Annotated in this window: 67 protein-coding genes and 2 pseudogenes (2 of these 69 cut by a window edge); 53 read left to right on the forward strand and 16 right to left on the reverse strand. The window is 36.9% G+C overall.

Going from position 1 to position 57671, the window contains the following annotated elements; translation table 11 throughout:
• The 6 genes from AC0IWE_RS13850 to AC0IWE_RS13875 form a co-directional block, all read right to left on the reverse strand.
• A protein-coding gene (locus AC0IWE_RS13850; RefSeq protein ID WP_162235841.1) for a GNAT family N-acetyltransferase crosses the window boundary here: on the reverse strand, positions 1-304 show its 5' portion. It extends 134 nt beyond the left edge of the window; only the first 304 of its 438 coding nucleotides appear in the window; the start codon lies at positions 302-304; the stop codon falls past the left edge of the window.
• Between the two features lie 320 nt (positions 305-624).
• The gene (locus AC0IWE_RS13855; protein WP_471793491.1) at positions 625-1962 is read right to left on the reverse strand and encodes a paraquat-inducible protein A; all 1338 of its coding nucleotides are present in this window, start codon (positions 1960-1962) and stop codon (positions 625-627) included.
• Positions 1963-1995: 33 nt separating this feature from the next.
• Positions 1996-3321: a paraquat-inducible protein A gene (locus tag AC0IWE_RS13860; RefSeq protein WP_055915254.1), complete on the reverse strand. Its 1326-nt coding sequence runs from the start codon at positions 3319-3321 to the stop codon at positions 1996-1998.
• Positions 3322-3593: 272 nt separating this feature from the next.
• Positions 3594-4994 carry a sulfatase family protein gene (locus AC0IWE_RS13865; protein ID WP_471793492.1) on the reverse strand — a complete coding sequence of 467 codons (1401 nt, stop codon included), beginning with the start codon at positions 4992-4994 and terminating at the stop codon, positions 3594-3596.
• 117 nt (positions 4995-5111) lie between these two features.
• Positions 5112-5219 carry a hypothetical protein gene (locus tag AC0IWE_RS13870; RefSeq protein ID WP_471794043.1) on the reverse strand — a complete coding sequence of 36 codons (108 nt, stop codon included), beginning with the start codon at positions 5217-5219 and terminating at the stop codon, positions 5112-5114.
• Positions 5216-6313: a sensor histidine kinase gene (locus AC0IWE_RS13875; RefSeq protein ID WP_471793493.1), complete on the reverse strand. Its 1098-nt coding sequence runs from the start codon at positions 6311-6313 to the stop codon at positions 5216-5218. The genes AC0IWE_RS13870 and AC0IWE_RS13875 overlap by 4 nt, the downstream gene beginning before the upstream one ends.
• A gap of 193 nt (positions 6314-6506) precedes the next feature.
• Here AC0IWE_RS13875 and AC0IWE_RS13880 point away from each other — a divergent pair, with 193 nt between their 5' ends.
• Positions 6507-6893, forward strand: coding sequence for a DoxX family protein (locus tag AC0IWE_RS13880; RefSeq protein WP_471793494.1), 387 nt, complete (start codon positions 6507-6509; stop codon positions 6891-6893).
• 148 nt (positions 6894-7041) lie between these two features.
• On the opposite strand, the pseudogene gap reads toward AC0IWE_RS13880, so the two are convergent.
• The 6 genes and pseudogenes from gap to AC0IWE_RS13910 all read right to left on the reverse strand — a co-directional run bounded on the left by gap (position 7042) and on the right by AC0IWE_RS13910 (position 12689).
• Positions 7042-8071, reverse strand: a pseudogene (gene gap, locus AC0IWE_RS13885) (type I glyceraldehyde-3-phosphate dehydrogenase).
• A gap of 138 nt (positions 8072-8209) precedes the next feature.
• Positions 8210-9289, reverse strand: a complete 1080-nt coding sequence (locus tag AC0IWE_RS13890; RefSeq protein WP_235526212.1) for an MraY family glycosyltransferase — start codon at positions 9287-9289, stop codon at positions 8210-8212.
• A 139-nt stretch (positions 9290-9428) separates the two neighbouring features.
• The gene (locus tag AC0IWE_RS13895; RefSeq protein WP_471793495.1) at positions 9429-10169 is read right to left on the reverse strand and encodes a glycosyltransferase family 2 protein; all 741 of its coding nucleotides are present in this window, start codon (positions 10167-10169) and stop codon (positions 9429-9431) included.
• Positions 10170-10809: 640 nt separating this feature from the next.
• On the reverse strand, positions 10810-11379 hold the full coding sequence (locus tag AC0IWE_RS13900) for a hypothetical protein (protein WP_471793496.1): 570 nt from the start codon (positions 11377-11379) through the stop codon (positions 10810-10812).
• Positions 11380-11745: 366 nt separating this feature from the next.
• On the reverse strand, positions 11746-12117 hold the full coding sequence (locus tag AC0IWE_RS13905) for a hypothetical protein (protein ID WP_471793497.1): 372 nt from the start codon (positions 12115-12117) through the stop codon (positions 11746-11748).
• Between the two features lie 224 nt (positions 12118-12341).
• The gene (locus AC0IWE_RS13910; protein ID WP_471793498.1) at positions 12342-12689 is read right to left on the reverse strand and encodes a hypothetical protein; all 348 of its coding nucleotides are present in this window, start codon (positions 12687-12689) and stop codon (positions 12342-12344) included.
• A 312-nt stretch (positions 12690-13001) separates the two neighbouring features.
• Between AC0IWE_RS13910 and AC0IWE_RS13915 the strand changes: the two genes are divergently transcribed.
• The 45 genes and pseudogenes from AC0IWE_RS13915 (at position 13002) to AC0IWE_RS14135 (ending at position 47435) form a co-directional block, all read left to right on the forward strand.
• Positions 13002-13832 carry a polysaccharide biosynthesis/export family protein gene (locus AC0IWE_RS13915; RefSeq protein ID WP_471793499.1) on the forward strand — a complete coding sequence of 277 codons (831 nt, stop codon included), beginning with the start codon at positions 13002-13004 and terminating at the stop codon, positions 13830-13832.
• Complete coding sequence (locus tag AC0IWE_RS13920) at positions 13832-16231, forward strand: GumC family protein (RefSeq protein WP_471793500.1); 2400 nt, start codon at positions 13832-13834, stop codon at positions 16229-16231. Before AC0IWE_RS13915 ends, AC0IWE_RS13920 begins: the two co-directional genes overlap by 1 nt.
• Before the next feature lie 138 nt (positions 16232-16369).
• Positions 16370-16873, forward strand: coding sequence for a UpxY family transcription antiterminator (locus AC0IWE_RS13925; protein WP_055915286.1), 504 nt, complete (start codon positions 16370-16372; stop codon positions 16871-16873).
• A gap of 199 nt (positions 16874-17072) precedes the next feature.
• Entirely contained in the window at positions 17073-18347 is a 1275-nt protein-coding gene (asnB, locus tag AC0IWE_RS13930; RefSeq protein WP_471793501.1) for an asparagine synthase (glutamine-hydrolyzing), read from the forward strand.
• A 10-nt stretch (positions 18348-18357) separates the two neighbouring features.
• Positions 18358-18882, forward strand: coding sequence for an asparagine synthase-related protein (locus AC0IWE_RS13935; RefSeq protein ID WP_471793502.1), 525 nt, complete (start codon positions 18358-18360; stop codon positions 18880-18882).
• 11 nt (positions 18883-18893) lie between these two features.
• Complete coding sequence (locus AC0IWE_RS13940; protein ID WP_471793503.1) at positions 18894-20033, forward strand: glycosyltransferase family 4 protein; 1140 nt, start codon at positions 18894-18896, stop codon at positions 20031-20033.
• Positions 20026-20319, forward strand: a pseudogene (locus AC0IWE_RS13945) (ABC transporter permease); the annotation flags it as partial. The gene AC0IWE_RS13940 and the pseudogene AC0IWE_RS13945, both read left to right, overlap by 8 nt.
• A 139-nt stretch (positions 20320-20458) precedes the next feature.
• Positions 20459-20881, forward strand: a complete 423-nt coding sequence (locus AC0IWE_RS13950) for an ABC transporter permease (RefSeq protein ID WP_471793504.1) — start codon at positions 20459-20461, stop codon at positions 20879-20881.
• A gap of 41 nt (positions 20882-20922) precedes the next feature.
• Positions 20923-21852 carry an ABC transporter ATP-binding protein gene (locus AC0IWE_RS13955; RefSeq protein ID WP_471793505.1) on the forward strand — a complete coding sequence of 310 codons (930 nt, stop codon included), beginning with the start codon at positions 20923-20925 and terminating at the stop codon, positions 21850-21852.
• A 94-nt stretch (positions 21853-21946) separates the two neighbouring features.
• Complete coding sequence (locus AC0IWE_RS13960) at positions 21947-22186, forward strand: hypothetical protein (protein WP_471793506.1); 240 nt, start codon at positions 21947-21949, stop codon at positions 22184-22186.
• Between the two features lie 17 nt (positions 22187-22203).
• On the forward strand, positions 22204-22488 hold the full coding sequence (locus tag AC0IWE_RS13965; RefSeq protein WP_471793507.1) for an O-methyltransferase: 285 nt from the start codon (positions 22204-22206) through the stop codon (positions 22486-22488).
• 185 nt (positions 22489-22673) lie between these two features.
• A complete protein-coding gene (locus AC0IWE_RS13970; protein WP_471793508.1) occupies positions 22674-22865 on the forward strand; it encodes a hypothetical protein in 192 nt (63 codons plus the stop codon).
• 19 nt (positions 22866-22884) lie between these two features.
• On the forward strand, positions 22885-23649 hold the full coding sequence (locus AC0IWE_RS13975) for a DUF268 domain-containing protein (protein ID WP_471793509.1): 765 nt from the start codon (positions 22885-22887) through the stop codon (positions 23647-23649).
• On the forward strand, positions 23646-24155 hold the full coding sequence (locus AC0IWE_RS13980; RefSeq protein WP_471793510.1) for an alpha-1,2-fucosyltransferase: 510 nt from the start codon (positions 23646-23648) through the stop codon (positions 24153-24155). The genes AC0IWE_RS13975 and AC0IWE_RS13980 overlap by 4 nt, the downstream gene beginning before the upstream one ends.
• A complete protein-coding gene (locus AC0IWE_RS13985; RefSeq protein ID WP_471793511.1) occupies positions 24130-24489 on the forward strand; it encodes an alpha-1,2-fucosyltransferase in 360 nt (119 codons plus the stop codon). Before AC0IWE_RS13980 ends, AC0IWE_RS13985 begins: the two co-directional genes overlap by 26 nt.
• Before the next feature lie 4 nt (positions 24490-24493).
• Positions 24494-25219, forward strand: coding sequence for a class I SAM-dependent methyltransferase (locus tag AC0IWE_RS13990; protein ID WP_471793512.1), 726 nt, complete (start codon positions 24494-24496; stop codon positions 25217-25219).
• Positions 25216-26193, forward strand: coding sequence for a glycosyltransferase (locus AC0IWE_RS13995; RefSeq protein WP_471793513.1), 978 nt, complete (start codon positions 25216-25218; stop codon positions 26191-26193). The genes AC0IWE_RS13990 and AC0IWE_RS13995 overlap by 4 nt, the downstream gene beginning before the upstream one ends.
• Positions 26177-27025, forward strand: a complete 849-nt coding sequence (locus tag AC0IWE_RS14000; protein ID WP_471793514.1) for an alpha-1,2-fucosyltransferase — start codon at positions 26177-26179, stop codon at positions 27023-27025. Before AC0IWE_RS13995 ends, AC0IWE_RS14000 begins: the two co-directional genes overlap by 17 nt.
• Positions 27026-27047: 22 nt before the next feature.
• A complete protein-coding gene (locus AC0IWE_RS14005; protein WP_471794044.1) occupies positions 27048-27602 on the forward strand; it encodes a glycosyltransferase family 2 protein in 555 nt (184 codons plus the stop codon).
• 261 nt (positions 27603-27863) lie between these two features.
• A complete protein-coding gene (locus tag AC0IWE_RS14010) occupies positions 27864-28523 on the forward strand; it encodes a hypothetical protein (RefSeq protein WP_471793515.1) in 660 nt (219 codons plus the stop codon).
• Entirely contained in the window at positions 28493-28780 is a 288-nt protein-coding gene (locus tag AC0IWE_RS14015) for a hypothetical protein (RefSeq protein ID WP_471793516.1), read from the forward strand. The genes AC0IWE_RS14010 and AC0IWE_RS14015 overlap by 31 nt, the downstream gene beginning before the upstream one ends.
• 2 nt (positions 28781-28782) lie before the next feature.
• Entirely contained in the window at positions 28783-29523 is a 741-nt protein-coding gene (locus AC0IWE_RS14020) for a DUF5672 family protein (protein ID WP_471793517.1), read from the forward strand.
• A 1-nt stretch (position 29524) separates the two neighbouring features.
• A complete protein-coding gene (locus AC0IWE_RS14025) occupies positions 29525-30076 on the forward strand; it encodes a glycosyltransferase (protein ID WP_471793518.1) in 552 nt (183 codons plus the stop codon).
• 417 nt (positions 30077-30493) lie between these two features.
• Positions 30494-31234, forward strand: a complete 741-nt coding sequence (locus AC0IWE_RS14030; protein WP_471793519.1) for a glycosyltransferase family protein — start codon at positions 30494-30496, stop codon at positions 31232-31234.
• Between the two features lie 17 nt (positions 31235-31251).
• Positions 31252-31713, forward strand: coding sequence for a glycosyltransferase (locus tag AC0IWE_RS14035; protein ID WP_471794045.1), 462 nt, complete (start codon positions 31252-31254; stop codon positions 31711-31713).
• Positions 31706-31915 carry a glycosyltransferase family 2 protein gene (locus AC0IWE_RS14040; protein ID WP_471793520.1) on the forward strand — a complete coding sequence of 70 codons (210 nt, stop codon included), beginning with the start codon at positions 31706-31708 and terminating at the stop codon, positions 31913-31915. Before AC0IWE_RS14035 ends, AC0IWE_RS14040 begins: the two co-directional genes overlap by 8 nt.
• Before the next feature lie 90 nt (positions 31916-32005).
• The gene (locus AC0IWE_RS14045) at positions 32006-32191 is read left to right on the forward strand and encodes a hypothetical protein (protein WP_471793521.1); all 186 of its coding nucleotides are present in this window, start codon (positions 32006-32008) and stop codon (positions 32189-32191) included.
• Between the two features lie 64 nt (positions 32192-32255).
• Entirely contained in the window at positions 32256-32642 is a 387-nt protein-coding gene (locus AC0IWE_RS14050; protein ID WP_471793522.1) for a hypothetical protein, read from the forward strand.
• Between the two features lie 332 nt (positions 32643-32974).
• On the forward strand, positions 32975-33262 hold the full coding sequence (locus AC0IWE_RS14055; protein ID WP_471793523.1) for a DapH/DapD/GlmU-related protein: 288 nt from the start codon (positions 32975-32977) through the stop codon (positions 33260-33262).
• The gene (locus AC0IWE_RS14060; RefSeq protein ID WP_471793524.1) at positions 33255-33791 is read left to right on the forward strand and encodes a glycosyltransferase; all 537 of its coding nucleotides are present in this window, start codon (positions 33255-33257) and stop codon (positions 33789-33791) included. The genes AC0IWE_RS14055 and AC0IWE_RS14060 overlap by 8 nt, the downstream gene beginning before the upstream one ends.
• Complete coding sequence (locus AC0IWE_RS14065) at positions 33766-34182, forward strand: hypothetical protein (RefSeq protein ID WP_471793525.1); 417 nt, start codon at positions 33766-33768, stop codon at positions 34180-34182. The genes AC0IWE_RS14060 and AC0IWE_RS14065 overlap by 26 nt, the downstream gene beginning before the upstream one ends.
• Before the next feature lie 59 nt (positions 34183-34241).
• Complete coding sequence (locus tag AC0IWE_RS14070) at positions 34242-35120, forward strand: hypothetical protein (protein WP_471793526.1); 879 nt, start codon at positions 34242-34244, stop codon at positions 35118-35120.
• Between the two features lie 45 nt (positions 35121-35165).
• Complete coding sequence (locus tag AC0IWE_RS14075; RefSeq protein ID WP_471793527.1) at positions 35166-35891, forward strand: glycosyltransferase family 2 protein; 726 nt, start codon at positions 35166-35168, stop codon at positions 35889-35891.
• A 252-nt stretch (positions 35892-36143) separates the two neighbouring features.
• Complete coding sequence (locus AC0IWE_RS14080) at positions 36144-37106, forward strand: glycosyltransferase family 2 protein (RefSeq protein WP_471793528.1); 963 nt, start codon at positions 36144-36146, stop codon at positions 37104-37106.
• Between the two features lie 92 nt (positions 37107-37198).
• Positions 37199-38374, forward strand: coding sequence for a glycosyltransferase family protein (locus tag AC0IWE_RS14085; protein ID WP_471793529.1), 1176 nt, complete (start codon positions 37199-37201; stop codon positions 38372-38374).
• The gene (locus AC0IWE_RS14090; protein WP_471793530.1) at positions 38371-39681 is read left to right on the forward strand and encodes a glycosyltransferase; all 1311 of its coding nucleotides are present in this window, start codon (positions 38371-38373) and stop codon (positions 39679-39681) included. The genes AC0IWE_RS14085 and AC0IWE_RS14090 overlap by 4 nt, the downstream gene beginning before the upstream one ends.
• A 368-nt stretch (positions 39682-40049) precedes the next feature.
• Positions 40050-40883: a glycosyltransferase family 4 protein gene (locus tag AC0IWE_RS14095; protein ID WP_471793531.1), complete on the forward strand. Its 834-nt coding sequence runs from the start codon at positions 40050-40052 to the stop codon at positions 40881-40883.
• Positions 40864-41937, forward strand: coding sequence for an acyltransferase family protein (locus AC0IWE_RS14100; RefSeq protein WP_471793532.1), 1074 nt, complete (start codon positions 40864-40866; stop codon positions 41935-41937). Before AC0IWE_RS14095 ends, AC0IWE_RS14100 begins: the two co-directional genes overlap by 20 nt.
• 6 nt (positions 41938-41943) lie before the next feature.
• Positions 41944-43029: a hypothetical protein gene (locus AC0IWE_RS14105; RefSeq protein ID WP_471793533.1), complete on the forward strand. Its 1086-nt coding sequence runs from the start codon at positions 41944-41946 to the stop codon at positions 43027-43029.
• 38 nt (positions 43030-43067) lie between these two features.
• On the forward strand, positions 43068-43340 hold the full coding sequence (locus tag AC0IWE_RS14110) for a hypothetical protein (RefSeq protein ID WP_471793534.1): 273 nt from the start codon (positions 43068-43070) through the stop codon (positions 43338-43340).
• A gap of 1 nt (position 43341) precedes the next feature.
• Positions 43342-44601 carry an XrtY-associated glycosyltransferase XYAG1 gene (locus AC0IWE_RS14115; RefSeq protein WP_471793535.1) on the forward strand — a complete coding sequence of 420 codons (1260 nt, stop codon included), beginning with the start codon at positions 43342-43344 and terminating at the stop codon, positions 44599-44601.
• Complete coding sequence (locus tag AC0IWE_RS14120; protein ID WP_471793536.1) at positions 44601-45446, forward strand: glycosyltransferase family 2 protein; 846 nt, start codon at positions 44601-44603, stop codon at positions 45444-45446. The genes AC0IWE_RS14115 and AC0IWE_RS14120 overlap by 1 nt, the downstream gene beginning before the upstream one ends.
• A gap of 69 nt (positions 45447-45515) precedes the next feature.
• Positions 45516-46130 carry an exosortase Y gene (gene xrtY, locus AC0IWE_RS14125; protein ID WP_471793537.1) on the forward strand — a complete coding sequence of 205 codons (615 nt, stop codon included), beginning with the start codon at positions 45516-45518 and terminating at the stop codon, positions 46128-46130.
• A gap of 6 nt (positions 46131-46136) precedes the next feature.
• The gene (locus tag AC0IWE_RS14130; protein ID WP_471793538.1) at positions 46137-46688 is read left to right on the forward strand and encodes a WcaF family extracellular polysaccharide biosynthesis acetyltransferase; all 552 of its coding nucleotides are present in this window, start codon (positions 46137-46139) and stop codon (positions 46686-46688) included.
• Positions 46689-46691: 3 nt separating this feature from the next.
• A complete protein-coding gene (locus AC0IWE_RS14135; RefSeq protein ID WP_471793539.1) occupies positions 46692-47435 on the forward strand; it encodes a polysaccharide deacetylase family protein in 744 nt (247 codons plus the stop codon).
• Here AC0IWE_RS14135 and AC0IWE_RS14140 read toward each other — a convergent pair.
• Positions 47425-48048 carry a class I SAM-dependent methyltransferase gene (locus tag AC0IWE_RS14140; protein WP_471793540.1) on the reverse strand — a complete coding sequence of 208 codons (624 nt, stop codon included), beginning with the start codon at positions 48046-48048 and terminating at the stop codon, positions 47425-47427. The two genes, AC0IWE_RS14135 and AC0IWE_RS14140, sit on opposite strands and share 11 nt — an antisense overlap.
• A 306-nt stretch (positions 48049-48354) precedes the next feature.
• Between AC0IWE_RS14140 and AC0IWE_RS14145 the strand changes: the two genes are divergently transcribed.
• The 3 genes from AC0IWE_RS14145 to pepE all read left to right on the forward strand — a co-directional run bounded on the left by AC0IWE_RS14145 (position 48355) and on the right by pepE (position 51059).
• Positions 48355-49473, forward strand: coding sequence for a helix-turn-helix domain-containing protein (locus AC0IWE_RS14145; protein ID WP_471793541.1), 1119 nt, complete (start codon positions 48355-48357; stop codon positions 49471-49473).
• Positions 49474-49675: 202 nt separating this feature from the next.
• Positions 49676-50266: a Crp/Fnr family transcriptional regulator gene (locus AC0IWE_RS14150; protein ID WP_471793542.1), complete on the forward strand. Its 591-nt coding sequence runs from the start codon at positions 49676-49678 to the stop codon at positions 50264-50266.
• A 97-nt stretch (positions 50267-50363) separates the two neighbouring features.
• On the forward strand, positions 50364-51059 hold the full coding sequence (gene pepE, locus AC0IWE_RS14155; protein ID WP_471793543.1) for a dipeptidase PepE: 696 nt from the start codon (positions 50364-50366) through the stop codon (positions 51057-51059).
• A gap of 8 nt (positions 51060-51067) precedes the next feature.
• Here pepE and AC0IWE_RS14160 read toward each other — a convergent pair whose 3' ends face one another.
• Positions 51068-51577: a hypothetical protein gene (locus tag AC0IWE_RS14160; RefSeq protein ID WP_471793544.1), complete on the reverse strand. Its 510-nt coding sequence runs from the start codon at positions 51575-51577 to the stop codon at positions 51068-51070.
• 5 nt (positions 51578-51582) lie between these two features.
• Complete coding sequence (locus AC0IWE_RS14165) at positions 51583-51972, reverse strand: glycerophosphodiester phosphodiesterase family protein (protein ID WP_471793545.1); 390 nt, start codon at positions 51970-51972, stop codon at positions 51583-51585.
• A 383-nt stretch (positions 51973-52355) separates the two neighbouring features.
• On the opposite strand from AC0IWE_RS14165, the gene AC0IWE_RS14170 reads away from it, so the two are divergent.
• The 3 genes from AC0IWE_RS14170 (at position 52356) to AC0IWE_RS14180 (ending at position 57131) form a co-directional block, all read left to right on the forward strand.
• Entirely contained in the window at positions 52356-52952 is a 597-nt protein-coding gene (locus AC0IWE_RS14170; RefSeq protein ID WP_471793546.1) for a GIN domain-containing protein, read from the forward strand.
• Positions 52953-54054: 1102 nt separating this feature from the next.
• Positions 54055-54654 carry a GIN domain-containing protein gene (locus tag AC0IWE_RS14175; RefSeq protein ID WP_471793547.1) on the forward strand — a complete coding sequence of 200 codons (600 nt, stop codon included), beginning with the start codon at positions 54055-54057 and terminating at the stop codon, positions 54652-54654.
• Positions 54655-54857: 203 nt separating this feature from the next.
• On the forward strand, positions 54858-57131 hold the full coding sequence (locus tag AC0IWE_RS14180; protein WP_471793548.1) for a GH92 family glycosyl hydrolase: 2274 nt from the start codon (positions 54858-54860) through the stop codon (positions 57129-57131).
• Positions 57132-57204: 73 nt separating this feature from the next.
• On the opposite strand, the gene AC0IWE_RS14185 is transcribed toward AC0IWE_RS14180, so the two are convergent.
• On the reverse strand, positions 57205-57492 hold the full coding sequence (locus AC0IWE_RS14185; RefSeq protein ID WP_471793549.1) for a hypothetical protein: 288 nt from the start codon (positions 57490-57492) through the stop codon (positions 57205-57207).
• A gap of 164 nt (positions 57493-57656) precedes the next feature.
• Here AC0IWE_RS14185 and AC0IWE_RS14190 point away from each other — a divergent pair, with 164 nt between their 5' ends.
• Positions 57657-57671: the 5' end (the start) of a helix-turn-helix domain-containing protein gene (locus AC0IWE_RS14190; protein ID WP_471793550.1), read on the forward strand. Its footprint extends 255 nt past the window's final position; 15 of the gene's 270 nt are visible here — the first part of the coding sequence; the start codon lies at positions 57657-57659; the stop codon falls past the right edge of the window.

The following is a 57671-nucleotide window of genomic DNA, read 5'->3' on the forward strand; positions in this document are numbered from 1 at the left end:
AGTCGGTATTGTACTCTTTCAGGTATTCGATGGCAAAGGTTACCAATGCTGCTCCGTACCCTTTTCCTCCTGCATCGGGATGTGTTGCCATTCCCCTAAGCTGATAGCCTTCTCCTTCTTCAGGAAAAAAATCGTTGCGCATAAAGGTGGCTATCGATTTTATTTCTCCATCTTTTAAAAAGCCAAGATGAAAGGTATCATAGGCAGTATCTCCTTCAAAAACACATTCCTTAAAGGGTTTGCCATTGCGCAAAACCAGGCTTCTTAAAGGGAGTACTTCTTCCGGAAGAATAAATTTGACCATATTTTTAGTATCAATTGGCAAATGTATCAATGTAAGATACTGCAATAGCATGCACTGCAAACGTTTGCAAAGTTAATAAAGCAATTGAAACCCGATAATAATATTGCTCAAAAAGTGCTAACATTTTGGAGATAAATTGCCGATGATGAAAATTTAGAATGATATATGCGCTAGTGGGTTAAAACTGATTTTCACAGGTTTTGGTATGAAAAAGTGTGACCATAGTCAGAAAGATTCTACGCAATAAGTAAAATGCACTTTGCAAATAGCTTTGAGCCCCATTTATGCAAAAAAATTAATAACCGATGACCTCTTAAGTTTTACTCGCAAGGGCCATTCTGTTCATCAATCCGCTTTAATATAAAAGAAAGTATGGTTGCATACACTACATAAGCCACGAACACAAAAAAACCAAGCTGCAGTGCCGAATTATTTGCGGTTACCGTTTTTAGGGTATCATTTTCCATATTCAATCCGGATAACTGGCTCTTCAATATTCCGTTCAAACCTATATATGTCATGGCGATACCGACTACCATTACATCGGCCATGTCCCATTTACCAAGATCGAAAGCAAGAAACCGCAATACTTTTCTACTACCGAAGAGATGCCCGCATGATACATGCACGCCCCTGGCTATAATGCGGAGCAATGGCAGGATCACTACAAAAAGAAGCAGCAAGGCACCAACCAACACGGCATCGGGTTTGGGTTGTTCGATCAGCGTTCCGATAATGCCCAATATGCTTTTGCTCTGGAAAAACAGCACCTGGTTGGTAAAGGCTATTTTATCACCGAGCAGCGCAAACTCCAGTGTTTTGATCCGTGCATCTACCTCTATAATTGGTGAAGTAACACCCACAGTAAGCAAAATAATGGCAAATAGCAACGACATCACGAACAAGGGAACATGCAACTGCACGCGTTTTCTTAAAAACAACCACAGTACCAGCGCAATGGCAACACAGCCTAGCATACCTTCTGCGCACTCAAGGGTTTCTTTTTTGATTTCTGATAGTCTTGAATTAATCAATTTATCATATGCACTGGCATTGTTTACATGGTATTTACGATAAATATTACGCTCCACAGTAGTAATGGTGGTATCGGTGCTATCGTAAGTCTGCCCTTCCAATTCGTCTATTTTACTTGCGGCTACGCCTTTGAGCCTTTTTAAACTGGTAGGGCTGGTCATTTTAGCAACGATGGTTTTGGCAAAGGAAGGTACCTGGGCATGAAGTTCATCCACATCAACAAAACTGTTGAAAGCAAGTTTTTTCAATTTACCACCAAGGGTTTTCTGCGGTTTGGTAACTTCTGATACTGCCTTGTTTACCAAGCCGTGCAATTCTTTTTCAACCTCCTTGCGCATGTCCTTTTTCTGCCCGGCAGTTAAATTAAATCCTTTAACCCTTCTGTCTACCACTGCAGAAATCTTATCGCCCCATTTGTCAACCGAAAAAATTCCGAATGTGATATTATTGGATAAGCTGTAATCTTCTTTTATCCGTTTCTGCTCGTAAGATAATTGGTGAAAACGGTAACCAAAATAGCCTTCTCCTATCAAAAGGATACTTAAACCCACAATTAATGCAAGCGGGGCTAACCAGTTTTTTTTGGTATGGATATTTTGAGTGTTATTATTTGTAGTTTCCATAAATAATTTAATCAATCAGCTGTAATAAATGGGTTAATGGGCATCATGTGGGGTAATAAACTTCAATATCGTAGAGAGAATGAGGCCATATAGCACAAAACTGATGAAGATAATGTAACCGGGTTGCAGTGCGGTATTGTTGGTGGTGAGGATGGTTAACGAGTCGTTTTTGATATTGAGTGCCTGCAATTGCCCTTCCAACAGGCCATTTAAACCAATATAGGCCATTAAAATTGCAATAACAATTACATCGGCCATGCTCCACTTACCAGATTGAAACGCGAAATATTTAACGATTTTGTTTTCTGCAAGACGTTTGCTGCCCAAAAGATGCACTCCTGTAGAACTTAACTTTACAACGGGAAATAGAATGCTGAAAACCAATATCAATACGCCTACCAGAATCGAATCAATCCCGGGCTGACCGATGAGTACCCTCACTACATCCATAATACTTTTGCTTTGAAAAAACAGCACCTGATCTTTAAACCTAACATGCTCGCCCAGGAGCACAAAATCCAGCGAACGGATTCTGGCATCAACCTCAATCATTGATGCAGTTAGGCCTACCCCCAAAAGGATAAATGCAAACAGCAGCGACATTACAAAAAGCGTGGTATGGAGGTCTCTTCTTTTGCGCAAGCCCCACCAAAAACCTAGCACCAACACCACACAAGCCAGCATGCCAAAAGAATAGCGGTATGTTTTGGTACGGATATCGGAAAGGATCTGAACCAATTTTTCATTTAGTTCATCGGTTGTTGATACCTTATATTTACCATACATGGCCTTTACTGAAACTTCGTTTGCAACAAATGCGCTGTCGAGTTTTTCTTCCTTGGCCAGCTGATTAAATTCGCCCATCGCCATTTTGCTCAACTGCTTTTTGTTTTTGGGGTTATCTACTTCTGCAATGATTTTTTTGGCAAAACCTGGCACCTGTGCACGGATACTATCGGAGTTTACAAAATTACGGATTGCAAATTTCTGGATCTTTCCACTGATTGTTTTCTTGGGTTTATTTACCAGCGCCTCTGCCTTATCGATCAGGGCAAGCAATACCTGTTGCACCTCTGATTGCAATACCTTTTTTTGCTTTTTGGTCATTTTCAGATTCCCGACCTGATGGTGCACAATCCGGGAAACATTATCTTTCCACCGCTGTACAGAAAACAGTCCGTAAGTGATGTTATTGATATCGGAATAGTCTTCTTTGATGCGTTCCTGCTGGTCTGAAAGTTCATGCAACCTCCACCCGAAGTATCCTTCTGTACAAAGAAGCACAGCCAAGGAGAGAATTAATAGCAGTTTTGGAAGAAAAGACTTCCTTTGTTTGATTTGTGTTTCTTGTGTTTCCAAGCCAGTTCTGTTTACACGTTGAGTTCTTTTCTACTCCTGCCAGCAACTGAGAAAAACCTACAAAGAAAGGTTCAGCAATAGCAAAATCTGGTCAGGTATTGGCTGATAAAACCAACAAAACAGGAAAAGGTTTGGATCAGCAATCAAAATCTCCGGCTTGCCGGTTGATTTGCAATTTATTATTTGCTCGCCTACACCAAAAAAAGCATGCTTAGTAGAAACTTATTTTGCAATCATAGTGGTTTTGACGAGAAATTCATATCATTTTTTCTCTAGGGACCAGCGGGAGCTAGTTTTGGCAGGGATTCCCACCAGTTGAGCAACTTCTCTTTTAACTCCCTGGTAATCTTTGCCTGGCCCAAGGCAAGGTTAGTGGTTTCTTTTTTATCTTTAAGGATATTGTACAGTTGGATATCAGTTCCGTTGCTATTCATTAATAATTTCCATTCCTCAGACCGTATGGCAAGGTTCGGACTTTTATCTACCGGCTTTGGATATTTAAAGGCGATATCGTTGCGTCCATATTCCCAGAACATTTCTTTTCCTCTTGCTGAGGGTTTCCCTAAAAACACCCCGCTTCTGTCCACTCCATCTCCATTGTAACTTGCAGGTATGGAAACACTGGCCATTTTAGCGAGTGAAGGCAAAAGATCGAGTGAATTTACAGCCGAACTTTCATCTGTTTTACCTTTAGCGATATGACCGGGCCAACTGATGATGAATGGCATTCTGGTACCACCTTCATAAAGTGAGAGCTTTGATCCCCGCAGGCCTTCTGCCCTGCTGCCTTTAAAACTGGGTAACGGACCGTTATCACTGGTAAAAATCACGATGGTATTCTGATCTTCTCCCATCTGCTTTAGGCCATCTAACAGCCTGCCGATCTGCTTATCGTATTCTTTGAGCACCAACTTAAAGGCAGCCTCTTCCTGAGGGTTCATCGGATACTGACCTGTGTATTCGGTTTCTTTTCTCGGTACCCAGGGGGTATGCACATCATCGGGCCAAAGGTTGATGAAACAGGGCTGATCTTTATGCTTCAAAAGGAAATCGAGGGTTTTATCTACAAAATACCTGGTGCGGTCCCAGCGTTTGATACTGTCTTTTTCAGACCAGATCCAATCTGTTGCGGTAAGCACGGGATCAGGATCGGGGCTTTCGTAGGTACTGGCATGGGCATCAAAACCATATTGCTCAAAACCTGGTGCATTTTTAACATCTCTGCCGCCGCCCATGTGCCATTTGCCAAAGTGCCCTGTTGCGTAACCTGCATTTTTAAAAAATTTAGCTATTGTTGGGGCTTTAGGGTCGAGAAAATCCGCTTGTTCAGCCTCTCTGTTGTGTTTTTTGTTATCCAGATAGGTTGTAAAATTCCACCTCCCTGGATACATACCTGTAATCATTCCAACTCTTGATGGCGAACAGATAGGTGCTGCGCTATAATATTGGGTTAGTTTGAGACCGTTTTTTGCAATGCGGTCTATATTTGGTGTTGCAACAAATTTACCTCCAAATGCTTCAACATCACTAAAGCCCATGTCATCTGTAAGGATTACAATAATATTAGGCGTGATGGATTTCTGTCCATTCTTTTTTTGCTGACAAAAGCACATTGAGGCTGTTGCTACAAGCATGATGGTCAATGCCGTTATAGGTATAATGAATTTCTTCATGGTCGATAATTGTTTTTCGGCAAATGTTACGGTAGCTAAATTAGCGAACTGGATATAGACCACAAAATCTACAGTACTTATTTTACTATAACTATGGCATTGAGAATGAAATCGGGATTATTTTTTAAGCGTTAGCAAAAATGCTGTGCCTTCGCCAGGGGTTGAAGTTAGCGAAATATTCCCCTGTAAAGCAGTGATGAGATCTTTTACAGTAGAAAGCCCTATACCTGTTCCTTTTTCTCATACCGGTCGGCAAGCTCGAGGGTAAAATTGTTATCAAATATTTTGTGGTGGTACTCATGGGCGATACCGATTCCATTGTCTTCTACGATAAGCTGATAACAATCCTGATGTTCACTGAGGATCACCTTTACCCAGCCATTTGCTTTATCGTTATAACGGACGGCATTACTGATCAGGTTTAGGAGTATTTGCTCCAGTGCAATGCTGGAATAGTGAATCTCCTCGAGTTGGGAATGAAACTCTATAGCAAAATTTTCCGGTGCGCTCAGTAATATATGTATTCTTTCGAAAAGTGCTTTAAGCCTGATTTTCTGTTTCTTTGCAATGAGCTGCGAGGGTGATCTGGAATAATCGAGCATTTCATCTACCAACGATAGCAGGGCATTTGCTGATGATATATTTACTTCGATTAATTTAAGTGAACGCTGATCTTCATTTTTTTCCATCCCTCTTTTTAACAGCTGCGAGGTGAGCAGCATATTGGTTAAAGGATTTTTAATGTCGTGCGCTGCCATTGATGCAAATTTTTGAATAAGCAAGTTGGAATTTGTTAATTCCTGGTTAGCTGCCTGAAGTTTGGTAATTGTTCGCTTAAGTTCGATTTTATCCACCACCTGCCGGCCGAGTGATTTTAAGGCTGCAACCTGTTCAGCTGTTAATTTATGCTGCTTTTGATCGAGTACGCAAATTGTACCCAGGGCATAACCTTCTTCATTTATAAGTGGTACGCCTGCATAATATACCAGCTTTGTTGGCTCTGTAACCATTGGGTTTTCAGCAAAACGTTCATCTAGCCGGGCATCTTCAACAATCATAATCTCCTCTCCCGAGCCTATGGCATGGGTGCAGAAAGAAAGTTCGCGGAGGTTTTCGGTAATGTCTGTTCCAATGTGGGATTTAAACCATTGCCGCTTTTCATCAATAAAAGTGATCAGCGAAATCGGCATACCGCATATGGCTGAGGCAATTGTTGCAATTTCATCAAATTCTTTTTCCTCACCGCTATCCATAAGGTGGTATCCTGCAAGGGATGCCAGTCTTTCTTTCTCATTTTTGGGATAGGGATATTGGAGCATTATCAACAAAGGTAATCTTTTATTGCAAAAAAAAATCAGTATCCTCCTACAGGTTTTAAGAAATTTGTATTAGGAGTGATACAAAGAAAAGTTCTGTGATATGGTAAGAAAAATGAGCGCTAATAAGAGGGTATTCAAAACAGATCAGCAATGTGATTTGTTGAAGAGGGAAGATTATTATTAGTTTTTAAGTATGAGAGAAGAAAATATAAAAACAGTTGCCAGACTTTTATTGGGTGCAGGTCTGATAACCGCCGGAATTGGGCATTTAACTTTTGCGCGTAAAGCTTTCCAGGCACAGGTACCGGATTGGGTTCCGTTAAAAAAAGATGATACTGTTGTTTATTCCGGTTTGGTAGAAATTGCATTGGGTACCGCACTTGTACTGGCACCGAAAAAGCATGAACAAACTATTGGAAAAATTGCTGCAGGATTATTTGTTGGGGTATTTCCTGGTAATGTTTCACAATTTACCCATAAAAGAAGTGCTTTCGGACTCAATACCGATAAAAAAAGGCTTATGCGCTTATTTTTTCAACCCGTTTTGGTGTATTGGGCATTAAAGTCGACAACCAATTAAATCTTTCTTTAATTGCTTAATTATAATATAACTACGCTTTTGCTATGCTTCAGGTATACCTGACAAATACTTTTGATCAGGATTGAATACGGATAATGATAAAGCAAATGATAACCAGTTAGTATGATGGAATACGTTGGCTGATAGGTTATAATCCAGAAAAATTTAACAATTTATCATTTTTTACCGTGGTAAGCTGCTCTATTTTTTTTACTACGTCAATCAAGCGGCTACTGTACCCAAACTCATTATCGTACCAGCCAACTACTTTAACCAGATCGCCAACAATTGAAGTTAACAAAGAATCGAAGATACATGAATGTGGATTATCAATAATATCTACAGAAACAATAGGATCATCTGTGTACTCGATGAGATTTTTCAATTCGTTTTCTGCCGCATATTTAAAGGCGGCGTTGATTTCTTCGATGGTGGTTTTTTTCTTTAGCAAACAGGTAAAATCTGTTAAAGATCCGTTTAATACCGGAACTCTGATACCTGCCTCCACCTAAGCGCCCATCTAATTCGGGAAAAATATGTGTAATGGCCTTTGCTGCTCCTGTTGTGGTTGGAATAATGGATGAAGAGGCTGCCCTTGCCCTACGCAGGTCTTTATGGTTGGCATCATGCAGGTTCTGATCGCCCGTCATCGAGTGGATCGTTGTGATATATCCTTCTTCCACCCCCCAATTATCATTCAGGATTTTGATCATTGGTGCAATATTGTTGGTGGTGCAACTGGCATTTGATAGTATCTGGCTTTTCAGATCAATCTGGTCATCGTTAACGCCCAGTACCACCATAGGTATATCATCAGCCGCAGGGGCAGATATAAGCACTTGTTTTGCGCCCGCGGTAATGTGTTTTTGTGCTGCTTCGCTGGTGAGGTTTTTGCCCGTACAATCAATTACTACATCAACCCTTAAGGCCGACCAGGGCAATTCATCAGCTGCTTTGATTGAAAAAACCGGGATGGAGAGTTCATCAATAACAAGCGAATCGGGTTTGGCAGAAACTTTTCCGGCAAAAACGCCATGCACCGTATCGTATTTAAATAAATGAGCCATCGTTTTTGCATCTGCCAGATCGTTAACTGCTACTACTTCGAATCCCTCAGCCAATGCCAAGCGTAAAAATGTTCTTCCTATTCTACCAAAACCATTTATTGCCAGCCTCATTACATATAAAATTTGAGCGCAAAATTAGTATTTATTTATGAAAGGGAAGAGATGAATCTATAAGATGGAAATGGGATGATTAAAATGAAAAAACCAGCATGATTTGCCAAACCAAAGGCTTATTTTGAAATGGGAAGTTTATCCTTTTTTCTTTTTTAGCAAAGATAGGGTTACTAAACTGTTAAAGAGGATGCAAATGCCGATAATCATCAGGATGAGCACAAAATTACCAAGTTTTTGCAATGTAAGTGTTGCCGCAACAATAAGGATGTTGAAACCGAACGTGGCGAGCACAATCCAGTTGGGTTTTATACCCAGATTTTCCAAACGGTGATGGATGTGGTTACGGTCGCCTTTAAACGGAGATCTGCCTCTGAGGATTCTGATGGTAAATACCCTTAATGAATCGAAGATGGGTACAATGAGTAGGGCTACTGCTATTGCGGGGGCTGAGTAGAAAGCTGGATCATTATTGCCTGTAAATTTATTAAGCTCGATAAACTTAATGGCCAATGCGGCAGAAATGAGGCCGATAATTAACGCTCCGGTATCGCCCATAAATATTTTAGCGGGAAACCAGTTGTATTTTAAAAATCCGCCAATTGCGCCTGCAAGTGCGAAACCGATAAATGCATAGGGTATCTGTCCCATCAGCAGGAATAAAATACCGAAAGCAAAGCTGGAAAAAATCCCTATTCCAGCCGCCAAACCATCTATGCCATCGATCAGGTTAAATGCATTATTAATGAAAATGATGAGCGCGATTGAAAATAGTCCGCCCCAAAGCGGCATCATATCCCAAATACCCAATACACCATATAGGCTAGTTAACCTGAAAGCTCCAAAAACGACCAGTATAAAGGCGACCACAATCTGTAAAATAAATTTGGTGCTGGTATTGGTGCCATATACATCGTCTTTTAAGCCAAGCGCTGAAAGTATAATGCATGATGCAATAAGAAAATTGGCTTCTTTAAAATTAATAACTGCTGAAAAAAGTAAAATGCTTACGGTAAAGCTTCCTACAATGGCCAGTCCGCCCAAGCGGGAAATGTTGCGTTTGTGGGTTTTACGGTAAAGATCGTTTTTATCAAAAAGGCGGTATTTAAGTGAGGTATAGATGATGCTCGGAACACTTATAACCACAATGGAAAAAGCCAATATAAAAATGGCAATACAGAAATAGCCAGAATAAGTATTCAGTATCGGTTCAAACAAAATATCGGGACTTGCGAGCAAATATAACTATTGTAATGATAACAAAACAGGCCTAAAAATTCTTTACCATGATATAAATCAAATGAGGCATTGTTTTAAAATTTGAAATCAGGCGACAGTTACAAAAAATAATTTAATACTAAAGCTGACTCAACTTACTGAACTTTTTTTTAAGCACAATTAATAATGGATTCGGCACTTTATTTCTTTTTAAGGCTTTGTAATCATCAATAAATGCAGCTATCCTGTTTTGTATTGATCGATTGCTGAGTCCGCCGGTACGCATGGAAACCATTAAAAGCGGCAAATGTAGTGCTTTGATTTTATGTTGGTAAAAGTAGCGCAAAATGAGGTCGTAATCTGCTGTTGTACGAAGATCTAAGGCGTAATTACCATAATTTTTAAACAACTCTTTTTTTAAGTACAAGGTCGGGTGTGCGGGCATCCACCCTTCTTTTATATGCTGTTGGCTGGCTTGTTTTGATCTCCATTTTCTAATGATTTGATTGGTATGTGGATGAACATAGTTCAGGTCTCCATATATTCCATCAATCTCCGGATTTTCGATAAAAGCCCTGGCAACTGCGCTCAAAATTTCAGGGCTGGCCAATTTATCATCTGCATTTAAGATTCCAACGACATCTCCTGTTGCTTGTTCAATACCTTTATTAATGGCATCGTATAATCCTTTATCTTTCTCTGAAACAAAATAATCTATGTGTGCACTGTTGTTTTGAATAATGTTTACTGTGCTATCTGTAGATGCTCCATCTATCACCAAATATTCCAGATCGGGATAAGTTTGTGCTTTTACTGAATCAAAACAATCCTGCAAAAATGTTTCGCCATTATATACAACCGTGATGAGTGAAATTTTCATATTTACCAGAGGGACAATCTGACTTTATTGTGTAAAGCAAACTTGGGTAAATATAGCAATACAATTAGTAGGTGTAAAGTAAATTGGAAGGCTGCTAAAATTTATTTCTTCTCCTTATGATGAATATGCCAAAAATACCAGCGGCAGTGGCGAGGGGCCATGAGTAATCGTCGAGGTTGCATTCTATCATGGTATAAATAGCGCGCTGACCATTGTAAACTGGGCCGCCAAGGCATACCAATGCAAGTGCGTTTATACTTCCAAAACATACACTGCATGAAACTGTTGAAGAAGCTGTCCATGAACAGTAATTTATGGAAAGTGGTGTGGATGAGGAAGAAGAATACAATCTAGCACCTAACAAACTAGTATAGCTTGTGTATACCCTGTTGTCGGAAAGTAAGCAACCATCAACTGATCCTTGAGAAAATGAATCAATTGAAATCAAAATCATCAATATGAAAAAGTAAAAGCCCCTCATGCACCATTAAATTGATACACGAAGTTACTTTAGTTAAAAACTAAAAAGGCCGTTCGTTTTGTTCAAAAAAAATTGGGCGTTTATAAATTAAGGTGCAATTTCTACCTATAAGATAATACACTCACCAAAACTATAAGGAATATTTTTTTTATTATAATGTTAATAAAGACTGCTTGCTCTTTTTCGAATAAACAAAAAACTACAGGCTCCTATTGGAAATAATAACAATGAAAGATAATCATCAATAGGTAGATTATTAAGCTGCGCTGAACATGGATAATTTGGATCGGCATCAGCATAATATGCGGGATCGTTATACCTATAATCGATCTCAGTTCCTTCATTACCATTGCCGCTCGTAAAGTTTGCGGTATAAGAAGATGAAGTTGCGCACCTTGTATTGGAGGTTGCTGTAATTTCATTTGCTGCGTTATAGGATACGTTGGAGTTTGTAGCAGATACATACCTGGTGCCTGCCGGATACACATTTATATAGCCGCATCTATAGCCGCTGTATCCGTTACCTGTAATTATGGGTACTAATGGACTAGATCTGTAAAGCCGAACACTTTGGGTAACGTCTCCATTGTAAGTGGCCGTGCCTAAAAATTGTGTTGCTACATTACTGCCTAGATTACAGCCCCGCCCGGTAACTTGACTAAATGATGGTGATATAAACGAGAAAAATAAAACTGCTGACGAGACAGTTAAAGAGAGATATTTCGACATTATTGTTTGGTACTAATGGGTGCACATACGTAACTCCCATGAATGGAGATGTTCTGCGACAATCTTTTTTTTTATGATAATAGACAACTAAATCCTGAAGCAGCGACAGTACAAAACCAAACACAAACCCCAAATAATCGTAAGATTAATATTACAAAAGTAAGAAAAAAAGAAAAAACTAATAAATGAACGAAATGAATATGAGGCAGATATGACATACCGACCAAATCATAAAAGTTATGAAAAAATACGCTGAAATGCAATAAAACCCAGAAAAGCGGGTAAAGGCAATGATCATTGGCCAAGCAAAACGCTTGACAATTGTCATCGAGAAATTATCTTAATGAAAATTATTAAGGATGATTTTTAGGATAGTGGAGTTACTAAAACAGATCTTCTAATAATAAATATCCCAGAAAATGCACTCAGCAATATTAAACCGATTAAGTTATTTTCTATAGAGCATGGAAAAACGTTGAAATCCACTAAGACACCAGATTTAGCGGTTGGCCCACAGGTTGTACATGAAGTTGTAGTTGTACGTGTTATTACGATATAATTGTTGCTCACTGTAGGGTCACAAACTTGTAATCCTACACGACAAACTCCACTTATGGTGATGTAGGCTCTTCCTTCAGAAGATACATAACAACCATTTGAATAGCTTGTTTGAGCTTTGGCAAAAACTGTAAATAAGATGAAAGCGATAAGGAAAAAATATTTCTTTTTGTTTTTCATATATCGGGATAAAGACCAGGCAAAGATGGGAAAACATCCTGTCAAATGCTATAATCATCAATATAATCATACATTTTCTTTTATTTTTGTACCTATTAATGAGTAGAGGGTACACCTAGAATTTACTAATGAAAATATTGTTCGGACATAGGGATACCATAATTTAAGCATGAATTGCTGAAAAAATATTTTAAAGCTAAATTTAAATATATACCAGTAGTTGCCTACACAATCCAGAAACGCTTGTTATTTTTCAGATAAAAAAATGCAATTGTTCCCAAAACAATGCATAAGGGATTAACCAGGTCATCTAAAGGACATTCTGTAATAAACAGTTTTTCAGTGTACTCAAAACCAAAGCAGCCAAATGGCGTTGGTACGCCATAGCAATTTCTTCTGGTGGTGCCAGTGTCTTTATATTTACATTTTATATCTGTTTGACAACTGTTTGGCACCAGGTTTCCAAAAACATCATACAAGCAGTTTCCATCCGAACTTGCTGCCCATTGAGCAGAAGCAAACGATGAAAAAATTAGGACAAAGAATACAATGGCACAGAGCTGCTTTTTCATTAGATAGTAATAAAAACTAATACTCTGCGAATACCGTATTATAACTACGACAAAACAATTAATCTTGATAATTCGCAAGCGCATTATTTTTTTTAACAATACAAATCATACACTTGTTATCGATTTGATTATCAGCTACATCTTAAGAAAAATACAGCCGCATTAATATTCTATTCATAATCAATGTATTATAGCGAGACAGGTCTCTTATGGTAATAAGATAACAGATTATGCTTTTTTTTTAGCCAATAGAAAACGTATTTTTGTAGCAGATATGTGGAAGTTTAATCGCATAAACGTATCTTTAAAATTATGTCCCAAAAGAAATACTTACCTCTGCTACTGCTATGCGTTGTTATTTTAAGTTCAATCTTATCGAGTTGTTCTGTACGCAAGCAACATAGCTTATTCAATGCGCCAACAGATATTGTTACAGATACGATTAAGCAGGTTTATGTGGTAAATGATCAAGGGCTTAGTGATATTTATTATAAAATTAAGGTTAATGATCAACTGGCCATCCGGAATGTGCAGAATCCGGAATTTGGAGCAACAAATGGTAATGGCGCAGGAGTTTCAGGCTCAGCAAACGCCAACAGTAACCAAAGTGGCTCCGCTCAGAATGTATTGGCTTATGCGGTAGAGCCTGATGGTATGGTTAATTTACCAGCAGTAGGCAGAGTAGAAGTTATCGGCTTAACAAGAAGAGAAGCAGCCATCAAAATACAGAATATTTATAAAAGTAAACTGCTCAAAGATCCTATAATTGAGTTAACCGTAGTGAATTTGAAGGTTACCTTACTGGGTGAATTTGGAAGACAAGGAAATTTTTACCTCGAAAAAGACAATACAGATCTCATTGAAATAATAGGAGAAGCTGGTGGGATTACCAAAACGGCAGACCCCAAAAGTTTAAAAATTATTAGGGGTGATCGCAGCCATCCCGAAATCATCTATGTTAATTTAAACGATATCAATAGCCTGGCTAGTAAGAAACTGGTACTTCAAAATAATGATATTATTGTTATCCAGCAAACCAAAGGCCAAGCCTTAAGCGAACGTTTACAAAGCTATAATAACATTGTACAGCCTTTATTGGTGGTGATTAACCTTGCAACATTAATTTTCGCGCTAACACGTTAATGGAAAAAGAACAGAATTTAGAAGCAAAGGCCGTTAGCCAGCAGATTGATTTTTATAAAATATTCCGTGTTTTTTGGAGTAGATGGTATTGGATTGCCGGCTGTATAGCTATTGCTTTGGTTATTGCTAAAATTAAGGTATTGTATACTATTCCGGTATATCAAACCTATGCTTCATTAAAATTACAAGATAGCAACCCGAGCGTAAGCACCAATAACCAGATGCCTACGCAGGTTTATAACTATACGGATAAAATTCAGGCAGAAAGTTTTGTCATCAGGAGTAACGAAGTAATGTTAAATGCCATTGCTAATCTTGATTATAAAATCTCTTATTACCTTAAAGGAAGAATCAGGACAACAGAACTTTACCCAAATATTCCTTTTCAGATCGAGATCATTAAGCAGGATTCAGTTAATTTTAGTAAAGGATTATACCTTGTTGAGGCTTTAGATAAAAATACCTTTAAAATCGGTGACCCAAATAATCAAAAGGCTAAATTAATTCCGCATAAATACGGAGAAGTATTAAACTTAGGGAATATGCAGTTCCGGATCCGATCGGAAATTCCAAGCGGAAATTACAGCTTTAAATTTAATACCAAAGAGGATTTTGTTGGCAGGGCAATGAGCGTAAATGTGGCAGAAGCAGCCCGTTTTACCAATGTAATGAGTTTAAGTTTAACGGATGGTAATCCCGTATTTGCTGCAGATATGCTTAATGCCATTATGAAGGAATATGTTCGTTACGACTTGATTCAACGGCAACGATCTGCAAAGCAAACGGTTGAATTTATCGACAGTCAGCTGGGTTTTATTAATACTGAAGCAGGAAAATCAGGAAGTACGCTTGCAAATTATAAAACGCAGAATAAGATTGTGGATTTGGGTACTGCAACTTCAATGACTGTAAGTAAACTTGCCGATTTCGAAAAACAAAAAACTGAACTTAACATTAAACTCCTTGGTATAAAACAACTGGAAGACCAGGTTAACAATAACAGGACTAAAATAGAAATTGGCCTTGACTTAGAGGGAGAACTAAATGCTGGCTTAGGTGCCTTGTTATTGCAACTTAATACGCTTTTGGCAAACCGTGAAATTAAGCTGAGCCAATTTACTTCAGATTCGCAACCGGTTAAACAAATTGAACAACAGATTTCGAATATCAAATCAGGAATTAGAAATAACATCCGGCTGATGCGGGAAGGCAATGAGCAAACGCTTCGTTACATTGACAGCCAAATTTCAGGAGTAAACCAAAGCATTAGTACTATACCTTTAAAAGAACAAAACTTTGTTAAATTGAGCACTAATTTTGAAGTGAATAATAAGGTCCGTTCCTACTTATCAGAAAAGAAACTAGAAGCTGAAATGAATGCGGCCGCTACTGTTGCAGGTGCTGCCATTGTTAATCTAGCTTACCCTTCTTATAATTCTATCGCATCCGATTCAAATAAGGCTTATACATTCGCTATCTTATTGGGTACGGGGGTGGGAATGGGTTTGATTTTATTGGTACGCTTTTTAAATCCATACATCTACGATAAGGAAACTGTTGAAGGCTTAACAAACACCCCAATAATCGGGGTGATCAGAAAATTTCCTGAATTTATAGATCAAGATAATCGGCAAGCATTGTCTATTGCCAAGCCCAAATCAGTTTTTGCCGAATCTGTCCGTTCTGTAAGGACTAACCTAAGCTTTTTGGCCAGTCATAAACAAAGCAAAATTATTTGCATTACCTCAGAAATTTCAGGAGAAGGAAAATCTTTCGTTACGATTAATCTTGCCGGAACATTGGCTTTAATTGAAAAGAAGGTGATTTTGATTGCTGCTGATTTACGCAGATCCAGATTACATAAGGTTTTTGATGTTGATAACAAAAAAGGATTAAGCTCGGTACTCTCAGGTCAGCATCAACTCGAAGATGTGTTGATCCATGATGATGTGCATCAGATTGATTTCATTCCTTCTGGACCAGTTCCGCCGAATCCTTCCGAATTATTACACAGTGCCCTGATGCAGGATTTGCTTCATAAACTGGAAAAGGAATATGATTACGTTTTGGTTGATACTGCACCTGTTGGTTTGGTATCGGATGCTATCCCGCTGATCCGCCAATCTGATGTGAATTTATTTGTGATCCGTTCGGGAGTATCTCAACAGCGTGCAGCCAATATTCCAGAAAGATTATCAAGGGAATATGCGCTTACTAATCTGGCCATTATCTTAAATGCTTTTGGCGATGATGCGCTTTATTCGAATTATTATACTACCGATTACAGTCGGGGAGGTGGAAACAGCACTTACTATTATTCTGATTACTCTGGTTATTCTGGCTCTGGCTATTATGATGAGGAGAAACGAAAATGGTGGATGTTTTGGAAAAGGAATTAAGATCAATTGGTTAAACAATGCCGTTCATTGATCAATAGTTCGTGGTTAATTGGTGTGGAAAAGGTAATTGATATCTATCAATAAGAGTGTATGATTGAAATGTTGAAGTGAGCAAGGATTTTATAAAGATTAAGCTTAATGATTGATCAAAATTACAGGTGGTATCCGGTTTATACGCGTTCGAGAGCAGAAAAAAAGGCATTTGATGAATTGACCAGAAAAGGCATTCCAGCTTATTTGCCGCTTAAAAAAACGGTAAAACAATGGAGCGACCGTAAAAAAATAGTTGAGGAGGCCTTAATTAAATCCTACCTGTTTGTGTATATTTCTGCAAAAGAATATGCTGAAGTTTTAATGACCAACGGCATTGCCAGGTTCATTTATTTCTCCAGCCAAATCGCTTATATACCCGAACAACAAATTAACGACCTTAAACTTCTGCTTGCTACTGATGCAGATCTTGAGGTTTTTGAATATGACATTAAACCTGGTGAACGGGTGCTGATTAAAGCAGGTCCGTTTAAGGGAATTATGGCCGAACTGGTATCAATACAAAATAAACAACGTATCATTTTACGTTTACAAAATATGGGCTACGCTATTGAGATTAATACATCTGTTGCGTTTGTGGAACCAGTTTGAAGCTTAGGAGAAGTAAGATGTGAGCAAGTGCGCCATTTAGTGAACTGCATGCGAACAGAAAAAAGCTAAACAAGTATAAATCTGTTGAGCTGGATTGGTGAGTGGGAAAATACATTATTAGAATGTCAGTCAATTTTAAAATAAAAATGTGACTGAGAGGGCGAAGCTGTGTCCGGGCAAAGATGGTAGGTTAAAATAAATGTGTAGAATAGCAGGCATAATCGACCGAAATCGATCAATAAACTTACTCGAGCAGGAAGTAAAAGGCATGTGTACGATAATGGCTCATGGCGGACCTGACGGTGAAGGATTTTATGCCAACAGCAGTGATGGGATTGTATTGGGGCATAGACGTTTAGCACTCCTTGATTTATCTCCAAACGGGCATCAGCCTATGCATTACCAACAGGGTAAATTGGTCGTTTCTTTTAATGGCGAGATCTACAATTATCTAGAACTTAAGGAAGAACTTCAAAAATCAGGCTTTCAGTTTAAAACCGAAACTGATACCGAAGTCATTTTAGCTGGCTATGCGGCCTGGGGAGTTGAAAGCTTCAGTAAATTTAAAGGAATGTTTGCTTTTTGCCTATATGATGCTGTTAAACAGCTCAGTTTTCTTGTTAGAGATCATTCAGGCATTAAACCTCTTTATTTTTATGCAAATGCTAAGCATCTGGTTTTCTCATCGGAGGTTAAAGCTTTCTCCTGTACTGATTACGCGTATACCGAAGATGCAAATTGGAAAATATATTTCCTGGCTTTCGGGCATTTACCAGAGCCATATACCACTTTTAACGAAGTGCAAATGCTGCCTAAAGGAAATTATCTGATCTGGCAACATCAAACAGATACTTATGAAATCATAAGCTATGTTAAACAACAAGCGATCGCTAATATTTTTGATCGCAATGAGGCTAAAACTGCTGTACAAAAAAGTTTAAATACCGCTGTTAAAAGGCATCTGCTAGCCGACGCCAAAATCGGTGTATTTTTGAGTGGAGGTATAGACAGTAGTATTTTGAGTTTGCTTGCCGATCAAATTCAAATGCAGAATACACTAAGCGTTAATCCAATCAACACGGTATCAATCAATTTCGAAGAAGCTGAATTTTCTGAGAAAGTTTACCAGGATGCCATTGTTCAGAAAATGCATGGAAATCATTCGGAGTATACCATTACTCCTACCCTCTTTAATAAACATTTCCCTACTGCGCTTAAAGCCATGGATCAACCCACTGCTGATGGGATTAACTCGTGGTTTGTTAATTACTTCGCAAAGGAAAATGGTTTAAAGGCTGTTCTTTCTGGCATTGGTGCTGATGAATTATTTGGAGGTTACCCTTCTTTTAAGCGCATGGGATTGGTAAAGTTGCTGAAAAAGGTACCCAAATTGGTTCTTCGGAAAAGCATTCATTTGAAAACCGGCAGGCCTGAAAAGGATTTATTATTTAAGTTATCAAAATACGGTTGGTGAGTATCTTTTCTTGAGGGGAATATTTACGCCTGATGAAATTGCACAATTGTTATCGTGTTCCATCGAAATGGTAAATGGCGTACTGCAACAGGCTAACATTGGCACTGTAAAACCGGAGTTAAAGGATGGCGACAGGGCCAGCTGGTTGGAATGTAACTTGTACATGCAAAATCAATTGCTTAAGGATACCGACGCAATGAGTATGCAACATGGTGTGGAGGTTCGCGTACCTTTTTTAGATCAGGATTTGCTTGAAACGCTAAATGCTATCAATTCGAAAATAAAGTTTGAAGGCAAACGGCCAAAATCATTTTTGATCAATACTTTTTCTTCCCTACTCCCCCGATTAATCTGGGATCGAAATAAAATGGGTTTTACCTTCCCTTTTCAACATTGGTTAAGGAAAGACGAACAATTTTTAGGTTTAATTAAAACCAATAAAAATCAGCTTGCAGCGAAAATGGTAAATGATTTTAGACAGGGTAATTTACACTGGAGCAAGGCAATGTCGCTATACCAGGTATTTAGGCGTTAGGAAAACCGAAGTTGAAAAGTGAAAATGTTTTATTTTTAACCTTACATACCTTCAGTTTAACTGGGGGCATAGAAAAAGTGAGCAAAACTTTTGCAAAAACACTTGATGATTTGATGGCAAGTGCTGAGATAAAATCTTATAATGTATTGTCGATGTACGATGACCAGGCTGATTTGGCTTATGTATCACCAAGTTTATTTAAAGGCTACTCTGGCAGAAAAACAGCTTTTGGCTTGGCTGCCCTTAAACAGGGATTAAAAGCAGATGTGGTGGTTTTGAGTCATGTGCATTTATTAATCTTTGCTAACATCATTAAAAAGTTGAAGCCAGCAGTCAGGGTTATTCTTTTTGCCCACGGTATAGAGATATGGCATTCATTGGCCGATTGGAAAAAAAAAATGCTTAAAAGCCTAGAGATCTGGTCGGTAAGCCGGTATACAGCTACTCAGATTATTAGGCAGCACGGCATTTCGGGTACTCAGATTAAAGTACTGAACAATTGTTTGGATCCCTATTTTAAAATAATTGAGCCAGCATTGAAACCAGATATACTTCTTAAAAAACATGGAATTAAAAGCACTCAAAGGGTATTGTTGAGTATTTGCCGTTTATCTTCATCCGAACAATATAAAGGATACGATTCGGTAATTGGCTGCATGAAACAGGTTGTTCAGCATTATCCGGATTTGGTTTATTTACTTGTTGGAAAAGCTGATCAAACAGAATTGGCGCGGATCAATTCGCTCATTATTGAAGCTAAACTTGAAAAAAACATCATACTTACGGGCTTTGTGCCTGATGAGGAACTAAACTTATACTATCAATTGGCAGATGTATTTGCAATGCCGAGCAAAGCAGAGGGTTTTGGCCTTGTATTTATAGAAGCTGCTGCGCATGGCTGTTCGGTAATCGGTGGCAATGCTGATGGGAGCACAGATGCGTTAATGGATGGTAAACTGGGTATCCTTGTGGATCCAAAAAATACATCCGAAATTGGGAAAGAGGTGATTAGCGCATTGCAAAAAGAAAAACATGATGCTAAAGCAATCCAAAAGCTTTGTTTTGAGACATTTGGATACACACAATATAGAAAAAAGGTTGCTGATTTGTTATTTCAGCATAGGCGAATGAACGAAAAAAAGTATGCATAACGAAGAGCACAGCTGGACTATTGAGGCTAAAGCTTCTTTATTCGATTTAAAACTTAACGAGATATGGGCCTATCGCGATCTGCTTTGGCTTTTGGTTAGGCGCGATTTTGTTTCCTTTTATAAACAGACTATTTTAGGTCCGTTATGGTTTTTCATTCAACCTTTATTTACGACTGTCATCTTCACTTTTATCTTTGGAAATCTTGCGGGTATCTCTACTGATGGACTTCCGAAACCACTTTTTTACATGGCCGGTATTACCGCATGGAATTACTTTTCGGACTGTTTAACCAAAACCTCTACAGTTTTCAGAGATAATGCAGGTATTTTCGGGAAAGTATATTTCCCCAGATTAATTATGCCTTTGCAGTATTGTAGTAAGCAATCTGGTGCGTTTTGGTGTGCAGATGGTTCTCTTTCTGATCATGTTCGGTTATTACTATTTATCCGGTGCAGATTTTCATCCTTCATGGGCTATATCACTAATACCTGTTGTGGTAATTTTAATGGCCTTATTGGGTTTGGGCACAGGAATGATCATCTCAGCTATGACTACTAAATACCGCGATCTGGCATTTCTGGTCGGATTTGGCGTGCAATTGTTAATGTATGCTACCACCGTAATCTACCCATTATCTACTGCGCTTACTAAATACCCCAAATACGCCTGGATTATTAAATATAACCCAATGACGCCTATTTTAGAAACCTTTAGGTTTGGTTTTTTGGGCGAAGGCAGTTTTAGCTGGGCAAGTTTAGGATATGCAACAGTGGTTACATTGGGGCTACTGGCTTTTGGAATCGTGATTTTTAATAAAGTAGAACGGAATTTTGTTGATACGGTGTAATGGATGATTGCTTAAATCGATTCCCTGATTAATTATTTCAAATGTCAAATATTGCTATAAAAGTAGAAAACCTATCTAAAGCCTATCAGTTGGGTCAGATTGGAACAGGTACAATTAGCCGCGACTTGGAGCGCTGGTACGCTAGGATGCGTGGCAAGGAAGATCCTTTTTTACTTATCGGCGAAAGCAATAACCAGAATATCAAAAGCAAGAGTGATATTGTTTGGAGTTTAAAGGATATTAATTTTGAAATTGAACAAGGTGATGCGGTTGGTATTATTGGCCGCAACGGAGCTGGTAAAAGCACCTTGCTTAAAATATTAAGTAAAGTTACGGCTCCTACTACAGGCAAGATTAGTGGTAGAGGACGAATCGCCAGCTTATTGGAAGTTGGTACGGGTTTCCATCCTGAACTTTCAGGCAGGGAAAACATTTTTTTAAACGGAGCCATTTTAGGCATGCGTAAAAAGGAAATTCAACGCAAATTAGATGAGATTGTAGATTTTGCAGGCATTGAGCGGTACTTGGATACCCCTGTGAAACGATATTCATCAGGCATGTATGTACGTTTGGCCTTTGCAGTTGCTGCGCATTTAGAATCAGAAATTTTGATAGTAGATGAGGTTCTGGCTGTTGGGGACGCAGAATTTCAAAAGAAATGTTTGGGCAAAATGGGTGAAGTGAGTAAAGGAGAAGGAAGGACAGTGTTATTTGTGAGCCATAATATGACTTCTATCCTCAACATTTGCAATAACGCCTTATTGCTTGATAACGGAAAGATCAGCCAAACAGGATCCATCAACGAGGTAATAGATAAATACTTATTGATCAACAAACAAAATCAGAATACTTATCTATTCAGTCAGTCAAAGCATTTAAGTGTATATCCAATCCAGTTAACTATTGAAGACCAAGAAAACAATTTAGTCAACGAAATACCGATTCGGAAGCCCTTGGCAAATACGAATTAAATTTAATGTCAACGCTCAAATACAAAACCTCATTGTTGGATTGGGAATGACAAGTAGCATGAGTGTCAATATCCGCACATCATGGAGTACACCTATGGTGCTAGAAGCAGGCATACATGAAATACTATTTAAGGAAACCGATATCTTATTCAGCTCAGGACAATATCTACTCAGCTTAGGTTTTTCCTATTTAGGTGAAACACTTTACTATGCTGAACAAATTGCAGCAATTACGATCTCCGATATATCTGCATCTCAATTAGACAAAAGCATTTTAAAAACATTCGGCACAGGTATGTTCCTAAACCCGATGAAGATAGAGATGACATTTTAAAAATAAAAAAATATATTATGGGCATAATCAATTTTTCTGCGCCAAAAAACTTAATTGCCAGCATCTGTAAAAAAATTGAAATCAAAAATTTCATTGAAACTGGCACCTACAAAGGCGGAACCGCATTATGGGCAGCTACATTATTCGAGAACGTATATACTATCGAAATTGATGCTGAGACCAGCAACAATGTGAAAGAAAGCGTAGATTGTCCACAAAATATTGAATTTATCATTGGCGATAGCAGGGATCAACTGCCCTTGCTGATGCAAAAAATTTCAGGTAGGAGTTTTTTTGGCTAGATGGTCATTGGTGTTGGGGTGATGCTGGTTTAGAGGATGAGTGTCCTCTTTTAGAAGAACTGGCCGCATTAAAATCTATTGATGATGCTATAATTTTTATTGATGATGCCCGATGTTTCTTAGGTCCACCACCAGCACCGCATGTTGTAGAAAAATGGCCTAAAATCGACGAGATATTTGCTGTTTTGCGGCAACAGTTCCCCAATCATATCACAACTATTATTGATGATGTAATAGTTTCATATCCACAGGATGTAAAGATAGTTGTTGAAGAATATTGGAAAACTACTTATGATGAGCGTTACAACCAAACTGCTGTTTTTTATGAGAACAAACCCTCGGTATTGAAAAGATTTATAAATAAATTTTTTATTTAAGATTTGCCGTGCTACAAAAATGAATATCAGATCCAAACTTAGAAAATTGAGCCTTGTTAAAGGGTACTTCAATGCCAAATACAATCGTTTACTGGTTAAAGATTTTAAAAGCGATTTCCAGAAATTTAATGAAAGTGCTGGCGGTACTGTAAAAAGATTTAAAGATAATCCTAGCATTAAAGCTTATTTAAATGACAAAAGTTCAAATACAGTTATAGAACCACATTATACCTACCACCCGGCTTGGGCAGCTAGAATAATTGCGAAGAACAAACCTCTAAAGCACACTGACGTTTCCTCGATATTACATTTTTCTACAATAATCTCGGCTTTTGTACCTACAGATTTTTACGATTACCGACCTGCGATTGTAAAATTGGAAAATTATTCTTCCAATCACGCTGATTTGACTGATTTACCCTTTGAATCTGAAAGTATTGTATCCTTATCCTGCATGCATACCATTGAACATATTGGATTGGGTCGCTACGGCGATCCTATTGATTATGATGGCGACCTAAAAGCGATCAGTGAATTAAAACGCGTTTTAGCACCAGAAGGCTCTCTGCTGATCGTAACCCCTATTGGAAAACCTAAAATAGTATTTAATGCACACAGAATATATTCTTATGACCAGATAACTTCTTATTTCGCAGATTTGAAACTAATTGAGTTTTCGCTTATACCAGACAGTTTTGAACGGGACAGTATTATCAATAACGCATCGAAAGAACTGGCAGATCAACAAGAATGGGGTTGTGGCTGTTTTCACTTTAAAAAATGATAGGTATTAAACTTTCCGGCAGACTGGGAAATCAGCTTTTTCAACATGCATTTGCCTATTCAATTGCAAAAAAAATGGGTACGACATTCTTTTTTGAAGATTCCGAGCAAGAATATCTTGTATCAAAATATTTCCAGGTAAATTTTCCGTTATGGAGTAGGATGATGAGGTGGTTAAAAAATGTACCTCGAACAAGCAATTTAATAGCGCGAATATATAAGTCAATATTCAAGGAAATAACTTTGGATGATAGTTCCAACCCTGCATTGGAAATTGCAAAATCGAGAAACTGGTCAATTATTTCTGGTTATTTTCAATCTCTTCAATATTTTGAACATGAAGCTGAATCAATTAGAAAACAATTTCAAATTAAGACTAAGTACGCTATAAATCCTTCAGATTATTTTATGAAAGACGATGCGTCAATTGTAGTCCATATCAGAAGAGGTGATTACTTGACAACATATTTCGAACAAAATAATGAAAAAGAAAATCGCTATAAATAAAGAATATTTTGTTGATGCTATTGCGCAGATTAAAAACACGATCGTTAAAAAGTATAAAATTTATATTTTAAGCGATGATATTAATTTTGTAAAAGAAGAATTCAGGGAATACGAAAGTGAATTTATCTATCTTTCTAATTGTGCTATCGTTGATTTTCAATTAATACAACATGCCGATTATCTTGTTTTATCTAATAGCAGTTTTTCTTGGTGGGGAGGATTTCTGAATATAAAGGCTGCCAAAATAATAGCTCCAAAATATTGGTGCGGTTTTGAGCATCAACAGCTATTTCCACACTCTATAGATTATAAACTCAACTGGCACTGGATTTAATATTATGAAAAACTACATTCACCATACGAGCTTGCATAACACGAATGCAGCTGAGGTGGTTATTCCTTTTATTTATGAGATGCTAAAACCTGAATCAGTATTGGATATTGGCTGTGGGCTGGGCACTTGGTTAAAAGTTGCTAAACTACATGGAGTAAAAAAAATCTTAGGAATTGATGGAAATAGGGCTTCAAAAGAAATAATGGAAATAAGTGAGGAAGAATTTTTGGAATACGATTTGACGCAGCCTATTTTACTTAAAGAAAAATTTGCGTTTGCCATCTGCCTGGAAGTAGCAGAACATCTACCTGAAGACGCAGCGGATAAACTAATTCAAACTTTAACCAGCAATAGCGACGTGATACTTTTCTCAGCCGCCATACCTGGCCAAGGTGGTCAAAACCATATAAATGAGCAATGGCCAGAATACTGGAGACTACTTTTTAACGAAAAGGAGTTTTATCCAGTTGATATTCTAAGACCTATATTTTGGGAAAATCCAAATGTTGATTGGTGGTATAAGCAGAATATGTTAATTTATACGACAAAAAACAACATAGTTCGATACGGACTGAGTGAAGCTAAAATTGTTAATCGTTATATTCACCCTGAACTTCTTAAAAATAAAATGAATGAATATTATTGGCTGGAAAAGAAAATCGAATATGAAGCCAATAACCCTAAATTTATAGCTTCATTAAAAAACATGATTAAATCATTGAAAAGATGATTAACACAACAGATGGCATAACTGTGATCATATGCTGTTTTAACAGTAGTAAACGGATATCTGACACATTAAATTATCTCGCGCAACAAGAAACATCCTTAAAAATACCTTGGGAAATTATAATAGTAGATAATGCATCAACTGATGATACGGTAACTATTGCGCAAAATGAGTGGCAAAAATACAATACAACATGCCAATCATTTAAATTAATTACTGAACCTACCTTAGGATTAACTTTCGCAAGAAACAGAGGAGTAAAAGAGGCACGATTTAATGTAATTATTTTCTGTGATGACGATAATTGGCTTGATAAAGAATATCTTCAAATTGCCTATCAAACCATATCGAACAATCCAAAGATAGGTGCATTGGGTGGGCAAAGTACGGCTATATCCACAATGCCTTTACCTTCATGGTTTGAAAATGCAAAATCTAATTATGCTGTTGGAAAACAGGGCGCAAAATCAGGCGATGTTACTGCAAGAGAATTTTTGTGGGGCAGCGGGATTGTAATAAAAAAAAGTTTGTATGTTGCTGCTTTTCAAAATTTCCCTTCAATACTAACAGGTAGGAAAGGAAAAAATTTAACTGCCGGTGAGGATTCTGAGATGTGCATGAGATTTATCATAATGGGCTATAGACTTTTTTACTTAGAAGCATTAAAGTTCCAACATTTTATCGCTGAGGAGCGTTTAACAGAAACCTACAATAAAAATCTGCAAGAAGGTTTTTATCAAGCTTACAATGTACTTAAGCTATATACAATACTTAGAAATTTAAAAACCACAAATACATTAAAGAAAACGAAGCTCTTATTGACTTCTATATTAAAACTCGCCTTATTTAAAACTTTAATCGAGGAGGAGAATTTGTTCCTTTACTTAGTAGGGGGGAAAAAATATAAAAGTATGAACCCAAATGTGAGAGGAATTAAACTTTTTTTAAAAAAAGCCAATGGTTATTGTAGCTGATCGAAACGGACAATTATGTAACCGTTTATTTCATTTCAGTTATTTTATTGCAAATGCGATTGAATTTAATTACTCGCTTATTTACCCATATTTTGAAGAGTATGCTCACTACTTTGAAAATGAAGACAATCAATTTATCTTAAATTACCCTATCCGTATAAAAATAACACAAAATAAATTTATAGATAAAGTAATACGTTACTCCTTAAGAAATTATAGATTACCCCTGCCTAAGGTGAGGTATATTGACATACATAAGTCCCAACAGAAAATTTATGACCTTAAAAATGCCGATTTTCAAAAATTGGCTAAAAACAATGTTGTAGTTACCTACGGTTGGTGCTTTAGGGATGAAGAAAATTTGAAAAAGCATAGGTTTATTTTAAAGTCACTTTTTAAACCGCAGCCCATATTTGCGGCAAAAGTAAATAGCATAATAAACACATTACGAGCTAATTATGATTGCATCGTTGGTGTACATGTTAGACGAGGAGATTATTTGGCATGGGAGGAGGGGAAGTTTTACTATGCTGACAACGTGTATATCAAAAAAATGGAAGAATTTATTTTAGCTATGAACTATGAGCAAAAAAAAATCTGTTTCATAATATGCTCGAATGAAGATATCGACACCACTTCGTATCAGCAATTTAACATTCATCACAATATAAATCATCCGATGGTTGATTTATATACACTTGCAGCTTGTAATTACATCATAGGGCCTCCAAGTACCTTTAATCAGTGGGCATCCTTTTATGGTAATGTTCCATTATTTTCTATATTTTCAGCAAACAAAATTTTAAATATTAATAGTTTTTCAACCTACTAACATTAATCCCTTTTTTTCAATTATTGTTCCAACTTTTAACTCATCGGCAACGTTAAACCGATGTATTTCTGGCATATTGAACCAGGATTTCTCAAATTATGAGGTGTGGTTTATTGATGGTGAATCAACAGATAATACCCTCGAGATACTAGCCGGATATAAAGACAAACATTCGTGTATTAATTTTATCACAGAAAAAGACAAAGGGATATACGATGCAATGAATAAAGGTATTGGACTATCGAATGGCAACTGGCTATACTTTTTGGGTAGTGATGATACTTTCTACAGCAAGGATGTACTTAATGTTGTAGCCAGTAGCATTAAACAGCATACTGATGAAGTTGTATATGGTAATGTGATTATGCGGGGACAAAACCAATGGAATCTAGACAATGTAATTTTTGATGGCGAATACACCATACAGAAGTTTATCGATAAGAATATCTGCCATCAGGCCATGTTTTTTAAACGATCGGTTTTTGAAAAAAATGGTCTATTTAATTTAAAATATATTACAAATGCCGATTTTGATTTTAACCTAGGCGTTATGCTAATAGTAACTTCCGTTATATAGACCTAATTGTTGCCAATTTTTATGTTGGTGGCCAAAGCACCATGAATGAAGATTATAAGTTTCATACAGATAGAGGTGCTTTGCTACTAAAGTATTTTGGGAGAAGAATATTTGGTTCATCTTTTTTAAATGCCCGTTTATATATACAACAAGCAGCGTTGAGCAAAACATCGCCCCTGCAATTCAGCGATCGATTATTTTGTTTTTTGGCGTATACTAAATTAAAAGTACAATCTATATTAATGTCCTAAACATCCTACTTTGTACGAAGTTCCTATTTTATTACTAATTTTTAACCGGCCCGAAGAAACACAGCAGGTTTTTAATGTAGTGAAAAAACGCATGCCCAAATACCTGTACATAGCTGCAGATGGGCCAAGGGATGCCTTTGAAGCACTGCTTTGTGAAAAATGCAGGGAAATTATTAAAGAAATTAATTGGGACTGCGAGTTAAAAACGCTGTTCCGTGATGAAAATCTTGGCTGTGGCGAAGGACCAGCAAATGCGATAACATGGTTTTTTAACGAGGTAAATGAGGGAATCATTTTAGAAGATGATTGTTTGCCGAATGAGAGCTTTTTTAATTATTGCGAAGACCTATTAATTAAATACCGCCACAAAGATAATATTAAAATGATTTGTGGAACTAGCTATCAAGCAGAGCCTTTGGATGAAAATTCATACTATTTTTCTAAATATGTTCACGTGTGGGGCTGGGCCAGTTGGCGTAGGGCATGGAATGAATATAATTATTCGATTCAAACCGAAACAAATGAGAATAGATCAGCGGTAGTAGATAAAACTTTTGCCAATAAAAAAGAGAACGCAAGCTTTGGAAATATAATCTTGGTATTATTGTTAATGGACTCGATGCCTGGGATTACCAGTGGATGTATTGGATATGGAAAAACGACGGTTTAAGTATAATACCTTGGAAGAATACAATTTCTAATATTGGCTTCGGAACAAAAGCTACGCATACCCATGATGAAGCATCCAATCAGTCAAAAATGGCACAATATGAAATCATAAACATTAAACATCCGCTTAATATTTCATTACACCGCAAAGCCGATAAATTTGAAAGGTATAAAATACTCATACCAAAACCAATGGATTATTACAAAAGCAGGTTAAAATCTGCATGTAAAAAACTGCTCAGAATAATATCATTTTAAAGATGAGAGATATTGTCGCTGTAATTATCCCTATTTATAAAAATCAATTAAATAAGGATGAAATTATTTCTTTAAGGCAATGCTTGAATATACTAAGTAAACATCCCATTATTTTTGTAGGTCCTGAAAGTATGCAAACTCAAGTATATGAGGCAATTTGCATTAACAAAGTTAGATTTGAAATTGTAAAATTTAAAAATGAATATTTCGAAAATATTCATGGCTACAACAAATTAATGCTTTCATCTTTTTTTTACAGGCATTTTTTATCCTATCGTTTTATCTTGATTTATCAACTTGACGCCTATGTATTTAAGGATGAACTTTTATTCTGGTGTAAAAAGAATTATGATTTTATTGGTGCGCCACATTCACCACATGAAAATAACAATGGTGAGATACAGTTTTTAAAGGGCTATCATAAAATCGTTCGGTTTTTTAACTCCATATTCAAAACCAAACGTAAAGTTAGTAATGTTGGTAATGGAGGCCTTTCATTAAGAAAGACATTAAGTTTTTATTTCCTGCTAAAGTTATTAAAACATAAAAAAGATCGTTGGGGAGAAAATAATGAAGATGGTTTCTTTAAATATTGGGGAAATATTCTTTACCCATTTTTTAAATTGCCCAACGATGATGTTGCGCTTCGCTTTTCAATTGAGACAAATCCGGCCCAATCCCTAAAAAACTCGGGAATCAACTGCCTTTTGGATGTCATGCTTTTGATAAATACGAACCGCTAACTTGGAAAAAATACATCAACCAAGATCAATCCCTTTGAAAATAAAGACTAATTTATTGCCTGCTGAATATTCTAGTGAAAACTTTAATAGTGGTACCTGTAAATTGAATAAAATAAAGTTTTCTTCTTCGGGTTTGCTCGCGCATCTTCCTGAAAAAATTGGCAAAACGGGATGGCCATGGAATGAAGAATGCGATCCGAAAATATATACTAAAAAAGCAGACTGGCCGAAAATAACAATTGTTACACCTTCTTATAATCAGGGAGCTTTTTTAGAACAAACAATAAGATCAGTCCTTTTACAGAACTATCCAAACCTGGAATATATTGTTATTGACGGTGGTAGTTCGGATAATAGCAGAGAAATTTTAGAAAAATATAATCATTGGATTAGTTACTGGCATTCAAAAAAAGATAATGGTCAAAGCCATGCTATCAACCAAGGCTTAACTATGGCATCTGGCGAATATTATGGATGGATTAACAGTGATGATTATTATACTGAGGCAGGCATTTTCTCAACTTGTAACCAAAATTACGGAAAACAAGGATAAAACATTTTTCTACGGTTGGGGCTATAGCCTTGAGATGGTAAATGGCAATGCAGTTTTTCATCAACAGAAGCCCCGGTATCAATTTAAAAGATACATCAGAATACCTAACTTAATTCAACCCTCTTGTTTTTGGCATAAAAGTATTCACGAGCCAATATGGGAGGAACTTGTTTGCAGCATGGATTTTGAATTGTGGGTGCGTATTTTCCCGAAATCGAATCCATATTATATTAAAGATTATCTTTCGGTTGCAACAATACATGATGATGCAAAAACTTATAATGAACACTTTAAAAAACACTGGCAGGATGATCATGAAAAAATTATTAATAGACATGGTGCCTTCACTTATTTCTCTTGGAAAAAAATAATGTTTGAGCTAAAAATACTGTCGCTGATAAAAAAGTTATATAGAAATTGAAGGTTGTATTTAGTATATATGATGGCAACAACATCATAAACGGCATCAATACCTGGCTAATAAGGCTACTACCAGCATTATTAGCCAATGGATATGAGGTACAGGTAATTGCTATTCTTTGGGCAGATGAACAGCAATGTACAGCCATACCTATATTTAAAAGATTAGGGGTAAAATGCACAACTATTCCTTATCCCCACTACACAGAGGATATAATTAAATGGATTCTGAAGTATTTTAGAAAAGAAAATCCTGATGTTTTTGTTCCGGGTAATATGATTCCGGCAATTTATGCTTCAGCGTTAATTTCTGCAAACGGAACTTCGATCGTAGGTATTCTTCATAACGACGATGAGTGGTACCAAACTTTAATCAACGAATTTGTTGCTCCTCCCAATATTCAATATTTCGACACTTTGGTATCAGTTTCGACAGCATTAACAAAAAAAGTCCATCAAACAAATAAACAGATAACGTTAAAGCAAATTCCTTACGGCGCATCCGTATCGCACAAAAGTGCAAATTTTAAAAGTGATGAGGTATTTCGAGTAGCTTACATCGGAAGAATCGTGCAAGAACAAAAACAAGTTAAAGATGTGATAACTCAATTTTGTGAGTGTGCTTTAAGTATCCCAAACACAGAATATCACATTTATGGTTCTGGGCCCCAAATGAATGAAATATTAAAAGTAAAACAAACCTATGGATCCCCTCAAACGTTATTATACATGGCTTAGTTATTAATATTGAGGAAATTTTACCGAGTTTACATGCCATTGTACTTTTATCTGATTATGAGGGAATACCGGTAGCACTAATGGAAGCAATGGGATGTGGAGTTGTTCCCATTTGTAAAAAAATCGATTCAGGCATTCCTGAACTTGTTTTTAATGATCAAACGGGAATATTAATCGATCATCCTCATGAATTAAAATCAGCCATCAAAACGTTAAAATCCAATGTACCCTATTGGTCTGAATTATCTGCAAATTCAAAAAAATATATCGAAAGAAATTTTTCATCTCAAAAAAATTTAACTGACTGGATGGATTTGCTTGAAAGCTTGATGTTGAAAAGAAAGCCACATATACCTAAATCACAGCACATAAAGCTACCAAAATCGAATCTTGTTTTTGCAGATGTAGATATGAGAAAGCCGTCTGTATGGTTTAGAATATATCGTAAAATCAGAAGAATATTAGTGAAGCATGTTTAGTCTTCTGGTACCTGTTTATAATGCCGAAAAATATATCATTCCGTTTTTGGAAAATATTGCCGCGCTATCTATACCATTTGACGAGGTTTTATTTTATGACGACGCCAGCACCGATAATTCTATACAAATTCTAAAAGAACACAACCAAACTGTAATTTCAGGTAATGAAAACCAAGGCGCAGAAATGCCAGAAATATTTTAGCAAAACTTGCAAAAAATAATTGGTTTCATTTTCACGATATTGATGATCTTCTACACCCTGATTATCTAAAGGAACTTTCATCCGTAATTAATGAAAATCATCACAATGCAGATGTTCTTATTTGCAATGTGGATTCGGAACGATGAAAAAAACAACATACTAATACAATGGGAATATAAAAATGCAGAGCTTCATGTAAGTCCTGTAGCTTACACCATTTCTCATCCTATTGGTGGTATTAATGGTCTCTTCTTAGAAAAAAGACGTCTTCCATAAAATTGGCGGTTTCAGAACGGATTTAAAAATTTGGGAAGACGCTGATTTTCATGTTAGGCTGGCCATGGCAGGGTGTAAATTTTATATTGTAGAAAAGACACTTTCAATCTCTACTCGGAGAGCAAATTCATTAAGCAGTAATCAGAAGCTAGGTTGGCTTTTAAGGTTAGAATTATTAAAACAGTATCAAAAAGCAAATAATAATGATTTACAGATATTAAAAGCTGTGGGCTTTGAAGCTCAAAAGGCATCAAGCGAACTTATAATATTAAAAGATTATGTAAGTGCGAAACGTGCATTGATGCTGAGTGAAGAGTGCCATTTTAAAGTGCCTGCAAGCAACAATTTACTCTGGCGGATCGCCAAATCATTTTTATCCCAATCAGTTAGAATAAGGCTAAGAATTATCCAATTAAAATATAGCTTTAGAGATACAGGATCTGCTTCTTAGCATTGCTTATTTTCTGAGCCATAGGTGAAAACAATAGCTAACTACCAATAACACATTAATTAAAATTGAGGTCAACAATATTAAAAATCCGTAATCTTCTCTTTACAGCATATTACATTGCCAAGGGGCTTAAAATTGGTAAAAAAGTAATTTTCCGTTCTCAAATTTCCCTTAAAAATGGATTTCGTAATGGAAAACAAGGAATGATAATGATCGGAGATCGATGTGAAATAACAAAAGGATGTGTGTTAAAATCATACGGTGGAAAGATAACTTTAAACCAAAATACCTTATTTGGGTGAATATGTGATAATTTACTGGGCAATGGCGATGTGGAGAAATGGGAACTGATTACGCTCATTGCCATGCATACCTGTATTTTGAGTTCGAATCATACTATTCCTATTAAAGGATTAACGATTAGATCTCAACCAGATGTTCTATTGCCTGTTAATATCGGAAACGATGTTTGGATTGGTGCAGGCTGTAAAATTCTTGGTGGCGTTACTATCGGCAGTGGTTGCATTATCGGAGCTGGATCTGTTGTGGCAAGCGATCTTCCCCCCTATGCTATAGCCGTTGGTGTTCCTGCCAAAATTATAAAATATAGAAATGATTAGTTTTTTATCGGTTATTCTACCTACTTACAACCCTGATGTGAGTATCTTACAAAGAACAATCATTGCGCTTGAAGAACAAACATTGCCACAGAATAATTGGGAGCTTATTGTAGTTGATAATAATTCTTCAAGTCCTTTCGGCCATGCTATTACACTACCAAAAAATGCAAAGATCATTTTCGAAGAAAACCAAGGATTAACTTTTGCCCGTGTAAAAGGATTCAAAGAATGTAAGGGCTCAATGATTGTTATGGTAGATGATGACAATATTTTAGACAAATATTATTTAGAAAATTGCATTTCGATCTTTAGCAAACATCCGAACATGGGTGCCATTGGAGGGAATATAGAAGGAGATTTTACCACACCCCCACCTGCCTGGGCGAAAAACTTTTTTTCATTATTGGCGGTCAGGAATCTTGGTGATGAAATCTTGATAACAAATCAAAAACAGGGAGAGGATATGAAAATATATCCGCTCTTTTTCCCCAGTAGGTGCAGGCATGGCAATAAGAGCGGAAGCCCTTGATGGATACCTGATTGAAGTAGATCAGAATAAATATCAAATTGCCGATAGATCAGCCGATAATTTAGCATCGAGCGGAGACAACGAAATTGTAATGCAAATAATTTTAAGTGGATATGATATCGGATTTTTTCCTGCATTAAAGATGAAGCATGTTATTCCAACCCAACGCCTTAACAAAAACTACTTGGGTAAGTTGAACAAGGGAATTATGTATTCCTGGACATTTTTTTTAATAAAATACAAACAGTGCCCATGGAAACGCTTTCACAAAATTACTTTGAAGCTGAGAACAATAAAAGCATTTGTAAAATATCGTCCGTGGAGATCTCCGACTAATTATATCAAATACAATGGTGTTATCGGCCAGTTACAGGCACTTACCAATAGGTAAATATAATATGGATGTTTCAAAACATAGTTAATAAATTATACCGAAACCCAAGGTCGTTATTGAGTACCTGGAAACGTTTTGGCGGATATTTCGAATATAGCCGTATGCTTAAGGCTGAAAAGGAAATGATTATTGCTTCTAGGAAGATTTATATAAGAAAGCCTTTTTCAGATTTAAGTTCACTAAATGTTTCATTTTTAACAGGCATCAAATATTGGCATCAAACTATTTTTTGCGCGCACACCCTTCAACAACTTACACATTATCCTATTCATTTTATATTTTATGATGATGGGACTTTTAATGAGGAGTCGATTTCGTACTGTAAAGGACAGATAGAAAATTGTTCGTTTGTTACTGCATCTGAAATAGAAAAAAAACTTAACAAACATTTACCCAAAGAAAGGTTTCCTTATTTACACCACAAACGGCTAGTTTATAAGCACATACGAAAAATTACCGATATACACGTAGGTAATACTGGATATAACCTGGTACTTGATTCGGACATGTTATTCTGGCAAGAGCCAACTGAATTAATTAATTGGCTTAAAAACCCGCATAATCCATTTTATATTTATGATGTGCAAAATTCCTATGGATTTCCTAAAGAAGAGATGGAAAAATTATTGTCAGCGCGCATAGCAGATAAAATAAATGTTGGTGCTTTTGGTTTTAGAAGTGAAGAAATTGATTTTGGAGCCCTAGAATCATGGGCAAAAAAATTAGAGTATAAATTTGGTAACAGTTATTACTTAGAGCAAGCACTTTCTGCAATGCTAATTGGCGAAAAGCCTTCAACAACAGCACCTTCAGAAAAATATATTGTTTATCCAGATGAAGAACTAGTAAACAAAAAACAGGGAATATTGCATCATTATGTTGACATTTCAAAAAAATGGTATCTTTGTTCGGCCTGGAAAAATGTCCGCATTTAAAATTATCAACAGATCAGCTGTTCTTTCAAAATTTCTTCGCATTTAATGCATCCTCTTGTTTCTGTAATCATCCCCCTCCATAATGCTTCACGGTATGCTGGTGAAGCAATTGAAAGCATAATCAATCAGTCTTATCAAAATTGGGAACTTATTATTGTAGATGATGGTAGCACTGATAACTCTTTACAAATTGCTAAAACTTATCAGACTGACCGGATAAAGGTTTATTCCATAGCAAATAAAGGAGCAGCTTACGCAAGAAATTTTGGTTTTAATATTTCTAAGGGAGAATTTATTAAGTTTTTTGATGCTGATGATATTGTAAACGCTGAAATGTTATGGGATCAGATCAATATCGTTTTAGACAACCCTTTAAGTATAATATCAAGTAAATGGGGGCGGTTCTACAATAATGAGCTCTCAACATTTAAACTAAATCCCGAAAAGTGCTGGCAAGATATGCGGCCAATTGACTGGATTTGCAGCAGTTGGGAAAATGGTGAATCTATGACTCAAACAGGTATGTTCTTAATTCCGCGAAAGCTTCTTCTACAGTATGGCCTTTGGAATGAAAAGCTGAGCTTGATAGATGATTTTGAGTTTTTTACGAGAATAATACTCTCATCTGAAAATGTAAAATTTTGTCAACGTGCAATCCTATACTATAGGTCAGGGCAAAACAACAGCCTGTCTAAAACTTTAAGTAGAAAAGGTATAGAGTCAGAGTTATTGGCAATTTCAAAAACTAGCTACCTCGGAGCTGCTTTCTAATGAGAATTCATGTAGAACGAAAAGGGTATCAGCTTTGGCCTTTGCAAAATTTGTTTATAGCAATTATCCAGCGCATGGAGATCTTTTAAACCAAGCAGAGGCTGCTATAAGTAAATTAAGCGCTATAGATTTTATAGAACTCTTACCTGTAAGGTACAGATTTATAGGTAGAATATTTACTTGGAAAGTAGTTAAGTACCTAATTTTTATAAAGGCTAAACTAAACTTAAAATTGCATTCCAATTTAAGAAAATGAGCACTGTAAAAGTATTTATACCTACCTATAGGAGAAATATTTCATTAAAAAGAACCGTTCAAAGCCTTCTTAACCAAACATTTACAAATTGGGTCTGTGAAGTACATAACGACGATCCAAATGATAGATATCCAGAAGAGTTTATTAATAATTTGAACGACAAAAGGTTCTCCTTTCATCAACACCACGAAAATTTAGGCCCCGTAGCAACTTTTAATATGATGTACGCTGATACATCTTGTACATATGTGAGCTTACTTGAAGATGATAATTGGTGGGAACCCGAATTTCTATCAGAAATGGTAACCATAATGGATAAACATCCTGCTGCAAAAATGGGCTGGGCCAATATGCACCTATGGAAAGAGGATAAGACAGGTGAATCAATAAACATGAACAAAACAATTGAACCTGTTAATGAGGCGGACTATTTAAAAATAATCAATCACCCACATTTTAAACAATCTTTTTCTGCATTACATTCCAACGGAGCAATGCTTGTTAGAAATACACAGTTAAACAGTTATGTACTGCCGCTTTCGATTAGATTTGATTATATCGAACATTTCAGAGAAAGAAAATTTGGTTATCCTATTTTATTTAACAGCAAACCCTTGGCTAATTTTACAATTACACAAAATACCAGCCGAGAAAGTGCTATCAAAGGACAGCATGAACATGCTATTATGTTATTGAGTAGTTTCATTATTAAAAACAAACCTAATAAATCTATTGCAGCAGAAATATGGGCCGAAATGAGACAGTCTCCCGTAAAGACAACTAATGTATTGCTATATGCAGCAATAACATTTAATAACTGTAGGTTCTTAATTAAACACTCAACTATCAGCGACTGGATATTCTTTGTTCTTTACAATATTAAGCATCCCACCATATTATATAATTGTATAATTTCCATGAAAAAGCATCGGCAGTTATGGAAATATTTAATTGAATAATTTTCGGAACCAAATTTTATCAAAACGATTTAACTCATTTAATGTATTAGAGTGAGACTTATGCTTACCAATAACATCCCAACAACATAGTTTTGAGCAAAATTTTATTAATTAGCCCTTTTCCACCAGCACAAAACCCACGTTTGCTCAAAGAATATCATGTACTGAAAGCCAACGGATATAATGTAAAGGTCCTATTTGCAGAAAAGAATAAATGGGCATCATCACACCAACGGTCGTTAAATGACGATTTTATATTAGTAGGTGGTAAATATGGCTCAGCCTACTATTATTTCACAAGGTTGGCCCACAAGCTTACTAAGAATATTTTACCAATTGATTTAGTTTACCACCGTGTATCTTGGCTATTGTATACTAAAGCCAGGATGTTTGATGCTGATTTATACATCGGTCATAATTTAGCTTCACTTTCTGTGATTGTCAAACTAGCAAAAAAAAATAACAAGAAATGTGGTTTTGATGCTGAAGATTTCTATCGGAATATTGACAGCGACGATCATCAGGATTTAAATTATAAAAATGTGAAGCAAATTGAAGATAAATATATAAATCAGATAGATTATTTAACAACTGCCAGTCCGCTTATCAATAAAACATACGAAAAACTTTATCAAAACTTATGCGGAATCACGATCAATAACGTCTTCCCCTCTAAAAATAATGCAAGCCCTATTATTATTAATAAGGAAATTAAGCTATTTTGGTTTTCTCAAACGATTGGCAAAGGCAGAGGTTTAGAATTAATAATTAAAGCCTTATCTCATTCTGAAAATACTTTTGAACTACATCTGTTAGGCGACATCAATATGTCATACAAAGATTATCTTTTTAAATTAGCTGAAAAATGTAGATCGAAGCTTTTTTTTCATCAACCTATTGGAAGCTCCGAACTGCTAGATTTTGCTGCACAGTTCGATATCGGATTAGCTACCGAAATCGGCGCGCCTCTAAACCGTGATATCTGTTTAACAAACAAAATTTTCACTTACATTCAATCCGGGCTTGCAACCATTGCAACAGATACCAGTGCCCAAAAAGATTTTTTTGCTAATTATCCGGATATTGGCTTCGTTTTTAAAAAGGATAGTTACGAAAATCTGGCCACTATTCTTGATCATTATTTCACAGACAGACAACTCCTTTTGAAACATCGCATTCGTGCTTTTCAACTTGGACAAGATAAATTAAATTGGGAATACGAAAGCCAAAAATTTCTTAACTTAATTGCCAATACACTCAAAAATTGAAAAAAGTCTTAATCATCTCCCCATATTTTGTCCCTTCAAATGCTGCAGATATGCAACGGGTAAGGATGAGTTTGCCATTTTATCAGGATTTTGATTGGAGTGCAGAAATTGTATGCGTTGGAGAACAGTATACGGATGCTGTTTTCGATTACCTTTTAAATGATTCCGTTCCGGCACACATCAAAATTCACAGGGTTAGTGCCCTACCTAAAAAGCTGACTTATAAATTTGGTTTAGGCAGTATTGCTTTAAGGTCGCTTTGGTTTTATAAAAGTTATGTTAATCGTTTATTAAGAAAAGAAAAGTTTGATCTTATCTTTTTTTCTACTACGCAGTTTCCTGTATGTGCTTTAGGCCCTTATTGGAAAAAGAAATTTGGCATACCGTACATTATTGATATGCAAGACCCCTGGTTTACCAACTACTACGAAGATAAACCTAAATACAAAAGGCCAAAAAAATATTGGTTCTCCTACCGTTTGGATAAATATTTAGAACCTGTGGCGATGAAAGATGTTGATGGTATAATGTCAGTATCGGATGCTTATATTGATGATCTTATTAAAAGATATCCTCATCTTGCAAAACTGCCCACTGCCACCATCACTTTCGGTGGATTTAGGCAAGATCTTGAAATTGCGGCGAATCATAAAAATGAACTTAAACTTGCTTATGATAACAGCCCTGCATTTAAGCATATTGTATATGTTGGCAGAGGGGGCTTTGATATGCAAAAAGCAGTAATGCAATTGCTTAAAGGGTTTAAAATTGGATTAAAAAAAGATTTCAAGAACTTTCAGAAACTGAGATTTCATTTTATTGGCACCAGTTATGCTCCTTTAGGAAGTGGCGAAAAAACACTTTTTAGCGTAGCAGAGAAATTAGGTGTAGGAGATTATGTAACAGAACAAACCGACAGGATATCTTTTTATGAGAGTATTTTTAACCTGCAAAGTGCTGATGCACTTTTTATACCCGGCCATGAAAAACCAGCTTATACAGCATCAAAAATATATCCTTATATTATGACGGAGAAGCCAATCTTAGCCATTTTTAATTTGGAAAGCAGTGCGGCACAATCTCTTATAGATTGCAGGGCGGGCTACGTTGCTGATATATTAAATTATAAAACGGCAATGGAAACCATATATACTTTTTTAAAAGGTGTTGCAGATCATACTCTAGCTAAGCCAGAAACTGATTGGACGGAATTTGAGCAATACCGGGCAGAAGGAACTACTAAAAGACAATGTGATTTATTTGATTTAAGCATTGAAAATCATCAGACGAAGCACTTGTTATCATAGATTTAGCCAACGGATAATTTAGATTATAAAAAAACCATTTGAAAAAGCTGGCCATCGTTATTTCGCATCCTATTCAATACTATAGTAAAGTATTTGAGTTGTTAAGTAAACAATGTTCATTAATGGTGTTTTATACGGCCGGTAAAATAGATGGGCTGAATTACGATGCTGGTTTTGGCAAGACTATAGAATGGGACATCCCTTTATTGGAGGGCTATAATTATACTTTTGTGAAAAACCTAGCAAAAAAGCCAGGATATAATCACTTTTCCGGAATTAAAAATCCAGATTTAATAACGTTAATTGGCCAATTTGAACCTGCAGCCATACTGGTTTATGGCTGGGCTTTTCAGAGCCATTTAACTGTAATGAGGGATTTTAAAGGAAAAATACCTGTGTGGTTTAGGGGGGATTCTACTTTGTTGGATGATCGACCAGGGTTAAAGAACTTGAGCAGAAGATTTTTTTTAACCTGGGTTTATAGCCATATTCATACCGCGTTTTATGTGGGAACAGCCAATAAGGCATATTTTAAAGCTATGGGAGTGGCAAATTATAAACTGATCCATGCTCCACATGCTGTAGATAATGACCGATTTGGACAAAGCAGAAAAGAGGAGGTAGTGAAATTACGGGCCCATCTGGGTATTACTCAAAATGAAATCTTAATCTTATATGCCGGAAAGTTCGAGGAGAAAAAAAATCCTCTAATTTTACTGGAAGCCTTTCTTAATTTAAATCATTCCAATACCCACCTTCTTTTTGTAGGAAATGGTGAGTTGGAAGAAAAACTTAAAAATACAGCCCTTCGGCAAACTCAGGGTGACAACCGTAATGAAAGAATTCATTTTATGGATTTTCAAAACCAGCTTACGATGCCGGTGATTTACCAGGCTTGCGATTTATTTTGCCTACCTTCAAAAGGGCCTGCAGAAACCTGGGGATTAGCTGTAAATGAAGCCATGGCAGCGGGGAAGGCAGTATTGGTTTCGGACAAAGTTGGATGCGGTAAGGACCTTATACAAGAAGGTAAAAACGGGTATCTATTTGAATCAGAAAATGAAATAGAACTTAAAATAAAGCTGGAATTGATGTTAACACGAGACTTAATGGAAATGGGGGCTTACTCACAAAAAATAATACAAGATTGGTCGATAGAGAAACAAGTGGATGCAATAATCAATGCAATTGACAAAAGGTAGAATAAAAATTCTGGATGCATTGAGAGGTCTAGCTGCCTTAATCGTCCTTTTTCATCATTTTATAGTATTTAATAGCCATAAGATTAAACCCCTTGTAAATTTCTCAGTTTGGAATACTATAAATTTTATTTCTGAATTGAATGGTGAAGCAGTTTTATTTTTTTTTATTATATCTGGTTTTTGTATAGGTTTGGCTCAAAGAGGTTTTGCACCGGCAAATAGAACTGAAAGCAAAATATACTTTTATAAAAGGCTAAGAAGAATTATGCCTATTTATCTTTTTGCTTTGTTTATCACTTTTCTCTGTGGTGTGATAACAGAAAAATCAAATGATGATGCTGCCTATCATTTAACCAATTTTTTAGGCAACTTATTATTCTTGCAGACACCTTCGAGCACTGCACATTGGTTTACTCCATACGGAAACAACGGACCATTATGGTCATTAAGTTATGAAATGTTTTTTTATGTTTTCTTTGTTTTATTCTCTTATTTACTGACAAAACTTTCATTAAACAATTCTACCATAATTTCAATTTTGCTAATGCTGTTAACAGTTGGATGCATTACATTAAATTATTATTTATATTTCACGCCATGGTTTAGTTATGCAAGTTTATTCGTGGTTTGGTATTATGGTTACCTGCTATTTCAATATTATTCACAAAACAAAAAAAATGATATTCTATTCATTATTATTTTTATCCCAGGTGTAATTGCTTATCTCGATCCATCACTTCTACAATCTGATACCTTAAAAATAGTATTTAAGGGTTTAGTACTTGTTAGCCTTTATTATTGGGTGCTTCGATTACGAACTGTTGTAAGCGTTAAAAAATATTTGGAAAAAATAGTATCAGTAATTACTTTTTTATTTTATTTCGTAGGTAGGGGAAGCTATGCTTTATATGTGATACATTATGTCGTTTTGACTCTTTGTAGCTTCTATAAATTGAATTTGTTAGAAACAGCAGTTATTTTACTATTTACGATCTTATTCTCCACCAAACTCGAAGAATTTGTTCAAAAATATAGGCTAATAAAAACCACATAAATTAATTTGAAAAAATTCAAATCAATAAATTCATCGGGTAAAATATTTCTTGCGATATTACTAATATATGCTGTAAGCAGTACTAACCCATTATTAACAATTTTTGCTGTACTTATTCCATTTATCCTGTTATCGCTGGTATGGAAAAAGAATGAGTCGCCTTTTATTTTTATTGGTTTAATGCTTCAATGGCTCTCCATTAATATTAAAGTATTTTATGCAAATTTTGAAAGAATTGATTTTGCTAGCACATTTGAAAACTATAAAAATATTGAAGAGGCCTTTTATTATAGTAACACTGGTTTACTATCTATCGGACTAGGTCTTTTTGTTATATTACGTAAGTTCGATTTAGCAGATGTAGATTATTTTAAACATGCTTTAAAATATGATTCAAGAAAGATTATACCTGTTTATATCATTGTGACCATCCTATACCCCATAATTTCGGACGGATCTTTTAGGTTTGGAGGATTACAGCAACCCATCTCCAAGATTGCTGATTTTAAATGGATGGTGTTTTTTATTTTCATGTTGAGCTGCCTTTATACTAAGCAGTTTAAATTATTCATAATTATTGCCGTTGCAGAAGTGATTATGAGCTTAACGGGTTTTTTCTCCAGCTTCAAAGACTACTTTTTAGTCATTTTTGGCGGCATGATCATCATTTATAGCAAAGATTTGAAACCGAAACAAATATTGCCCCTAGCTGCAGTTTCTGTAAGTTTAATGTATGCCTTAATTCTTTGGCAATACGTAAAACCTGAATACAGGCAGTACCTTAATGGTGGAGCTATGAACCAAAACAGTATTCGCTCCACGGGCGAATCACTATCCAAACTCGGAGAGTTGGTTGGGAAAGTTAATCAGGATGATATCGCTCTTCTAGGCTTCAAACAAACCGTTGACCGTTTATCCTATATTGATTTCTTCTCGGCAACAATCGACTATGTACCCAGGGTTATTCCGCACACGCATGGCAGGTTATGGGGTGACGCAGTAGGCCGGGTACTTCAGCCCCGTATTTTCTTCCCAAATAAAGCCGCTATTGACGATTCTGAAACGACTCGGAAATATTCAGGTATGATGTAGCTGGAACAGAACAGGGAGCATCAATCAGTTTAGGTTACATGACTGAAAACTATATCGATTTTGGTGTACCAGGAATGTTTATCAGCTTATTTGGCTATGGGCTGTTAATAGGCCTTGTTTATAAATATGTAATGACCAGCAGCCCTGATAAATTAATTGGTACTGCGATGATTATACCCTTGTTTATTTTAATTTATTTATTTGAATCCGCATTGAATAAACTCATTGGTGGGTTATTGATGTACTTACTCATTTACGAGTTGATCCGCCGTTTCGCGTTAAAAAGATTTTTACAACAGATTAAAATTTAATTTGAAAATCATCCAAATCACAGCCTCCTATAAACCCGCCTTTATTTATGGAGGACCAATACAAAGTGTGGGTAAATTGTGTGAAACGCTAAGTGAAGTTGTTCAACAAAAAACCTTCGACTACGCTCAGGATGGCAAATACCCAGTATTAGAAGTACTTACAACTAATGCCAATGGTAATGAAGAACTCTTAGTAAGCATAGGCAAACCTGTTTTGGTTGAGGGGGTAAAAGTAACCTATTTTAAACGGTGGACTAAAGATCACAGTCATTTTTCGCCTGGATTATTGTGGGGTTTAAGAAAAGTCCTTCGACACCGCATCGTACTGAATGCAAGCTTAGTTCAGAGCGACAGCAATATTAAAATACACAAGATTGAAACGCCAAACGCCAAACTCATTATTCATATCCATGCCTGGTGGAACCTGGTTTCGGTTTTGAGTTGTTGGCTTGCAAAATGGTATAAAATACCTGTTATACTCTCTCCCAGGGGAATGTTAACTTCTTACACCCAAACCAACCGCAATTCATTTTTTAAAAAACTCCTGCATCAATCGATAGGAAAAAAACTCTTGCAATACTGCCATATCCACGCCACGAGTGAGCACGAAAAGAAAGATATACTCGAAATTGTTAGCCCAAAAAGCATTACTGTAATTCCTAATTTAGTAAATATACAAAAGCCAGTTTTCGGTTCACAGTTAGCAATATCCAACGGTAATCCGCCGGTATTCCGCTTAATTTTTCTTTCACGTATTGAAGAAAAAAAGGGACTTGAATTGCTTTTCGAAGCACTTTCCTTACTGGAGATAAACTGGCAGTTAACCATTGCGGGTTTGGGGAAAGCAGCATACCTGGAAAGCTTGAAATTAAAAGCCCAAAATTTAAATCTCCGGAAGCGTATTAATTGGATTGGGCAAGTGGATAACCAAAAAAAATACGAATTAATGGCCCAACATGATTTACTGGTTTTAACTTCCTTTAATGAAAATTTTGCCAATGTGGTAATCGAAAGTTTGAGTGTTGGAACGCCTGTTTTAATTTCAAACCAGGTTGGCTTATCAGATTATGTTATCAATCGGCAACTGGGCTGGGTATCAGCTTTGAAAGCTATTGACATTAAAGCAACGTTATTAAGATCGTATGAAGATCATGAAAGCCGGCACAAGATCCGCCAAATGGCACCAGAAATGATCAACAAAGATTTTGATGACCAGGTTTTGGCCAAACGGTATTTAAAACTTTACGATCAGGTGGTTTAATGAACAGCGAATTCAGTATTATTATTTTAACCTTTAACGAGGAAGTTCATCTGCCCCGATTGCTGGAATCGATTAAAGATTTACAGGCAAAAATATTTATTCTGGATAGCGGAAGCAGGGATGGAACTTTAAAGATTGCCAAAACCTACGGTGCGGAAATTAAAGAGCATGCTTTTATCAACCATCCCAAACAATGGGATTTTGCTTTGAAAAACTTCAATATTACCACTCCCTGGACCATCGGACTGGATGCTGACCACGTTGTAACCCCGGCACTTTTTGCGCAACTTATACAGTTTAAGGATGCAGATTATGAAAACATTAACGGGATTTATTTTAACCGCAAAAACTATTTTCAGGGAAGCTGGATCCGCTATGGTGGCTACTACCCGCTTTATCTGTTGAAAATGTTCAGAACGGGGATCGGTTATTCGGACTTAAATGAGAATATGGACCATCGTTTTATTGCCCCGGGTAAAACTGTTACCTGGAAGAACGGGCATTTGCTAGAGGAAAACCTCAAAGAAAACGACATCAATTTCTGGCTGCAAAAACATGAAAAATATAGCGAGCTTATTGCCCAGGAAGAGGTTGAAAGGATGCAGAACTTACGGATTCAAACCTTGAAACCAAATTTATGGGGCAATCCGGATGAAAAAAAAGCCTGGTTAAAAAGGCTTTGGTGGAAGTTACCGCTCGGTTTACGCCCCTATTTATATTACAGCTACCGGATGGTGTTCCAATTGGGCATGTTGGATAATAAAACCGCCAGAAAGTTTCATTACCTGCAAGGACTCTGGTTTAGGAAACTGGTGGATAAAAAAATAAACAGATTATTAAACTGATGATCAACAAGGTTAGTAATTAATCAAAAAAAGAAAAATCATACCTTTATACCGAATTGCAATAAGCATATGAACGAAATCCAGATTAAACAAGCCAAGAAACAAGCAGATAAAAAAGCAATTAAATTCGTAATTGCATTGTTCGTATTGTATATTTTATTTAGTCAGGGCAACCTCTTTATGAATAGCGTAATGAACGAGGGTGCAAGATTTTACAATGCTTATTTTGCGCAGCATTTAAACTATATCCAGGGCTTAAAAACGGCCTTGATTGTACCTGCGGTTTGGATTATTAAGGCTTTTGGGTTTTATGCCATTTACAATGATTCTGATGTAATGGTTGTGGCAGGCCCATACCTCCGGATTAATTACTCTTGCCTTGGCCTTGGTGTGATGAGTTTTTTAGCTGCTTTTGTACTCGCTTTCCCTGCGCCGTGGAAATCGACCCTTAAAATGCTCGCAATTGGAATTGTAACCATTTATATCTTAAACATTTGCCGCATTGCCGGCTTGGGTGTGCTGCTTGGCTTTTTCGAATCTCAACGACAAAACTTCACCTATCACCATGAAATTTTTAATGTGATTGTATACATCTGCATTTTTGTAATGTTATACCTCTGGATCAAAAAAAACACTAAAGGCAAGGGAAATGTAGAAGCCGTAGAAGAGCCAACACAAGATTAATTCAATTTGAACAAGACTCAGCTCCATAAAAACTTTAATACAGGCAATTTTCAGATTGGGGCCTCGACCATAAAACAGTTTTTATGGTATTTTACTGATGTTTTCTTTTTTAAAAGCAGAATGGTACCATTTAGTGCATTACTTGTTTTTATCTTAAGGCTTTTTGGCGCAAAAATTGGAAAAGAGGTAAGGATTAAGCCCGGAATCCATATTAAATACCCATGGAAGCTTACCATCGGTAATTACTGCTGGCTGGCCGACTGTTACATCGAAAATTTAGATTTCGTCCATATTGCCGAAAACTGTTGTATCTCGCAGCAGGCCATGTTAATGACGGGGAACCACAATTTCAGTAAAACAAGCTTCGATTTAATTACAAAGCCCATTACCATAGAGGAAGGCGCGTGGATTGGGGCGGGTGCTATAGTTGGACCTGGAGTGAGGGTTAAAAGCCATGCGGTACTTACCATGGGCAGCATGGCCACAAAAGATCTTGAAGCTTACACAATAAACCAAGGCAACCCTGCAGTTAAAATTAAGGAGCGGAAAATTCTTTAATACATGGCTATTCCGATTATTATGCTTCACCATGTTCTTGATTTTCCTGAAAAAGGAATCAATAATTGGAGCATCAGCACCCGACAGTTTAGCCTCCTTCTTGACCTCATTGAGCAAAAAAATCTGATTACCACCACCTTTGAGGCCATTAGTACAGGAAACGCTGCTTCTCATCAAAAACTCGTTATCCTTAGTTTTGATGATTGCCCGGCTACACTTTTTGAATATGCTGTACCCGAGTTAATTAAACGGAAAATGAAAGCTGTTTTTTCTATTCCTACCGCGCAAATTGGTGGGTTTAACATGTGGGATGTAGCAGAACAAGATTTTGCCAAGGTAGCTTTGATGGATGCTGAACAATTGCAGTATTTAAGCAGCCAGGGCATGGAAATAGCAAGCCATGGCCAACACCATTTATGGACGAACGAAATTGATGAAACAGAATTTATAGAAGAAATCTCGGCATCTAAACAATACCTTGAGGCACTGCTCAATAAAAAAATTTACACCTTTACCTATCCCTACGGGGAGGTTCCGAAGCGGTACCGATTATTGTTGAAACAATGTGCTTACCAATATGGGCTCTCCATTTATCAACCCAGGCAAAATAATTTAGCCCTGCGCAGAATAGGCATACACCAAGCGGATACTGCCAAATCTATCGCTTACAAACTGAGCCAAAGCTATCAACTGATGCGCAATCTCCTCGATCCGCTGCTTTCGCTTTACAAGTTTATTAAGCCTTAAAAAGCCCCACTTTCCATTTTTGATTATTATCGTTTTTAATTTCCTCAAAAGAAATAAAATTGAAACGCTGCTTTAGTTTCTGCCATATTGCCTCATGGCCGGTATAATGGCACATGGAAATGATAAAATATCCACCTTTGTTTAAATTCTGATCAATACATTTTTGAATGGTGGTTAACGGCCTGTTGAAATAATACAGCGTTTCGTTAAAAATGATTACATCAAATTTTCCGTCCAGTTTCCCATACTCAAAGTCTAATTGTTTAAAGCCAGCTTCAGGGAACGAATGTTGTGCTTTGCTTACCGCACTGACCGAAATATCTATTCCAAAGTAATTTAGGGTGCCTAATCCCAATTTAAGGTAGTGGTAAAGTACCCCCTGACCGCAGCCAACATCCAAAATGCTGCCCAAACCATGCCGTTTAATAAGATCTGCTATAGCCAGGTAATGGCCTTTCTCTGCATCGCTGTACAGATAATCCCAATCTTCTCCTTCAAACTGTTTTTCCCATACACTTTTTGATACCCGGTTTCCAAATCCAAACCTGTTAAGTATAAATGTGTAAAGCAAGTGCCTCAATTTATTTTTAACCTTATCTAAAAGCAGTGGCATCTTATAATTTTAACGGCTAGGTAAATGATAAATTCTGACGCATGAGGTTGTTTTTCTTAATTTCTCTCATACCAAAAAGTAAAATTAACTTTTTTTAAAGCAGCTGTGTAAGGATTGATAAATTTCATTTGATATTTATCTAAAAAATCAGACATTATCCCCATTAGTTGACATTAAAGCCATACCTTGCTTTAATTATATATGCAGTTTGTTAACTTTCTCTCCGCAACCACCTGTTTTTTCCTGCTTTTAATTTCCATCCATTTATTTTTTGCTAAAAATGGGAATAGAAGGCAGAATATATTATTGTCTGTTTTATTATTTTCGCGTTTTGGCCAAGTGCTTAACTCGCTGTTTATTACAACCGGAAAAGCAGAGCCGCTTTCTATCTTTTTCCAGTTTTTTACACCGCTGTATTTTGCCGCACCCGCCTGCTTTTACCTTTACATCACTAGTTTTCTTTCTAAAAAACCAATCGTAACCAAAAGAGATCTCTTTCATTTTATCCCTGCTATACTGGCTATCATACATATTATTCCCTGGCCTGGTTTGGCACCTATCAACTGGAACCGCATTGCCAGTGAACTGCATGCCGAAGGTTACCTGTCGCTTACAGCCAAGAGTGGTCTTTTTCCTTCTTATATACATTATTTTTTGAGGCCTGTATTAACCATAGCCTATCTTGGATTAACCTGGCTGGCTGTAATCAGATCGAGGATTATCAGTTCAGGTGAAGTGAACAATACCGCGCAGTATTGGGCTATATTTTTACTTAAAGTAGCCACATTTTTTCAGCTCCTGGGCCTATTGCCGATTTTATTGAGAAACATTGGTGTCCCGATGGAGAATGCTGTTTTTGTGGTAATCAACTGCACCGCGCTGCTGCTCATCCTCTTGTATGCACTGCACAAACCCAGCATTTTTTATGGTTTTCTGCTCGTGGCCATAGACTGGAATAAGCAAGAATGGAGGGAAAAAGTCGTGTCTGATGAAATGAGTGCACCGGAAGATTTTGCGATATCGGACCTGAAAGCAAAAGCCCTCACGCTTTCCACTAAAAAGTTTAACCTTTCCGAAACGCAAATTGCTTTGTATGCTGAGCTGATCAAAAAAGAAATGGAAGAAAACAGTCTTTATCTTAATCATGATTTACAGATTATAGACCTGGCTACCCGCATCAATATTCCTGTTCACCACTGCTCTTTCGTAATCAATAACCACATTGGCAAAAATTTTCGCGACTGGATAAACGGATACCGGGTAGCAAATTTTTTAACTCAACACCCTGTACTTGCCGATAAAATTACCATCGAAGCAATTGCACAGGAATCGGGCTTTAAAAACCAGGCTACATTTTACAATGCCTTTAAAAAGGAAAAAGGCGTTATGCCTAAAAGTTATTTCTCTCAGGCATTAAAGGCTTAAAATCCAGTTTGAAATGCCATTTTGCTCTAACGGTTCAATCATTAGAGACCAATCTTCCTCCTCATTTATCTTTTTTAAAAGATAGCCGATACATTTGAAAAGTGCTTTCAGGGTGATCCATCAATCATTTAAAAAAGTACCGATTAACTGGTCTCCATCCTAAATAAAAGTAATGCTAACAGGTACTGACAGCCGTATTCTCATGAAACCATTTTTCAGTTATCTGGAAAAATTTCATCCGCTATCTAAAGATTTTATTGCACATTATGAATCCTCCTGCCAGGTAGTTTCGGTAAAAAAGCATAAACACATCCTCTCGCCAATAGATGCCAACAATGCAATGTATTTTTTGCTTCACGGTGTGGTCAGGGGATTTATTAAAGACAGCAAAAAGGACATCAGTACCTGGTTCGGTTTCGAAAACCAGATTATAGAGGCCATCCGCCATCCCAATCAAAAAACTAACCATTCGGTAGAATATCTTCAGGCCCTTGAGCATTCATACCTTGTGCGGATTCCTTATTCGGTTACGGATTTATCTTCTTCCAGTTATCCTGAATGGAATGTTATTGCCAGAAAGTTATTGGAAACCCAACGTTACCAGGCAGCTGAGCGGTCTAATTTGGCCCGGATACCAAATGCATTAGGCCGGTACCTGAAGCTGGAAAGTACAGCTTTTGATTTAGACAGAGTGCCCCAACGTTATTTAGCCAGTTATTTGGGTATGCGCCTGGAAACTTTAAGCCGGATAAGAAACAGAACAACCGATTTGGAGCTGAAAATGATGGCTTAAGAATTATTTAAATTTAAGGGAATATTTAAGTATAAAATTGTTGTTGTGTGTTTAACTTTGCGGAAGCAAACATGGAATTGCAGCACAATTTACTAAAATGAATGTAATACTGGCCTCTACTTCTACCCTTTTTGGCGGAAATTATCTTGAATACCTTAAACAGGAAATTATTACCTTATTTAAAGGCATAGATGAAATTGTGTTTATTCCCTATGCAAGGCCGGGTGGTATTTCGCACGAGGACTATACCGCTAAGGCCCGTGATTTTTTTACTACATTAAACATCAGCGTAAAAGGTTTAAATGAATTTGCCGATCCTGTTACGGCTGTGCATGAAGCAAAGGGCTTTTTTACTGGTGGCGGAAACACATTTTTATTGGTAAAAACATTGCACGAACTCGGATTAATGACGGTTTTGAGTGAAAATATAAAAAATGGAAAACCCTATTTGGGTTGCAGCGCAGGAAGTAATATTGGTGGGGTTAACATGAAAACCACAAACGATATGCCCATTGTTTATCCACCTTCTTTTGACTGTATGGGACTTGTGCCATTTAACCTCAACCCGCATTACCTGGATCCTAATCCGGATTTAAAGCATAATGGTGAAACCAGAGAAACGAGGATAAATGAGTTTTTAACCCAAAATAACGTAAAAGTTGTGGGCTTGCGCGAAGGCAACTGGATTAGAATTATAGGCGATTACATTACTACTGAAGGAAGTGAATACACAAGAATATTCGAACCAGGAAAAGCTCCGTATGAGGTAAAACCGGGTACTTCCTTACTGTAGCAACAGACTTATTTGTGCAGTCCTCTATTTTTTAGATACAGTAAAAGTTCAGCAGGCCTGTCTGTTTGCAGTATTACAGGGTGATACGCAATTAACCAGCCCCAACTTTCTTCTTTCTCATTTTTTTCTACTGCGCGGTCGTCATCATGCCCTCCATTTAACGAAGGCCATAAACTGTTTAACCAGAGGAGTGATTTATTTTTATTTTCTTTTAAAGATCTAAGATTTGATAATGTATCGGTATCAAAAATAGGCTGAACAATGGTTTGTTTATTTGGCGAATACGATTGCATTACGCTTTCCATATCCTTGTTTTTAGCATTAACCACCACCATCAGGTAAGCATCTTTTGGGATGCTGTTTTTCGCAATCAATTCTGGATATGGCATATTATCACCAACATTAACAATGGCCTGATTGATAGTGGCCGTTTCGCTTAGTACTTTAAATACCAAATCAAGGTGATCGTTTCCTTTATCCACATTGATGAGTATTTTACCTTTTGCAGCAAGCATCATTTCTTTCAGGGTAGGAATCTGGTGTTCGGTAAGGCGCCCAGGCCATTTTTAAGCCTTAACTTTTTCAATTCTTCCAAAGTATAATCTCCTACTTTCCCTTTACCGTTTGTGGTTCTGTCGATGGTATTGTCGTGCATAATCACCATCACACTATCGCGGCTCATTTTTACATCCAGTTCCATCAAATCGAATCCTTTTTGAATACTGTTGGAAAGTGCCTGCATAGAATTTTCAGGAGCATTTCGCCAGTCGCCCCGGTGGGCAGCCACAAGGATCGTTTTAGTTTTCTGCTGAAATAGGGCATTAAGCTTTTCGGCTGGAGATTGTGCAAAAGAAGCGGTAGAGCAGTTAGCGAGCAATAATATGCTGCCAATTATAGCATAGGGTTTTTTCATAAGGATAAAAAATGGCAAAAAGCCAACGGATGCAAAGGTATCATCATTGCTTTAAGCGGTTGTTTGCTTAATGTTAATTTAAGGTTCTACTATTTAATTGAGGAGGCAGATCAATCCATCCCATCTAAAAATTAATTAACGCATTGATAATAATTATGGCATAAAGCACCGCAATTAGCCTCTTAACTTTGTACCCGAAAAGCAAAAAGCAAAGAAATAATCAAAAAATAAACAACTATTGGACGAATGATAAAAGGAGTTGGTCGAGAAATACACTGCGTTGGTATAAAGCTTCAATAAGCCTTGCAACGTTTTGCCCAAGCCTGCGTCTCATTATCAAAACAATCACAAAAACATTTTATAAAAATATAAATAACAGCATTATGAAAACTTCAATCAAAACCCTAACAAATTCTTTAGTAGCAGCTTTAGTATTAAGCGCTTCAGTTTTCTCTAACACTGCATCAGCAGATGAAAAACAACCCGTAAAAATTTCTGCTCCAAAAAGCTTCGATAAAGTGATGGTGAGTGGAAATGTAGAAGTTACCCTTGTTCAAAACGGCAGAGAAGGCGTAAGTTACAATGATGATAACAATGGAAAGGTAAAAGTAATTCAGGACGGATCTACCTTAAAAATTAGTTCTGCTGATAACAGCCTTGCAAAAATTACAGTTAATGTAAAAAACATTTACCGTGTACAGGCATCGGATGATGCGGTTGTAAAAACAGATGGCAAACTTGATGTAAAATATCTTCAGGTGTTTTTAAAAGATCATGCAGTTGCACAAATAAATTCTAAAACAGAAAGCTTGTACACTGTAATGGAAGATAGCGCAGATTTAAAATTGAGTGGTGCTACTCAAAACCACATTGTAGTAATGGGCAGAACACCAAAATTAAACCTTGATAAATTTGCCGCCTTAAAAACTGAAATGAGTTCACCAAAAGCAAGCATCCAAACTGCTTCGTTAGCAAAATAAACAATCCAACATATTTTTTAGAAAGCGACAAATGATTTTGTCGCTTTTTTTATGCCCAATAAAAAATCTATGGCAGTTATTCAATCACTACTTTTTTAACAAAACGCTTTAGTATGAGTTTAGTTGATGGACGTTTAAATTACGAGCATCGTGTATAAATCTTCGACTACGCTCAGATTGCTTAGGTAGTCCTCGTTTGTAACGAGGATTTTTGAGGTACGCATTTGCAATGCGAAAATAATTACTTTCAGCGCGATAAAATCGCTTTACTCGTACATCCTCGTTACAAACGAGGACGATGTAGATAATCATCTATAAATTCTCCGTGCTTTATGTGTTTCCGTGGCAAAAAACTGATCTCTGTGTAAATCTGTGGTTAAATCGTTGTAAGATTGCTTCGTCGGCTGAAAAAGCCTTCTCAGCAATGACGATTTATTAGGGCATATCTGAAAGGTCTGTGAGGACACAGACCTTGGTTATAGTTGATTTCCTTTAAAACTATCGTCATTGTGAGGAGGAACGACGAAGCAATCTTTCATGTTAGTAATCTTTACAGGAAAGATTGCTTCGTCGGCTGAAAAAGCCTTCTCGCAATGACGACAAGTTAAATAGTCCTCGTTTGTAACGAGGATTTTTGAGGTACGCATTTGCAATGCGAAAATAATTACTTTCAGCGCGATAAAATCGCTTTACTCGTACATCCTCGTTACAAACGAGGACGATGTAGACACAGACCTCGGTATAGTTAGTTTTCTTTAAAACTATCGTAATTGTGAGGAGGATCGACGAAGCAATCTTTCATGTTAGTAATCTTTACAGGAAAGATTGCTTCGTCGGCTGAAAAAGCCTTCTCGCAATGACGATAACTATTAGAATATTCATTTCCTTAAAATCATGACACTCTTAAATAGTCATAGTCTGTAACGAGGACGCCTCATTACAAAAAAATATCACCTTTTGGCCGAGTTATAAAAGGCGTTGGTCGAGAAATACACTGCGTTGGTATAAAGCGGGAAAAACCGCTGCAACGTTTTGCCCCTACCGGCGTCTCATTATCAAAACAATCACAAAAACATTTTATAAAAATATAAATAACAGCATTATGAAAACTTCAATCAAAACCCTAACAAATTCTTTAGTAGCAGCTTTAGTATTAAGCGCTTCAGTTTTCTCTACCACTGCATCAGCTGATGAAAAACAACCTGTAAAAATTTCTGCTCCAAAAAGCTTCGATAAAGTGATGGTGAGTGGAAATGTAGAAGTTACCCTTGTTCAAAACGGCAGAGAAGGTGTAAGTTACAATGATGATAACAATGGAAAGGTAAAAGTAATTCAGGACGGATCTACCTTAAAAATTACTTCTGCTGATAACAGCCTTGCAAAAATTACAGTTAATGTAAAAAACATTTACCGTGTACAGGCATCGGATGATGCGGTTGTAAAAACAGATGGCAAACTTGATGTAAAATATCTTCAGGTGTTTTTAAAAGATCATGCAGTTGCACAAATCAACTCTAAAACAGAAAGTTTGTACACTGTAATGGAAGATAGCGCAGATTTAAAATTAAGTGGTGCTACTCAAAACCACAGTGTGGTAATGGGCAGAACACCAAAATTAAACCTTGATAAATTTGCTGCCTTAAAAACTGAAATGAATGCACCTGCTGCCAGCACTATACAAACTGCATCTTTAGCAAAATAAATACAACAACATATTGATAAAAGAGCGGTGAAATAAGTTTCACTGCTCTTTTTTTATTTAAAAAAGGTTTTTTAGTAAATCGGTTTAACAGTTCTTCAGGAATTGAAGAAATCTACATCACGAATGATACATTTAGAATTGCCTGATGATTAAATATCTTTTTTAAAAAATGTTATGTTTGCCACATTCCCTGTAAATTTAACATGAAAAAACATACAAAAACCTTACTGAGCGCCATCATACTGCTTGGAGCCAGTATTCATTTTGCGAATGCACAAGTTAAAAAACAACCTGTAGATTACGTTAATCCATATATTGGAAACATCAGTCATTTGCTTGTACCCACCTACCCCACCGTTCATCTGCCAAACAGTTTATTGCGGGTTTATCCGGAGCGCGATAATTTTACCAGCAATACCATTGATGGATTACCAATTGTAGTAACCAGCCATAGAGGAAGCTCAGCATTTAATTTAAGTCCTTTTCAGGGCGACCTAAAAAATGCAGGCAGCGTTATCCCTTACGGTTACGACAATGAGGTGATTAAACCTTATTATTACCAGGTAGACTTGGATGACTATAACATAAACGTGCAATTTGCCCCTTCGCACCAATCGGGCATTTATGCAATTAACTTTCTGCAGGCTGCTAATCCTGCTTATTTAATTTTGAATACCAGAAATGGCGAATTACAGGTGAACCAACATGTGGTAAGTGGCTTTCAGAAACTGGACAATAACACCAAAGTTTACCTTTACTTAGAAACCGATTTATCACCGGTAGAATCGGGCACACAAAAAGGTGATGCAATAAATCCGAAAGGGCAAACTACCTCTGGCCGGGATGCTTACCTCGTGTTAAAATATCCGGCACAAACCAAGCAGATCAAAGTGCGGTACGGCATTTCCTTTATCAGTGTAGAACAGGCAAAAAGCAATCTGCGCCGCGAAATAAAGGATTACAATTTAGACCAGGTTGCCCAAACCGGGAAAAGCATCTGGAATGCAACGCTTGGTAAAATTATGGTAACCGGTACGGATGAAACCGCCAAAACCATATTTTACACCTCTCTATACCGCACTTATGAGCGGATGATCAGTTTATCGGAAGACGGTAAGTATTTTAGCGCATTTGATGGTAAGGTACATACCGATAATGGTGTACCTTTTTTTACCGACGACTGGATTTGGGATACTTACCGGGCAACGCATCCGCTTCGCGTAATTATTGAGCCTAAAATGGAGGGCAATATGATTAATTCCTACCTGCGCATGGCCCAGCAGATGAACGACCATTGGATGCCTACTTTTCCGGAGGTTACGGGAGATAGCCGCCGGATGAACAGTAACCACGGTGTGGCCACTATCATTGATGCCTATAACAAGGGCTTACGAGGTTTTAACCTGGAGGAGGCTTATCAATATTGCAAAGCAGGCATTACGGAGAAAACACTGGCTCCATGGTCATCAAAAAAAGCAGGTGTTTTAGATCAGTTTTTTAAAGATAAAGGCTATTTCCCTGCTTTGCCCGAAGGGGAAAAAGAAACTGCGCCTGAGGTGCATGGCTTTGAAAAACGCCAGCCAATAGCTGTAACACTGGGTACAGTTTACGATGAATGGTGCCTGGGCAACATTGCGCAGCAATTGGGTAAAAGCGATGAGGCAAAATACTTTTTAGATAAAAGCTCCAGCTACCATACCGTATTTAATACCGAAACGAGATTTTTTCATCCGAAGGATGCCGATGGCAAATTTATTAAACCCTTGGATTATCGTTTCTCTGGCGGATTGGGTGCAAGAGAAACTTATGATGAAAATAATGGCTGGCTATACAGGTGGGATGTTTTGCACAATCTGGGCGATCTGGTAAATATGATTGGAGGCAAACAGGCCTTTGTTGATGAATTGGAGAAAATGTACAATACACCGCTGGGAAAAAGCAGGTTCGATTTTTATTCGCAATTGCCAGATCATACCGGTAATGTTGGTCAGTTTTCGATGGGTAATGAACCTGCCATGCATATTCCTTATTTGTACAATTATGCAGGCCAGCCCTGGCGTACACAAAAAAGAGTGCGCAGTTTACTTACCCAATGGTTTAGAAACGATTTAATGGGAATTCCTGGCGATGAAGACGGTGGAGGTTTAACATCTTTCGTGGTATTTTCGCAAATGGGTTTTTACCCGATAACACCTGGCCTGCCGATGTATGTAATTGGTAGCCCAACCTTTGCCAATGTAAAACTTGATCTTGGAAATGGTAAAAAATTTGAGCTGAACTGTATTAATTATGCTCCAGAAAATAAATATATCCAGTCGGCAAAATTGAACGGCCAGGTATGGAACAAATCGTGGTTTGCTCACGAGGATTTAATGAAGGGCGGTAAACTGGAACTGGTAATGGGCAAACGCCCGAACAAACTTTGGGCATTGGAAGAAAATTCGTTACCACCATCGTTTAAGATGCCGGGGAAATAGATTAAATTATTAATCAACATACCATGCGGGGAATACACTATGAATGGCTAAAGCATTCGGTTATTCCCCGTTTTTATAAAAAACGCCTTACAAGCTGTTCCCACTCTTCATCTAGTGAAATTTCAGGTCGGCTTTCGCCTGCTTTAGCATACCAATAATCGGCATTCCAGGTATCGCCTTCTTTACGGTGCAGGTAAGCATGAATGCGGGCTGATGCGCGATCGTTTAATTGATCTACCTGGTGATGGGCAGCATCCCAATCTCCTTTTCCATCGTACCACAATGCCTGCAACTGGATAGACAGTTTATGATCAGGACTTTTATTGGTTAACGACTGTTTAAATTCTGTTATACGCTCCATTTATTTTACTGATGCTTTGTGCGAAATTACTGCTACAATTTAATAACTGATTATTTTTTAATGCCGACTTGTAAAAATAGGCTTATTGTTTAATTTTGCAGCCGTAATTAAAGGTTGGAATGTAAAAAAACCAACATCTTATCAATAAACAATATCTCCTTAAAATGGAAGAAAACGAT

The sequence above is a fragment of the Pedobacter sp. AC402 genome, from assembly GCF_979252805.1.

Excerpts from the sequence above, each read along its gene's own strand:
- AC0IWE_RS14015 (WP_471793516.1), top strand. The coding sequence starts at position 28,493 with ATGTATTGGATATGGAAAAACGACGGTTTAAGTATAATACCTTGGAAG.
- AC0IWE_RS14165 (WP_471793545.1), bottom strand. The coding sequence starts at position 51,972 with ATGAAAAAACCCTATGCTATAATTGGCAGCATATTATTGCTCGCTAAC.
- AC0IWE_RS13965 (WP_471793507.1), top strand. The coding sequence starts at position 22,204 with ATGGGCATAATCAATTTTTCTGCGCCAAAAAACTTAATTGCCAGCATC.
- AC0IWE_RS14170 (WP_471793546.1), top strand. The coding sequence starts at position 52,356 with ATGAAAACTTCAATCAAAACCCTAACAAATTCTTTAGTAGCAGCTTTA.
- AC0IWE_RS14075 (WP_471793527.1), top strand. The coding sequence starts at position 35,166 with ATGCATCCTCTTGTTTCTGTAATCATCCCCCTCCATAATGCTTCACGG.
- AC0IWE_RS13895 (WP_471793495.1), bottom strand. The coding sequence starts at position 10,169 with ATGAAAATTTCACTCATCACGGTTGTATATAATGGCGAAACATTTTTG.
- AC0IWE_RS13900 (WP_471793496.1), bottom strand. The coding sequence starts at position 11,379 with ATGTCGAAATATCTCTCTTTAACTGTCTCGTCAGCAGTTTTATTTTTC.
- AC0IWE_RS13910 (WP_471793498.1), bottom strand. The coding sequence starts at position 12,689 with ATGAAAAAGCAGCTCTGTGCCATTGTATTCTTTGTCCTAATTTTTTCA.
- AC0IWE_RS14175 (WP_471793547.1), top strand. The coding sequence starts at position 54,055 with ATGAAAACTTCAATCAAAACCCTAACAAATTCTTTAGTAGCAGCTTTA.
- AC0IWE_RS14050 (WP_471793522.1), top strand. The coding sequence starts at position 32,256 with ATGGCAGGGTGTAAATTTTATATTGTAGAAAAGACACTTTCAATCTCT.
- AC0IWE_RS13925 (WP_055915286.1), top strand. The coding sequence starts at position 16,370 with ATGATTGATCAAAATTACAGGTGGTATCCGGTTTATACGCGTTCGAGA.
- AC0IWE_RS13985 (WP_471793511.1), top strand. The coding sequence starts at position 24,130 with ATGAAAAAGAAAATCGCTATAAATAAAGAATATTTTGTTGATGCTATT.
- AC0IWE_RS14160 (WP_471793544.1), bottom strand. The coding sequence starts at position 51,577 with ATGATGCTTGCTGCAAAAGGTAAAATACTCATCAATGTGGATAAAGGA.
- AC0IWE_RS14045 (WP_471793521.1), top strand. The coding sequence starts at position 32,006 with ATGAAAATCATCACAATGCAGATGTTCTTATTTGCAATGTGGATTCGG.
- AC0IWE_RS13975 (WP_471793509.1), top strand. The coding sequence starts at position 22,885 with ATGAATATCAGATCCAAACTTAGAAAATTGAGCCTTGTTAAAGGGTAC.
- AC0IWE_RS14020 (WP_471793517.1), top strand. The coding sequence starts at position 28,783 with ATGAGAGATATTGTCGCTGTAATTATCCCTATTTATAAAAATCAATTA.
- AC0IWE_RS14120 (WP_471793536.1), top strand. The coding sequence starts at position 44,601 with ATGAACAGCGAATTCAGTATTATTATTTTAACCTTTAACGAGGAAGTT.
- AC0IWE_RS14150 (WP_471793542.1), top strand. The coding sequence starts at position 49,676 with ATGAAACCATTTTTCAGTTATCTGGAAAAATTTCATCCGCTATCTAAA.
- AC0IWE_RS14095 (WP_471793531.1), top strand. The coding sequence starts at position 40,050 with ATGAGGGATTTTAAAGGAAAAATACCTGTGTGGTTTAGGGGGGATTCT.
- asnB (WP_471793501.1), top strand. The coding sequence starts at position 17,073 with ATGTGTAGAATAGCAGGCATAATCGACCGAAATCGATCAATAAACTTA.
- AC0IWE_RS14065 (WP_471793525.1), top strand. The coding sequence starts at position 33,766 with ATGGCAATAAGAGCGGAAGCCCTTGATGGATACCTGATTGAAGTAGAT.
- AC0IWE_RS13880 (WP_471793494.1), top strand. The coding sequence starts at position 6,507 with ATGAGAGAAGAAAATATAAAAACAGTTGCCAGACTTTTATTGGGTGCA.
- AC0IWE_RS13915 (WP_471793499.1), top strand. The coding sequence starts at position 13,002 with ATGTCCCAAAAGAAATACTTACCTCTGCTACTGCTATGCGTTGTTATT.
- AC0IWE_RS14185 (WP_471793549.1), bottom strand. The coding sequence starts at position 57,492 with ATGGAGCGTATAACAGAATTTAAACAGTCGTTAACCAATAAAAGTCCT.
- AC0IWE_RS14135 (WP_471793539.1), top strand. The coding sequence starts at position 46,692 with ATGGCTATTCCGATTATTATGCTTCACCATGTTCTTGATTTTCCTGAA.
- AC0IWE_RS14100 (WP_471793532.1), top strand. The coding sequence starts at position 40,864 with ATGCAATTGACAAAAGGTAGAATAAAAATTCTGGATGCATTGAGAGGT.
- AC0IWE_RS14180 (WP_471793548.1), top strand. The coding sequence starts at position 54,858 with ATGAAAAAACATACAAAAACCTTACTGAGCGCCATCATACTGCTTGGA.
- AC0IWE_RS13960 (WP_471793506.1), top strand. The coding sequence starts at position 21,947 with ATGGTGCTAGAAGCAGGCATACATGAAATACTATTTAAGGAAACCGAT.
- AC0IWE_RS13955 (WP_471793505.1), top strand. The coding sequence starts at position 20,923 with ATGTCAAATATTGCTATAAAAGTAGAAAACCTATCTAAAGCCTATCAG.
- AC0IWE_RS13855 (WP_471793491.1), bottom strand. The coding sequence starts at position 1,962 with ATGGAAACTACAAATAATAACACTCAAAATATCCATACCAAAAAAAAC.
- AC0IWE_RS14040 (WP_471793520.1), top strand. The coding sequence starts at position 31,706 with ATGTTTAGTCTTCTGGTACCTGTTTATAATGCCGAAAAATATATCATT.
- AC0IWE_RS14060 (WP_471793524.1), top strand. The coding sequence starts at position 33,255 with ATGATTAGTTTTTTATCGGTTATTCTACCTACTTACAACCCTGATGTG.
- xrtY (WP_471793537.1), top strand. The coding sequence starts at position 45,516 with ATGAACGAAATCCAGATTAAACAAGCCAAGAAACAAGCAGATAAAAAA.
- AC0IWE_RS14000 (WP_471793514.1), top strand. The coding sequence starts at position 26,177 with ATGGTTATTGTAGCTGATCGAAACGGACAATTATGTAACCGTTTATTT.
- AC0IWE_RS14140 (WP_471793540.1), bottom strand. The coding sequence starts at position 48,048 with ATGCCACTGCTTTTAGATAAGGTTAAAAATAAATTGAGGCACTTGCTT.
- AC0IWE_RS13865 (WP_471793492.1), bottom strand. The coding sequence starts at position 4,994 with ATGAAGAAATTCATTATACCTATAACGGCATTGACCATCATGCTTGTA.
- AC0IWE_RS13875 (WP_471793493.1), bottom strand. The coding sequence starts at position 6,313 with ATGCTCCAATATCCCTATCCCAAAAATGAGAAAGAAAGACTGGCATCC.
- AC0IWE_RS13995 (WP_471793513.1), top strand. The coding sequence starts at position 25,216 with ATGATTAACACAACAGATGGCATAACTGTGATCATATGCTGTTTTAAC.
- AC0IWE_RS14110 (WP_471793534.1), top strand. The coding sequence starts at position 43,068 with ATGACTGAAAACTATATCGATTTTGGTGTACCAGGAATGTTTATCAGC.
- AC0IWE_RS13990 (WP_471793512.1), top strand. The coding sequence starts at position 24,494 with ATGAAAAACTACATTCACCATACGAGCTTGCATAACACGAATGCAGCT.
- AC0IWE_RS13980 (WP_471793510.1), top strand. The coding sequence starts at position 23,646 with ATGATAGGTATTAAACTTTCCGGCAGACTGGGAAATCAGCTTTTTCAA.
- AC0IWE_RS13950 (WP_471793504.1), top strand. The coding sequence starts at position 20,459 with ATGTTCGGTTATTACTATTTATCCGGTGCAGATTTTCATCCTTCATGG.
- AC0IWE_RS13905 (WP_471793497.1), bottom strand. The coding sequence starts at position 12,117 with ATGAAAAACAAAAAGAAATATTTTTTCCTTATCGCTTTCATCTTATTT.
- AC0IWE_RS14080 (WP_471793528.1), top strand. The coding sequence starts at position 36,144 with ATGAGCACTGTAAAAGTATTTATACCTACCTATAGGAGAAATATTTCA.
- pepE (WP_471793543.1), top strand. The coding sequence starts at position 50,364 with ATGAATGTAATACTGGCCTCTACTTCTACCCTTTTTGGCGGAAATTAT.
- AC0IWE_RS13920 (WP_471793500.1), top strand. The coding sequence starts at position 13,832 with ATGGAAAAAGAACAGAATTTAGAAGCAAAGGCCGTTAGCCAGCAGATT.